We start from the raw sequence: 57,069 nt of genomic DNA, 5'->3' as shown, positions 1-57,069 counted from the left end.
TTCGGTTTTGGGTTCCCAATAGATATGATTAGAGTTCAAAACCACCACAAAGACTAAATAGTAACCGGCCATTGTAGAATATGCTATGACATACCAGGAAGGAGGGAACGAATAAGAATTGGATCACCCACGAAAATCCACGGCTTTGCGCCTGTCAAATCTATACCTCTGTGTCTGGTTCGGTGCATCACTCAATGCATCTACCGTTTTCAGTGTTCATACACGCGACGTACGATCGTATAATCTCAGCCAGTCAGCGATGAGATTCACCCGTACCGACGCGCTTTTTCATACGGAACTGCTACGAAAGGTGTGAAATGGCTCCACGAAGAAGGACGGGTACGTAACCCGTTCGGAATGCGACCCTCCTGTCAGTGTGAAGAACGGCACGACGGGGACTGTGCAGTGTTCGGCTACGGCGACGCGAACGCGGATTTCCATCTCATCGGCGACCACCCGAGAACGCACGGTGGCACCGAGACGAACGTCCCGTTCACCGGCGGCGAAGTCGGCGAAAAACTCCAACCGGTGCTGAACGACGTCGGCCTCCTCGGCGACGTGTACAGCAACGAACCGACCATCGCCAACTTGTTCATGAGTTACCTCCATATGAGCAGGCTTCCCGACGGTCGGCCACCGACACCGAAGGAGTACGACGACTTGGAGCGCTTTTTCGACGCCGAACTCAGAGCCATCGCGGCACACGTCCTCCTGCCGGTCGGCGAAACGGCGACGGAACACGTCTTCTGGGAGTTCACCGCGCAGGCCGACAAATACGGCTTCGACGGTGGAACACCGGACATGGCGGCGCTGCACGCCGAAGAGATCAAGGGACGGGGGTTCCTCGTCGTCCCGATTCGTGATCCCCGCGAGTGGGATTCGGACGACGGCGACGAACTCCGCGAGCGACTGACCGGGATTCTTTCGTCGGATTATCAGCAGTCGGTCGATCTGGGACGGTTCATGCCGGGTGCTGACCCGTACGTGGTTCGGTGATTACGCGAACGATCCCGACGACGATTCCAGCGAGGAGTTCACCGGCGAGCAGCACGACTGGGATCGCGACGAATGAAACGGCGAGAAACCCGAACGCGATGCCGACGATGATTGCAACTCGTTTCCACCGCGATTCCGGACGTTCGAACTCCATATCCGAACCACGGTTCCGAGACGGGTAAAAATCGCTGAGCGTTTCGGAGAGATTCGCGGGAAAACTGCGGGTATGGTCGGATTACCGCGTACAGCGGAACGGCGGAGCGACGGATCGGAACGGCGGATAGTTTTCGAGAAACTACGGAAACGGACCGGTCCACTCGTCCAGACAATCCTCGCTACAGAAGTGGAGCGTCACGTTTTCGGTTTGATTGGCGGTGACGCTGTGACGAACGATGACCGTCGGGTGGTACTCACCGAGATTGACGAGCGTCCCGCAGTTGGCACAGGGCGAAAACTCCTCGCCCGGGTGGGGTGTGTCGGGCATGGATTGACCACGACCCGGACGTGCCTAAACGTATGGACTAGTCACCCGGCCTGCGTCGGTCGAAGATGAAGAGGTCGAACGGCGTGACTAGTCGGAACGGGCGGCGTCCCGTTCGACCGGAATCGTGTTTTCGACCGCTTCGCGCACGTCCTGATAGAGGACGGAGAACGCCATCGCGCGAATGAATACCTCATAATCGGCATGTGTGTCAGTCACATCCTCGGCGACGATCTCGTTCACCATCGTCGGAGAAAGGTTCCATTTCGGGATAGTAAAAGACCGATGACGCTCCCGTCGATGAAAACAAACATATCGACTGCATAAACGTACCAACTTGCGGCCAGAAGATAAATTAGAGCTTTATCATTGACGTAGACCCAATACCTTTTTAAAATCCACGTCCGATATTGAACTACATGGCACGCGAGCAACGAAACGACCGATTACCGAGACGGAAGTCCGTCTCGGTCCGAAGTAACGACGACACTCTCTACCCCGACGATTTCCTCCAATCTGATGGGATTCACTTCTACGATGAATCATCTCGCTCCGATGAAACCCCTTGCCTGACAGCGATTCGAGGAGCGGAAAGCACCGCATACCGGGGACTGAACAAATGAGCGTCAGTTCCGACTCGGCGGTAGACGAGTTCGAACACGCGTCCGAGGAACTGGTCGAACCCCTTTCGCGCGACAAGATATTCCATATTCTCCAGACACAGCGCCGACGGGATGCACTCCGGTTCCTGAAGGATACGGACGGGGCGGTCGAGATGCGGGACCTCGCAGAACAGGTCGCCGCGTGGGAAAACGACACGACCGTCCAGGCACTCACGTCCGACGAACGCCAGCGCGTGTACATCGCGCTGTACCAGTCCCACCTCCCGAAACTCGAAAGCGAGGGCGTCATCCGCTACAACAAGAGCAGGGGTATCGTCGAACGCGGCCCATTGGCCGATCAGTTCGACCCATATCTCGACACGGCAGAGGAAACGGACTACGAAATCGAACCCGAGACCGACGACTTGGACGACCAAGCAGTACCGTGGCTGACCTACTATCGGCGAGTCACGGCCGTCGGCGTTCTGATGGTGATGGCGGCGTGGGCCGGAATTCCGCCGATCGCATCCATCCCCGACCTCATCTGGGGCGGTCTCCTCGTCACGACGTTCACCGTGTTGTCGCTCGCCCAAATCCTGACCGACGACCGATAACGTCGCTGGCAACTCACTAGACCCGAACAGTACACACCGTTTAGTGTGTTTTTCGAGAAAGAGTGGGCATCTCTCGTTACCGCGATAATTATAAAAAATATCATAAGAGAAGAGTCCCAAAAACGTCCGTGAACCGAATTCGACTCGAAAATACGGAGTTCGAGGGAGAAAACAGCGTGTACCTCCTCAACGCGAGTTCCGACGGCCCGACGACACTCATCGACACGAGCGTCAGAAAACCGGAAACGCTCGCATCGCTGGAATCCGGGCTGGAGGACCACGGCTGTTCGGTCGAGGACATAGCGCAGGTGTGCATCACTCATTGGCACACCGACCACGCCGGACTCGCTGGAACCGTCCAAGAGCGAAGCGGCGCCACCGTCCACGTCCACGAGAAGGACGCCGCGCTCGTCGCCCAGCGCGAATCGGCGTGGAACGGCATCGAAACCCGACAGCAGCGATTATTGGACGAGTGGGGACTCCCGGAACCGATCCAAGAACCCGTGTTCCGGAACGCGGTCAAAGCCGGACGCCTCGACGGTCCCACCCCCACCGTCGAACCGTTTTCCGCCGGCGACACCTTCGACTGCGGCGAGTACGAACTCGAAGCCGTCCATCTCCCCGGCCACACCGCCGGTCTCGCCGGGTTCGCCTTCGACGGCGAAGACGGCCGCGAACTCTTCTGCGGCGACGCCCTCCTCGAAGCGTACACCCCCAACGTCGGCGGCGCGGACGTTCGCCTCGAAAATCCACTTGAGGCCTACCTCGACACCCTCTTGCACGTCGTTTCGGAGTCCTACACCCGCGCGTGGCCCGGCCACGGCGACCCCCTCGACGCCGTCTCCCGCGCCCGTGAAATCCACGCCCACCACCGCGAACGCGCCGAGGACGTGGTCGGCGTGCTGAACGAAAACGGCCCGACCGACCCGTGGACCATGGGTGCCCACCTGTTCGGCGAACTCGAAGGAATCCACCTCCTCCACGGACCCGGCGAGTCCTACGCCCACCTCGAACATCTGGCGAACGCGGGGTGCGTGGAACGGGCGGGTGACGAGTACGAGTTGGTCGAGCAACCCGATTTGGACGCGCTGTTTGGAAAGCGAATGTTGGTAAGTGCGTAAGCGCGTTCACATCGCCGTGAATCCGGTTTTTCGGATTATAGTTGGTGGTGCTTGGAAAGTTGCCGACTCGCTAGTTACGAAGGGATGCTGGTTTTGTCGTGATTATACCGCCGGGCGGTAAACGACCCGAGGTTGGTTCTACGTGACTACAACTACCAAGCGGCAAACAACCGCCACCGCATTCGGCAAGTTATGTTCGGTTTTGCTGTGACTGCAAGTACAGACGTCACTGAAACCGCCACCACACCGCGACAGCCACGCCCTCCCCAACCGATTCCTTGCTGACGCTCGTCATCCACCGTCAGAGCGGAGCTCTGACGAGCCACTCGTTCGCTCCTGCGTCACTCACGAAGACCTCGCGCGGGCGCACCTGCGATGCGCCTTCGCGCGCCGTGCGATTTCGCGCGCCGTGCGATAGTCCAGTCTCGCGCTGAGGGATTCCTGTGGTGGCGCGCGCGAGAAACGTGCGCGAGGGACGAGGGAGCGTTGTGAATCACGCCATGGCGTGATTCACATGCTCGCGGTTTATCCGCGAGTAAGCAACCGAGGAGGCTGGGGAGGTTCGAGGGGGGTGGGGTTTTCACTGACGTCTGTATTTGCGGTCACAACAAGACCAAAACCAAGATCAAACAGAACACCTCACGACCGGAAAAGTGTTCAAAATCCGACTCTCAACGACTGCAACCATCGAAAAACCAGAACCACCCAGTAGCCACCGAACGAAAGAAAGAATCAAACCCACCCAACTCGCCCTAGCCTTCCATACCGCCGAAGGACAGTCCGCTCTCGATGTACCGCTGTGCGAACAGATACACCAAGACGATGGGCGTGGCGAAGGTCAGCGCGAAGGCCGAGAACCGTGCCCACGGGGTCGAGTACTTCCCGACGAGGCTGTAGAGGCCGACCGGGAGTGTGTACTTGCCCGTGCTGAGCAGGAGTTGGGCGACGATGAACTCGGTCCAGCCGGTGAGGAAGCTGAAGACGAGGACGGTCGCCAGTCCCGCCTTCGACAGCGGGATGATTATCTCCCAGACGATGCGCCACGTGGGCGCGCCGTCCATCATCGCGGCCTCCTCGTAGGAGGTCGGGATGTTGTCCATGTAGGTCTTCAACAGCCACGTGTTGAACGGGACGGCGGTCGCGGCGTAGTACGACGACAGCGCAAGTTTGCTGTTGTCGAGTCCGAACTGGACGAACGTGGCGTACAGCGCGATGAGCGCCGCGATGCCGAGTCCACCGCCGACCTGCGTGAACAGGACGTACAGGTAGAGCACTTTGGATCGGAAGAGGAACTTCCGCCGCGAGAGCGCGTACGCCGCCGGAATCACGATTGCCATCGTCAGGATGACGGTGGGCACCGCGACGGTGAAGCTGTTCCAGAGGAACAGCGGGAACTGCGAACAACCGTCGAAACGCGCGCAGTTCACCGTGGTCGAGACGCCGGGCGTCTGTAGCGCTATCTCCGTGCCGAACAGGTGAACCGCGACCGTGTAGCTCGGTATCGACATGCCGCCGAGCACCCATTTGTAGGCGTCGAGCGACGGTTTCTGCGGCAGGAGATGGATCCCGCTCGAACTGTAGAGCGACCCGCCGGTCCCGGAGAGGGAGGCGAGGAATATCCAGTAAATCGGGAACAGCAGTGTTCCGACCATCAACAGCGCGAACGCGGTGGCGACGAGTTTCGCCGCGACTCGTCGCGCCGACACTTCGCCGGTTCGCAGGCCGTGGACGGTGTACCGCGCCGACTCGACGGCGCGAACGGGTGCCCCGAGTGCACGTCGAATGTCCTCGGCGAAGCCGCCGAGGATTCCGTCGCTCATTCGCTCACCCCCTCCGCGAGGCGGCCGCGTTTGACGTTCAGGAACATGAAGCCGCTGATGACGATCAACGTCGCGGTCATGATGGCGGCCCCCTTCCCGTACTTGTCGAAGCGAAACGCCTCACGGTAGCCGTAGACGATGAGTAGTTCGTTCTGGCGGAGCGGTCCACCCTTGTTCATCACGTACGGGATGAGGAACTGCTGGAACGACGCCGCCGCCGTCAGTATCGACGCGAAGAGCACGGGTCGCTTGATGGACGGAAGCGTGACGTGCATGAACCGGTTGAGGAATCCCGCGCCATCCACCATCGCCGCGTCGTGGAGTTCCTCGGGCACGTCCTGCAGCGCGCTCACGATGATGATGACCATGAACGGGTAGGCCAACCACGCTTCGGTGACGTTGTACGCCAGAAACGCGGTCCATCGCTGGTCGAGCCACAGAACCGGCTGGAGGTGCAGTCCGGTGAGCACCTGATTCGCCAGCCCGTATCGGGCGTTGCTGAAGATGCCGCGCCAGACGGTGATGGTGAAGATGGTCGGCAGGCCCATCGGGATGATGATGAGCGAACGCATGTAGCGCCGACCGATGACGTAGGGATTGGTCAACACGAGCGCGATGCCGATGCTCAGCGCGACTTTGAGGGCCACGCTCGTGAACACGAACAGCCACGAGATGCCCATCGAGTTCCAAAAGCCCGCGTTGAGCGGGAGCGTCGTGCTGAATCCGAACAGAATCAGCTTGAAGTGCGGCGTGCCGAACAGCACCCTCCGGTAGTTGTCGAATCCGACGAACGAGTACTCGTGTGTGAACAGCGTCAGGTTCGTCGCATCCGTCAACGACAGGTAAAACGAGTAGAGGATGGGGTAGAACATGAACGCCGAGAACAGAAACAGCCCCGGCAGTATCAGTAGCAGGGGCAGGTCGTCCCGGTCGAATACGGGATTTTCCAGCGCGTTTGCGCCGCGAGTGAACGTCGAGCGAATACTCATGTGGCCTCAGTCCCAGTTCTGCTTGATCGTCTTCTCCGCCGCTTCGAACGCCGGTTTCGCGTCCTGCTTGCCTTTCAGCACCTTGAGGAACGCGGATTTGACCGGATCCCATACCTTCTGCATGTGAGGGGCCGTCGGCATCGGTTCGCCCATCTGGACGGATTCGGAGAAGCCTTTGACGGCTGGCGGAAGGTCGTCGCTTCCCGCGAGGTCCTTGTGAACCGGGATGAAGCCGTGGTCCTTGGCGAGGTCGAGGAGCAGGTCCGTGTTCGTGGTGTGCCACTCGGTGAACTTCCGAGCGGCCGCGGTGTTCCCGTTCTCCTCGTTCATCTTCTTGGCGAAGTACCACATCTTCACGCCGGTGTACGGTTTCGGTTTGCCGCCCTTCGGTTTCGGAAGCGGGGCGACGCCGACGTCGAGACCCTTGTCACGGACGGTGCCGAGATACCACGGACCGTTGATGGCGAGCGGCGCGTTGCCCTCGTTGAACACGGCGGCCTGCGGGTCGTATTTCTGGTCTTTCGGGATATACTTCGCCAGTTCGTCGCGCACGAACCGGAACCCTTTGAGCGTCTCCGACTTCGCGAGGCCGAGTTCGTCCTTCTTCTCGTCGTAGTAGTAGCCGCCGAAGGCCTGCGCGTAGCCGCTGATGAAGTAGGGGTCGATGGGGAACGAGAGGCCGTATTTCCCGTTCGATGGGTCGTGGTGTTCCTCCATGATGGACTGCATCTCTGCGACCGTTTGGGGCGGTTCGTCCACCATGTCCTTGTTGTAGAGCAGTGCGACGGTTTCGGCGGCGTACGGCAGGCCGAGCGTTTCGCCGTCGAACTGCACCGCCTCCGCCGCCGCGCTGGTGTACGTGGATTCGAGGTCCACCGAGAGCTTATCGCTCTGGTCCGAGAGGAATCCGGCGGGTTGGTACTCGCCGATCCAGTCGTGTGCCCACTGGAACAGATGCGGCCCTTTTCCTGCGGGGAGTTTGTTCTCGATGGTCTTCTGCAGGTCCGAAATCTCGGAGAGTTTTATCGCGTAGTCGGATTGCCCTTCGAACTTCTTCACGTTCGATTCGAGGCTCTTCTTCGGTCCCTTCGGGCGCGAATGCCAGAGTTGTCCGGTGCCGCCGGTCGTCTCGTCGTTGCCGTCGTTACCGCCGTTTCCGTCGCCACCACCACCGTCGTTACCGTTGTCGCCGTTGCCGTCCTTCTTGTCGCTGTTCACGCTGATGCATCCCGCGAGGGTGATACCAGCCACTGCGCCGCCTGTCTGTAGGATTTTCCGCCGTGGGTACGACATGGTTGTATCCGTTATGAAATATGACTTCACGTATTTAACCGTTAGGGATTTTCGTGTCGTTTTCTCGTCGACATATTTGAGAAAGGGGACGAATCGGTCGAATATCGGCCTTGAAAAGTGGTATGAAATATCCCATCACAGATTTGGCTCGATGGGAAAGAACTTTACCGTGGTACGACACCACACGAGTAATGGCAAGCCTTCGACTGGAGACGCTCAGAAAGGAGTTCGACCGCGGACAGATCGTCGCCGTGGACGGTCTCGACCTCGATATCGAGGACGGCGAGTTCGTCACGCTCGTCGGTCCGTCCGGGTGTGGGAAGACCACGACGCTCCGCATGATAGCCGGGTTGGAAAGCGCCACCGACGGCCACATCTACATCGGTGACGAGGACGTGACGGACGTTCACGCCAAGAACCGCGACGTGGCGATGGTGTTCCAGAACTACGCGCTCTACCCGCACAAAACCGTCGAGCAGAACATGGGATTCGGGCTCCGGATGAGTACCGACCTCTCGAAGGACGAGCGCCACGAGAAGGTGTACGAAGCCGCCGAGATGATGGGTATCGAGGACCTGCTCGGGGACAAACCCGACGAGTTATCCGGCGGGCAGAAACAGCGCGTCGCGCTCGGCCGCGCCATCGTCCGCGAACCCGACATCTTCCTCTTCGACGAACCACTGTCGAATTTGGACGCGAAACTCAGGACCACGATGCGAACCGAAATCCAGCGCATCCAGCAGGAACTCGGGATCACGTCGGTGTACGTCACCCACGACCAGGAGGAGGCGATGACGATGGGCGACCGCATCGTCATCCTTCGTGACGGCGAACTCCAGCAGATGGGCGCGCCGACGAACGTGTACGAACAACCCGTAAACAGCTTCGTCGGCGGTTTCATCGGATCGCCGAGCATGAACTTCATCGACGTTCGCGCGCGGCGCGAAGGCGACGCCGTCGTCCTCGAAGACGACCACGGTGCGTTTTCGTGCCGTCTCGCCCCGTCCTTCGCCGACCGAATCGAGAACACGGATGCGGCTTTTACCATCGGTATCCGACCGGAGGACATCTTCCCCGCGGCGGAGTCCGACCGGAACTCCCTCTCGGCCACCGTCGAAGTGGTCGAACCCATCGGCAGCGACAACTACCTCTATCTCGATCTCGCACCCGACTTCATCGCGCGCGTCGATTCCGACGTCGAACCCGCACCCGGCGAGACGATTCGAATCACGTTCGACGAGGACGACCTGCACGTCTTCGACGGCGAGACCGGTGACGTCGTCGGTGAGAGCGAAACCGTGGCGGGAAAAGCGTCGGTTTAAAATCGAGTCGATTCAGTCGTCGGCCGCTCGTTTTTCCGGTCCAAGTTCCCCCGTTCGTCCAGCGCCGCGACCGTCGCCAGTCGAATCGCGTGGGGCCACCCGAGCGGCGTCGCGCTGTCGGCCTCGCCCACGTCGAAGTACTGTTCCGGGAGGTAGCCGGTTTCGGCACAGAGCGAACCGCCGGGCAGGAGCAACGAAAGGAGGTCGCGCGAGCGGCGGGCGAACTCGTCGGCGCGGCGGTCGTCACGCTCGGAGAGCAGGTCCGCGAGTTCGCTCGCGGCGTTGGCTCCCCACGCCGTCGAAACCGTCCAGATTTTGGGCGTCGTCTGCTCGCGCACGCGCCAATCGTCGCCGTCGAAACGCGCGAGTCCCTGAATTTCGCTCTCCTCCGGGTCGCGCCAGAGACCGTCGAGGACGGCTTCTGTGTGGGAGACGAGTCGGTTCACCTGCTCGGAGTCGAGGTCGACGACCGATGCGGCCGCGCGGTATGCGGCCGCGAGCGCGAGCGCACTCGAATCGCAGCGCTCGTCGCGGTCATCCTCGATTAGTCGAAGCGCGTAAAATTCGCCCGTCCAGAGGCGGTCGAGTCCGGCGAGTACCGCTTTCGTTCCCTCCAGCGCGCGTTCTCGAACGTCGTTCGAAACGGGCGCGCGGGCGAGTTCCGCGTAGGCTTCGAGGTACGTCGCGGCGGTGTGGGCGAAGCGCCCGGTCATGTTCTCCCACGCGTTCTGGCAGTGGATCGGCAGGCCATCCGCTTCGAGGGTGTCGTCCAATCCGTCGAGCGCGGCACGAAGGGTTCCCTCGATTTCGGATTCGAGTTCCGCATCGAGGTCGGACGTTCGGAGATAGGTAGCGAGGAAGGTGATCACGCTTCCCGTCTGATCCGCTTGATAGTCCGCGCCGTCACCGGCCTCGACGCGAGCGTTCGCCCATCCCGGGGCGATGGTCCCGTCGCGGGGCCAGACGCGGTGGGGCCACGTCCCGTCAGGGCGTTGGGTTTCACAATACAACCGGGCACTTTTCTCGTGCCAGTCGGCCAGCGAGAGGTCGAAGTGGTCGTCGGCCGTGAGCAAGAAGCGGGAAATCTCCGCATCGTCGCGGAACCACGTGTAGCCGTAGCCACCCGAGTACTGGTAGAACGGGTCGAAATCCGGCCCGGCGATTCGCGCCCCCGTCTCCGCCGACAGAAACGAGAGCACCCGGAGGTCGTCGGTGATGGCGTCCGTCGTCGGCGCGTCGAGCGTCGCATCGAGGGGGTTCCGGGACGTCTCGTCGGTGGCGAGGGACCGAATTCGGGCGGGTGAATCGTACTCCGAAGCGAGTTCTCGAACTCGCCGGAGGGCATCCTCACGGGGGAGTTCACGGTGGTCGGCGAGCAGGGAAACGAACGTCGTCGCACCATCGAGCGGGAGGGAGACGACGAGTTCGCCGCTGAGGCGACTCTCCTCGTAGCGGCCGGTGTCGGCGATACCGGGTACCGCGTTGGGTTTCTCGGAGAGTAGCGCGTCGAAATCCGCCGGAACGAGACCGTCTATTTCGGTCGGTTCGGCGGACATTCCGAGGTAATCGTGTTCCTCGGTGTGGTACACCTCGACCACGTCGCCGTGGCGGAGTTGCCCGATTCTGTCGTCCCGGCCGTCCGGTGCGAACCCGAAGTAAGCCACGAGTTCGGCGGGGGCGGCGTCGTTTTCGTCGGCATCGTCGACCGCGAAGTGGGTGAAGTGGAAATCGCCGAACGTCAGATCGTACTGCGTGATAGACCAGTCCGCGGTCCCGTGCTCGGTGACGACGAGGGCGCTCCCCTCGTGATAGCGTTGCGTCGAATCGACGGCGTCGAACCACACGATGTCGGCGTTTCCGTCCCTCCGAACCCCGAATCGTGAGCGGTCGAGTCCGTAGCGGCCGGAGAGCGGGTAGGAGTAGTCGCGGAGCGACCCATGCGGGCCGACGTGGACGAGTCGAGCGTCGAAACCGGAGAACCGGCCCGCCGTCGTCCGGCGCTCACCGGGGAAGCGGGTCGCGTTCCCGCGGTGGCGTTTGAAATCGGAAAGTGCGTCGCGGAGCGTCATCAGGTAGCACCACGAGTCGGGGTGGTAAAAGACTTGGTGAAATAATCCTTCACAGATTCTTATCGGAACGCAAGATAGTTATAACTCCCCTGTGGCGTGAAACACATGCACACAGCAGATCCCCCGCGATTCACGACGGTCGGAGCGACGGTCGAACTCGCGCCGCACGACCCGAATCCGGACGGAGAGTACGAGTGGCACCTCGAAACACGCCCGGACGGCAGTTCAGCGGTCGTGGACGACGCGCCGGTCATCCACTTCGCGCCGGACGTCCCGGGCGTTTACCGACTCCGACTCTCCACGCCCGACGGCGACCACGAACGAACCGTCCGCGCGTTCCCCGACGAGCGCCGACCCGTGCGCTTCGAACTGCCGCTGTCGGACCTGCCGATTCCCCACGAGGAACTGGAGTCCGTCTGCATCGCTGGGCCGTTCAACGAGCATCTCGTCGGCCGCGACCGGCCGACGTACGAAAACGGGGCGTACGTGTACGAGACGGAACTTCCGCCGGGCGAGCACCCCTACGGATTCCTGCTGAACGACGACCTGACCGAGCAGGTGCAGGGGACGCTCACCGTCCCCGGACCGGGACGGCCACGGATTCACCTCGATGCCACGTTGGAAACGGATTCGGTCGTCGCTGTGACGACGACCGAATCCGCACCCGACAGCGAATTCGCGGACGACGAGTTGACGGTGGAACTTTACGAAAACGGTTCGCGGGCCGTAACCGACGGCCCGCGAACCGTCCGAATTCCCCGCGACGACATCGGGGACGGACTCAGGATTCACGCCGTCGCAGTCGGCGAACGCCACAGCGTCGCCGACTGCGTGGAGATTGGCGGGAAAAGTGAACTCGGACTGTCCGAGCGAAGTGGGTCCGAGCGAAGCGAGGTGCCACGGAGCGAGGGAGTGGGAATTCACAGGCCCAACGACCCGCCGGAGTGGGCCGAATCCGCCACGGTGTACGAGATTTTCGTCCGGTCGTTCGGGGGTGAGACGGTCGATACCACGTTCGAGGAGTTGGAGCGGCGGCTTCCGTATCTCGAATGGCTCGGCGTGGACTGCGTCTGGCTCACCCCGATTTTGGGAAGCCCGACCGACCACGGCTACCACACGACGAACTACTTCGAGACGGCCGAGGACCTCGGCACGCGCGCGGAGTTCGAATCCTTCGTGTCGGCCTGCCACGACGCCGGAATTCGGGTCGTCTTCGACCTCGTCATCAACCACTCCTCGCGGGACCACCCGGCGTTCCAGATGAGCGCCGCCGGGGTTCCTGAGTACCGCGATTGGTACATCTGGGAGGAAGACGAGGAGACCGGGGAACCGAAGGCACAACGCTACTTCAACTGGGACCGAATCCCGAACTACAACTTCGATTCGCTCGCTGTCCGGCGATTCCTGCTCGACGTGGTGGACGAGTGGGCGGGACTCGTTGATGGGTTCCGATGCGACGTAGCGTGGGGCGTCCCACACGAGTTTTGGAAGGAAGTCGCCGCGCGCGTGCCCGACGATTTTCTACTGCTGGACGAGACGATCCCGCGTGACCCGGCCTACCACGAGGGCGAATTCACGATGCACTACGACACGACGCTGTACGGAACCCTGCGCGAAATCGGAAACGGTGAAAAACCCGCATCCGCCGTATTCAACGCGCTCGCCGACGCGGAGCGTGCTGGCTTCCCCGAGAGCGCGGTTCACCTCCGATACGTCGAAAACCACGACGAGCCGCGGTATCTCGACGATTGCGACCGCGACGCGCTGAAAGCCGCGGCCGCCGCGACGTTCACGCTTCCCGGCGCCCCGATGATCTACTACGGGCAGGAGCGCGGCATGACCGAGTACCGCGGGACGATGCGCTGGGACGACGGCGACGACGAGTTGACCGCGTTCCACCGGTCGCTGGTCGAAGCCCGCAACGAACATCCCGTTCTCAAGGACGGGACGGTCGAGGGAATCGAATGGGAGAGTGACTCCTCGTCGGTCGTTGCGTTCGCCCGTGACGATGGTGATTCGCGGATCATCGTAGCAGTGAACTTCTCTGACGGGCGCGAGACGATTCGAATCGGCGAGCGCGTCGAGGACGTGGACCTCGTGTCCGGGGAACGGGTTCCGACCGCCACTGGAAGGGATTCGAAAATCGAACTGTCGGTTTCGGACGTCGTCGTCGTTCGGACCACCGAGGAAAGTAAATAGGTACCCGAGAAATCATGAGTCAGGAAATGGACGACACCACGCTCGAAAACCTCCTCCGCCAGTTCGGTCTCTCCGAAAAGGAAGTCGATACCTATCTCGCGATTCTCGAACAAGGCGAGGCAAAAGCCAGCACCATCGCCGACGACGCCGGTGTCTCGAAACGCTACGTCTACAGCACCAGCGAGAAGTTGGCCGACAGGGGATTCGTGGAGGTGAACGACCACGTCGTCCCGACCATGATCCGCGCGAACCCGCCCGAACGAGTCATCGGGACGCTCTCCGACCGGGTGGAAACGATGCGACCCGCGCTGGACGAACGCTACTCCGCGACGACGAGCGAACCGGACCAGTTCGAGGTCATCAAATCCCGCGTCACGGTCATCAAGCGGATCCAGAACCGCCTCGCCGAGGCGAACGAGGAAGTCACCCTCTCGATACCGTACGAACATCTCACCGAAGTCGCCGACGAACTCGCGGATGCGGTGGAACGCGGCGTCCTCGTCCTGCTCGTCCTCAGCGGGATTCATCGTGACGACATCGATGGGTCGGAGTTCGCCGGACTCGCAAGCACCGTCCGCGTCTGGCGCGAACCGATGCCGACGACGCTCACGGTGGACAAGCAGTTCGGTCTCGTCGCTCCGACCGAGATGATCGTTCGGTCGAACAGCGAGAAGCAGGCGATCACCTTCGCACAGGAGCAACTCGTCCCCGTCCTCGTCGGGTCATTCCTCGGCAACTACTGGCCGATGGCGAACGAAGTGTACGCGGCCGAACCAGTGGAACTTCCGAAGACGTTCGACGACTTCCGCTCGGCGGTGCTCCAAGCGACGCTCCACCTCCGCGAGAACGACGCCATTGTCGCCCGGGTTCGGGGGCGACCGGTCGGCGGTGATAGCGAAGTGGTAACCATCGAAGGTCTCCTCATCGACGTTCGGCAGGGGCTGCTCGAACCCGCATCGAACGCGTTCCCGGTCGAAGCGGCGCTCGTCATCGAAACCGACGAGGGCGAGATAAGCGTCGGCGGTTCGGGGTCGTTCGTCGAGGATTTCGAAGCCGAAGCGGTGACGCTCGAACCCGCGGAGTAGACAGAATCAGAAAAGTGGGATCAGTGGTTCGAGACGTGTTTTTCGAGCAGTTCCCGGTTCTTGCGGTTCGCCTTCCACGTCGCGTCGAACACCGACCCGAGGACGGGAACCGCGCCACCGAACGTGTCGATGGCGACGTTGACGAGCATGCGAGCGAGAACGTGACGGGGAACTTCCAGCCGATACCCTTCGAGGGCGATGTAAAGCGAGATGATCGCCGATGCGGCGTCGCCGCCGACCGGGAGGAGGCCGAGAATCGGGTCGATACCGACCCGGAAGTTCGTGCCGGGAACGCGGAACGCCTCGTCGAGGAGGTCGCTCACCGTTCGGACCCGCTCGATCGATTTTCGCTTGTAGCGGGGTAGATTTTCGGGGAGGTCGGCGTGTTTCATGGGAGTATATCCAGGTACTCGGGCGGGTTATGCGTTCCGGCAGTCCGTCGAAACTCGTAGAATAGGGATACTGTCAGGCCGAGTCGGCGAACCGCTGCCAGTCTCGTCGTTCGATCCACGTCTTCAGCGACGTGAGTTCGATATCCGGGAAGAACCACCGATACAACTGGTTGTGGCGGAGGATACGGTGGGACTGTTGTTGACCGGTACCGATGGTACCTTTCCGGCGTATGGCGAAAGTCGGAACGAAGCCGTCAGCACGTGGGCGAAGGAGGAATTCGAACTGCACCGGGAGCGTTCGACTCCGCTTACCGCTGCGGATATTCTCGCCGATGGACCGCGTCAGTGCTAGATTCGGAGTGGTGTTCCGGCGGAATGGTGGAAGGTGCAGGGTGGAAAGTGTAGGATGGAAGGTGCAGGGTGGAAGATGCAGGCAGTTCGTTTACGGACAGTCGTGCCGTCCTCCTCTGCCATGCGCGAAGTAGAAATCACGTCGATTCATCAGGTGACGCCCGGAGTGAAGCAGTTCGAACTGGCCGACGACGAACCGTTCGATTACGAACCCGGGCAACACACACAGTTGCACTTCGATGCGAGCGAAGCAAGCGAGGTGGATACGTCGGGCGACGATGACGAAGTCGTTCGTCCATACACGCCCACGACGCTTCCGGGAACGGATCGCCTAGTTCTGGCGATAAAACGGTACGACGATGGAACCGCCTCCGTGTACATGCACGAACAAGACCCCGGGAACACCATTCGAATCGAGAAACCGGACGGAAACTTGTATCTTCGAAACCTCGATTCCGACGTTGCGTTCGTCTCGACGGGAACCGGAATCACGCCCATGATGGCGATGGTGAAACATTACCTCCGTGACGGCGACGGTCACGCGACGTTCCTCTACGGGGAGAAGACACAGGACGACGTGATGTACCGGGAGACGCTGGACCAACTGGAAGCTGAAAACGAAAACCTAACTGTGGCCTACTCGCTCTCCGACGAGGAGTGGGACGGCCGAACCGGACACGTCCAAGAACACGTCGAAAGCGTCGTCCCCGATCCCGAATCGACCGACTTCTACTGCTGTGGCGTTCCCGGAATGGTCGTCGAGACGAAAGCGGAGTTGGAGGAAATCGGGGTTCCCGAGGAGCGGATTTACAGCGAAGGGTGGGAAGAAGACGAGGTTTCGGACGAGTGAGGAAAAACGGATCGTCCCTGCGGCGATTGCGGGTTCCGAAACAGTGAATCGACCGACCCACGAGGAACCGTATATGAACAGCACGCGCGTCACGGTGTGGAACGAGTTTCGACACGAACGTGAAGACGAAGCGAGCAAGGAGTGTTATCCGGACGGCATTCACACCGTCGTCGCGTCGGCGCTCGAAGAGCAGGGATTCGACGTCGGGACGGCGACGCTCGACGAACCTGAACACGGACTCACCGAGGAGGTACTCGCGGAGACGGACGTCCTCATGTGGTGGGGACATATCGCACACGACGAAGTCGCGGACGAAATCGTAGAGCGCGTACAGCAACGCGTTCTCGACGGGATGGGGCTCATCGTGCTCCATTCCGGCCACTTCTCGAAGATATTCAAGCAGTTGATGGGTACCACGTGTGACCTGAAGTGGCGGGAAGACGGTGAACGCGAACGCCTTTGGGTCGTCGACTCCGGGCACCCCATCGCCGACGGAATCGACGAACAGGTCATCGTCCCGAACGCCGAAATGTACGGCGAGCAGTTCGACATACCCGCCCCGGACGAACTCGTCTTCGTCAGTTGGTTCGAGGGTGGCGAAGTGTTCCGAAGTGGCTGTTGTTACCGCCGCGGATCGGGGCGTGTTTTCTACTTCCGACCGGGACACGAGACGTATCCGATCTACCGACAGCCGGAAATCCGAAAAATCCTGGGGAACGCCGTCGAATGGGCCGCCCCGGACGAGGCATCGCGACCGTCGTTCGGCAACGTTCCCGAGCCACCGGAAACCCACTGACATCGGTGGAAACTTCCACGAGAGGCTGATTGAGATGAACAGTCACTAAAATAGAACGAGATTTGATCCCTACGTGGAGGACAAAGTTATATATTGATCACATACGAGACCTGTATTGTAGAATGGAACGTCGCCCGATTCGGGTGCTACATGTCGAAGACAACGAGTTCTTCGGAAAGGTCGCGTCTGAAATCCTGACACAGGAAATAGCGGATGTGACCGTTCACACGGAAACCATCCCGTCGGACGCTCTCGCCCGTCTCGAACTGGAACAGTTCGACTGCGTCGTCAGTGACTACGAGATGCCGGAAATGAACGGGCTCGAACTGCTCGGCGCAGTGAAAGAGATCGTCCCGCAAATACCGTACATTCTCATGACGGGCGGCGGAAGCGAAAAGACAGCGAGCGAGGCCATTTCCGCCGGGGTTACCGACTATCTGAAGAAAGGAACCGGAAAACGGCAGTTCGTCGCCCTCGCAAACCGGATCGAGAACGCCGTCGCTCACCGACGGGCCGAACAAACGGTTCAGCGCCAGATGGCCATCAACGATCTCATCTGGGACGTCAGCCAATCACTCCTCGAAGCAACGACCCGTGAAGAAATCGAAGAAGCCGTCTGCAAACGACTCGCGGCGTCCGAATCATATCTCTTCGCATGGATGGGGAAAGTGGACGACGATGATCGAGTCGTCCCTCGGGTCCGCACCGGAGTCGAAACGGGACATCTAGATACGGTGCTTTCCGACGACGCGGATCGAGACGAGTTGGAACATGCCTCCCGTGCGTTGAAAACGGGAGCGATACAGGTGACACACGATATCGGTCCCGATTCGTCGTCCGAAGGGCGATGGAACGGACCGAACCGGGAGTACTACTCGAAGGCGACGATTCCAATCCAACACGAAGAAACCGTATACGGTGTTTTGAGCGTCTACTCCGATCATCCATACGCGTTTGACGAAACGGAACGACGTGTTCTCTCGAAGTTCGGGAACAGCGTGGCGTACGCCATCAACTCGGTTCGAACACGACAGGAGTTGCTCAGGCGGGAACAACGACTGCAGGTGTTCAATCGAATCCTCCGACACAACCTTCGAAACGACCTCAACGTCGTCCTCGGCCATGCGGACAACCTCAAGGAAGCGATTCCCGAAGCCACCGAGAGTGCCGAGATCATCAAGCGAAAAGCGAGCGACCTGATAGATGTCAGTGAGAAGGCCCGTGAAATCGGTCGAACGCTGGACAAGCGCAGTCAGAAGCGGATAGCCGTCGAAATCACTGCTTTGATCGAGCGGACGTGTTCGGACCTGCGGAAAACGTATCCGAACGTGGACCTCGCGACCGACCTTCCGGACACGGCGTGGGTCTGTGCGGACAAGACGCTCGATACGGTCATCACCGAAATCGTCGAGAACGCAATCAAGCATAACGATCAGAAGGTTCCTAGCGTGATGGTTTCGGTGAGGAGCGTCGAATCTGATCGGGAAAATTGGATCGAAATCGAAGTCACGGACAACGGACCGGGGATACCGATGGATGAACAGGCAGTGCTAAACGAAGGGCGGGAAACCGATCTCCAGCACGGAAGCGGTCTGGGCCTGTGGTTGACAAACTGGATAGTCGGGAAGTTCGGTGGCGAACTCATCTTCGGAACCAATCATCCGCGGGGAAGCGTCGTGACGGTTCGTCTCCAACGAGCGGAGCCGCCAACCGAATAGTCGATTTGCCATTACAGACCGAGTAGTCGATTCACCGGTCGTCGGATAGCGAGTCAGTTTTCTTTTGTTCTGATTTGTTTTTAACCAGTGTTAGAACCATCCAACAATAAGTATATGGTGATGAGGCAAAATGATAGAGATGAAATGAGTACCGAGCTTTCAGGTGTTATCGACCGCTTCCGACAGCCGGAATACACCGGCGAAAACCGCTGTACGCCGTGTACAATCGTCAACGTCGTAATCGCCGTCGTCGCTAGTACGATTCTGACATTTGCGGCGATGCCTATCGGAATCGCATTTTTTGTGTTCAGTATGGCAACGATTTACGTTCGTGGGTATCTCGTACCTGGAACCCCGTGGTTTACGAAAACGTACTTCCCCGACTGGTTGCTCAAGAAATTCGACAAACACGAAATGCAGACCGTCCAGACGGCATCACCGGAACCGACGGACCGCGAACCGGAAAACGTTCTCGTCGATGCGAGCGTCGTTCAACCCTGTGAGGAAATCGACGACCTCTGTCTCGACGATGAGTTCCGTCAGATGTGGCACGACAACATGGAACGAGTCATGAAGGACGGCGCGGAAAAGAGCGACTTGAGTCGAATCCTCGGCGCGGATGAAGAGGAGTTGGAGTTCGAGGAACACGATGCCGCCTTCATCGCCCGAATGGACGGTCGGCGACTCGGCCAGTGGGAGTCCCACGCCGCACTCGTCGCCGACCTCGCGGCCGCTCGCGAGTTGAGTGATCGCTATGACGATTGGGATAAACTCTCGGTCGATAACCAGAGTCGAATCCTGAGCGGTCTCCGCATCTTCCTCGACACGTGCCCCGAGTGTGGTGGCGACATCACCGCGGAACAGGAAACAGTCGAATCCTGCTGTCGCTCGATGGAAGTCGTCGCCGCCACCTGCCAAGGATGTGATGCCCGTATCCTCGAAGTCGAACAGAATCAGTAGAGAATATTGACTAGTTATAGTTTGGCCGGATTGTTCGGTTACAGTTCGACCGGCCAGTACGCGTATCGGTCGATGAGAATGCAGAAAGGATGCAGGGAGGATGCGGTAAGGATGCAAGGAGGATGCAGGACGAATGCAGGAAGAATGCAGAGAGGATGTCGATCGATACGCGTGCTGGTCGATCATCGTAACACCACTGTTTCCGTTGTTCTATAGCGATGGACAAAAGAACTCCCAAGCTTTGCACCAGGGGGTATGGATCGAAGGAGACGGCCCATGTATGCTTAATCACTGTTGTGAGCAGTTGAGAGCTCGTGATAACTGAACGAATTCAGGTCGAGTTCTATCGAGAGAGTCACTGCTGAATGTCGGATCGCATGGCCACCGAATTTCGAGTAGTATATAAACAACCCCGTGATTTCCGTTGTTCCCGGCGATAACCGTCCGTCATAATCGACCCCATCGTTTCCGTTGTTATTTGCGACGTTATGACCCCGGTTTGTCGTGAATCGACCCGGTATTGAAGTCAGATCGGTACAAATCGGGTCGACATATTTCGTTCGGGAATCAAGCATGAATCATCATTAATAAAGGTGGGTAGAAAAAGAAGTCGAGTCTCGGGAGGGGGAAGTCGAGAGCGAACGGACGAGACACCACGGAAATCGCTTCCTGGGCAATTCATCGCTTCCATGGATTCTAGCATGAGCTCGTTTTCATCGGTGGGTTCGACGGGAACACAGAGACCCCATGATTTCCGTTGTTCGGTGTGTGAGACGCAAAGCGGACGATAACGGAAGTCGAGATTATGGGGGAGGGGACACCCACCCCATCGTTTCCGCTGTTTTGACGGTGAGAGGGTAGGGGTGGGGTGAGGGGGGTAGCGGGGCAAGAGATGCCGTTTCGAACGGAATTGTGAGTGAACGAAAACAGCGGAAATCGGGGGGTTCCAAAATGGGAGGGTAAGCCGAATAGCGACTTCTAAACAACGTAGAAGCATGGCGAGGGGATATCAGAGGATAACACATAGATAAAATTCAGTCCTGCATGGTATAATTTTTCTCTGAAAAATAAACATTAAGTAGACGATTGGAAAGGATAGATATCGTCTGACAGCAACAAAAGGACGGCGATAGGAGAAAAATGAAAGCTAACCGAAAGCAGTTAACAACTAGAATATAGTTTAAATAAATCTATCAATTGCTTTTTGTTCCCTGTACGGTTATTGTTATGTGTCCTATGTTATAAAGCCATCGTTTTACCAAAGGCTCCGTCCACCCCGACCCACCTTCCCACTGGAAGACACCGGAAATAGTGGGGTGGGTGTGTGTTTATATACCCCTCCGCCATCCGTTTTCTAGGAACTAAACCCGAACACCTCATCTAAAGGCGGGTTATCGTCTCTATCCTTTGTTATCGAGAACGCCTTTCCCCGACCAACGCCATCAACTCCACCGTTTCCGCTGTTCTTCGATATCAACAATTCAGATTCTCCCTGACCATCTTTTCCGCCTTCGAGTTCCACTCCACTCCACTCCACTCCACTCCACTCCACTCCACTCCACTCCACTCCACTCCACGTCCATTTCTACTTCACTTGATCTTCCCTTACCGCACCAACGCGAAAAGCATCGGAAACGATGCACCCTTCGAACTAATTCTCATACTTATACTCTTCGGAACAGAAGAAACAACGGACGGCCCAGTTTTATATACCTCTCCGTGAATACATCGTGTAATGACATCGTTCAGTTTCGACCGAGATAACTCCCTATATAAGAACCGGGATGCGCTCTTGGAGGAGTACACGCCGAACAACCTGGTCGGTCGGGACGACGAGTTGGAAGAGTATCACGCGGCGCTCCAACCGATAATCAACGGCGAAGCCCCGTCCAACATCTTCCTGTACGGAAAAAGCGGCGTCGGGAAGACCGCCGCGACCCGATTTCTACTCAATCAACTCCAGGAGGACGCCGCTCGATACGACGACATCTCCCTCTCCGTCGTAGAGATCAACTGCGACGGTCTCAATTCAAGTTATCAGGTGGCGGTTCGTCTCGTCAACACGCTCCGCGATCCTGCAGACCAGATCAGTAACACCGGATACCCGCAGGCACAAGTCTACAGTTTTCTTTGGGACGAACTCGACCATCTCAACGGCACTATCATCATCGTTCTCGACGAGGTCGACCATATCAACGACAACTCCATCCTCTACCAGATTCCCCGCGCACGGAGTAACGGTTACCTCGAACACGCCAAAATCGGTCTCATCGGTATCAGCAACGACCTTTCGTTCCGCGACTCCCTGTCGGCGAAGGTGCGATCCTCGCTCTGTGAGAAGGAAGTCTCGTTCCCGCCGTACGACGCGACCGAACTGCAGAAAGTGCTGCGCCAGCGCGATCAGGTCGCGTTTCACGAGAGTGCCCTCGCGGAGGACGTCATTCCACTCTGTGCGGCCTACGGAGCACAGGACGCCGGTGACGCGCGCCAGGCACTGGACTTGCTTCTCGAAGCCGGCGACCTCGCGCGGAAGGACGCCGCGGAGCAGGTCGTGGACCACCACGTCCAGGAAGCGCGACGGAAGCTCGAACGCGACCGGATCATGGAGGGCGTCGCGGACCTCACACAACATGCCCGTCTCATTCTGTACGCGCTCACGTCTCTCGAAGCGGAGGACAAATGCCCCGCACGCTCGCGTGACATCCGACCGCGATACGAACAACTCTGTAACCACATCGGTACCGAGGCGCTCACCAGCAGACGGATGCGTGACCATCTCGCCGATCTCGCCATGCTCGGCGTCATCTCCTCGATGGAGAAAAACGAGGGGATGTCCGGCGGAAAATACCGCAAACACGCGCTCAAGCAGGACCTTCACCTCGTCGTGAGCGCACTCGAAGAGACCATCGAACTCGCCGGTGTTCACGACAGTATTCGGCCGTACTATCAATCGCTGCTTGACGAACGCGAGAAATAATCGACAAACACCGTATTCGTTACACGAACCCTTTCCATCTTACTGACACCACTACGTCTAGTTCACGACTACTGCTACTACGTCAGGTTCACAACTACTGCTATTTCGTTCGATTCATGGATTCTACTACGTCCAATCTACGACTACCGCTATCACTCACTTTATTTCACTAACACCACTATTTCCGGTGTCGTTCCCCTAACTCGTTTGGTTTCACCTCGCTAACCCCATCATTTCCGTTGTTCTCGTCAGTTTAACCGATTCGAATTAGTCCGCAACTTCCGTTGTTTTCCCCCTCACGGCGCTATGTTCTGTTATTCTCCAGCCGACGCCACTGTTTCCGTTGTTTTTGATTTCTTTTTTCGTCGCTCCATCGTGAGCACTCGGTAGCGGCCGTCACTCCACCGTGATTCCGATACGACCGTTACCCCTCGCCTTCGGTCGTTCCCCGAGGACGACCTGTTCCGTCAATCTTCGACCGTCTCGAACCAGTTCGACTTCTATTTGCTCACCGGGTTGGGTTTCGATGAGCAAGTGTCGCATCAGTTCTTCGTGGGAACGAACCTCTTTTCCGTCGAGACCGACGATCACGTCCCCACCGACTGGAATCTCACGACCGCGAAGTGTCCGGGTGGCTTCACAGCCGATGAAGGCACCACTCGCCGGGCCGAGACGAACGTCGACGACGAGGATTCCACGTGGCTCCGAGAGCCCGTTCGCCTCCGCAACGATCGGCGAAACGTCCACCGTCGAGATCTTGAGAAACGGATGCCGGTAGGAACCGCTTTCGATGAGCGTCGGAACGATCCGCGAGACGATGGCCCCCGAGATGGCAAAGCCGATGCCGTCACCCTGTCGGGCACGGTTGACCCCGACGACTTCCCCATCCAGCGTCACGAGTGGGCCGCCGCTGTTCCCGGGATTGATCGCTGCGTCGGTCTGCACCGTATCGGGAATCGTGAACCCGTTGCCGGTGGGGAGCGAGCGGTTCGTCCCGCTGACGATACCCGTCGTGATGGTTCCGTCGAGCCCCATCGGATTCCCGAGTGCAGCGACTTCCTGTCCGGGTTTCGGCGCGTCCGCTGCGACCGAAAGCGGTTTCGCGTACGTCGGAAGGTCGGTGACGGCGACGACTGCGAGGTCGGTACCGCTATCCTGACCGACCACGTGGCCGGTGCGCCAGTCGCCGTCGCTGAACCGTAGTTCCACTTCGTCGGCACCACCCGTGACGTGGTGATTCGTTACGATGTGGCCGCCGGAGCCATCGTTATCGTAGACGAATCCGGATCCCGCGCCCATTCTCGACGGACGATTCGCGTCATTCGGCGTGACGTAGATCGACACGACCGACGGAATCGTTTTCTTATACAATCGTTCGTACGTCTTGTTGTCAGTCATACCCTCTGGTCATTCCCCATCTCGATTACCAAGCCACACCGATGCGACCACATCCGCGCCATCGCTGTCGATAGGGGCTAGGTAGTCGGATTCACGTTAGGTTAGTACCGAACACGGTTAAGTGTGTCACTTGCTGTCACTGTCTTCCCATTCCGTAGTCAAAAACCAGCTCTTGTTGTATGATAACACGAATCCTCCGGCTGAGGTCCCGATTACGAAAAATCGCCCGAACGGTCCGACCTAGTCTCCTTCTCGAATTCCTTCACCCGCTCTCTCAATCCAGCGTCACCCACGCCAGGAAGCCGATTGCGAGCATCTCCAACACGTGAAAGAGGAGCATCGCGTGCCACGCGATGGGCGGAACTGCCGTGCTGAACCAGATCGAGAGATCGGGATCTAACAGGTAATAGTACAGCGCCGACCCGTTCTCGCAGAACAGCAGGGATGCGAACACGAGCATTCCGAGCGTATGCTTGGACCGGAGTCGCATGTAGTTCCGGGCCCAGACGCCGCCGAGAACCGCGAGGAGTACCATGTTTACTGCGGTGGCAATTTGGGCTGCGGTGGCGAGTTGGGCGGCTGTTACCCAGCTCATCGGTACTCCTCCAGTGGGGAGATTTTGGAAACGTGTCGCTCGTGTGCAAGTGGGTTCATTATCAGTCGAGTTGGGTGATGATGTCTTCGACGGTGTCCCAGTGGTGGCGGGCCGCATCGGTCGGGAGGTACACCGCACCATAATCGTCGCCGCTCGCTTTCACCACGTTGTTGTCGGTGAGCACGTCCAGATGGTGACGGATGGTGTCGTAGTTGAGGTCCAAGTCCTCCGCGAGTTTGTTGGCGTTTCGCGGACGCTGGTCCAGCGAACGCAGGATGCGCGCGCGGTTGATACCGCCGCGCGTCCCGGCCAACACGTACCAGAGGACTGCCTCCATTGTACATTACATCCGAACCCGGCTACCTAAGGCCATCGACATGAGAGGAAATGGATGACGATACGGCGTCGATTTCAGTTGCTGACGATGAACTGACCGGCTATCTTCTTCACTTCCTTCATCGTCTTCGGTTCGTCCACCGCGTTCGGGAATGGCGACGTCATATTCAACTCGTTGAGGAACGACGCGTGTTCGGCCTCCACGCTGTGGATACCGATAGCGGCGGCGAACACGTCGTCGTTCTCGACAGTCGGCGCAGCGCCTTTGTACGCGGCGACGCCCGTGTTTTCGAGCGCCTTCGCCACGCCGAGGAATTCCGAGGCGTTCCCGTAGCCGAAGTCGTACTTCGCTTCCCCGACCGGCGTCCCACCGAGCTTTTTGACCGTCTTCGTGAGCGCATCGACGTGTGCGGCCTCGTGGTCGCTGATCTTGCTCAAGTACGCAGGTACCTTCATTCGCATGTGCTCGTCGAACTTCGAGAGCGCGTCGGCGTTCATCAGATCGTCGTTGCTGAACTCCTTCAGCCCGTCGCGGTAGAACGCGTTTTCGAGGTGTTCGAGCGTCAACGCGTAGTTCAGCACGTCCACGTCGCTCGTCCCGTCGTCCTTCTTCCGATCCTGCTTCGGGCGCGAATCTCCCATCTCGTACTTGCTCGTATCGACGTCCGACGTGACGAAGTTCCCCGCGATTTTAAGCACTTCGCCCATCGATTTGGCCCCGTTCACCGCCTTCGGGAACGGTGACTCCTCGTTGAGGAGGTTCAGAAACGCCGCGTGACGAGCCTCCACGCTGTGGATACCTGCCGCTGCCGCGAGCACGTCGTTGTTGACGACCGACGGTGCGGCACCCGCGTAGGCCGCGACGCCCGTGTTTTCGAGTGCCTTCGCGACACCGAAGAAATCAGTCGGCGTGTCGCAACCGAAATCGTACTCCCCTTCCTCGACCGGCGTCCCACCGAGTTTCTTGACCGTCTGGGTGAGCGCATCGACGTGCGCTGCCTCGTCGTCCCTCACCGTCTTCAGATAGTCCGGAACATCCATCCGGACCCCGTCGCCGAACTTCGAGACTACCTTCGCGTTCATCAGTTCGTCGTCGCTGAACTTCTTCAGGCTGTCGCGGTAGAAGGCGTACTCCAAGTGTTCGAGCGTCAATGCGTAGTTGAGTATCGGAACGTCAGGGTTCGACATCTCCTCCTCGGTCGTCGTCTCCATGTCGGACGTGGTCGTGTCCATCGAGGTGGACATCGAAGTACTCATCGTCGAACTCGCACCGTCATCGCTACTCCCTGTACAACCGGCGAGGGCCAGCGTGCCGACTGCCGCAGTCGCTCCGAGGAACGTCCGGCGCGTGCGCCGCGTTCCCGTGTTGGACGAGTCGTCGGTGGCGTCGTTGTTCTGCTTCATGGCTTCTCCTGCATCGAGTCCGTAGGGGTCAAAAACGATTTTCCGAACTCCACCGGGAATGTTCCGAGGATGTTTCGGGACTGTTTCCCGACTCTCACCCAAATTCGGTTTCACCCGAATTCGGTTCTAGCAGTCATCCGGTTCCCCCGGAAACCTCCAATACGGAATCCGTCGTTTTATCCGCCATGGGGGAATCAACAGCGTTCGAGTTCGACGGAGGACGCGTCGAACCGGGTGAGGGCCAACAGTTCCGTTTTCCGACCAGCGAGACGTATCTCGGGGACCCTATCCGAATCCCCGTCACCATCATCAACGGCGAAAACCCCGGCCCGACGGTGTTCCTCGGGGCGGCGCTTCACGGCGACGAACTCAACGGCATCGAAGTCGTCCGCGAGGTAGCCCACGAGTGGAAACACTCGGACGTTCACGGTACCATCGTCTGCCTGCCCGTCCTCAACGTCCCCGGGTTTCTCGCCCAGGAGCGATATCTACCGGGCTACGAGCAGGATCTCAATCGGGCATTTCCGGGCGGCCCCGACGGGACCAACGACCGCCGTATTGCGCACGAAATCTATCGAAACTTCGTCGAACCGTGCGATTTCGGCATCGACTTTCACACGTCCACACGCGGACGAACCAACATGCTCCACGTCCGGGCCGACATGCTCGATCCGGACGTCGCGCGACTCGCCAACGCGTTCGGGACGAACCTCATCATCGCCGGTCGGGGCGCACCCGGAATGCTCCGCCGGGAGGCGACGGAACGCGGAACCCCGACCATCACCATCGAGATGGGGGAAGCCCACCGGTTCGAGCGTGACCTCATCGAACACGCTCTGGACGGCGTTCGGAGCGTATTCGCCGAATACGGCCTCTACCAGCAGGAACTCGTCCGTTGGCCGGGATGGCGAACCGTCGTTGAAACCGACGACGAGCGAACGTGGATTCGTTCGGACGAGGGCGGCCTCGTCGACATGCGACGCGAACGCGGCGAACTCGTGTACGAAGGCGAAACCATCTGTTCGGTTAGCGACCCGTTCAAACGCGAGAGCGTCGAAGTCCTCGCTCCTTTCACTGGCCTTCTCGTCGGCGTCCTCGAAAATCCGGTCGTCTACCCCGGAAATCCGCTCTGTCATCTCGTCGAAGTCGAGGCGACGGTTCGGCGTTCCATCGAAATGTCGAGTCAGAATTGAACGTCTTCTATTCCCTCCTCTCCGAACTCGTGCATCTCAGCAAACCGCTGGGAGTGGGACTGGGCAGATGCAACGAATTACCGTCAGCGTCCATGAAAAAGTCGTCTGATGACTGACTCGGAAGTCCCTTTCCTTAGAACAGCGTACGATCGCGATTCACGGACCCGAATCAATTCGATTATCGCTGTTTTTCCCTCGTCAACCCTCTTGCTACTGTCGTAATCAACGTATCTCGTACAAACGAGTACTCGTCCGATCCGTATTTTTCGTACTCATCCCGATATCTGGACATCAGTTCTATGACCGACAATACTTCCATTACAACGCTCGGGTCCAACTCTTGGATCAATCCGTCGCTTCGACCTTTAAGATCCTCGATAATTGGACCCAACTGTTCAAGATACTTGTTCGTCATCTCGTTATGCATCTCCGCTTCGACGCTTTGGAACGGGTACTCGGAGAATGTCTGGTGGCCAGCTCGTAGGATTGGACGATTCTCGAACTCGTCTGCCCAGGTATGGATGAGACGTTCCAGGTCCGCTTCGGGATCATCCGTTTCGGTGAACTCCGATTCGATAGTATCGATAAGTGATTCATGTTCGCGAACTATCACCGTTAAAAATATCTTCGATTTCGAGTCGAAAAACTGATAGAATGTACTCTCACCGATTCCGACTGGTTCCGTAATGTCTTCTACTGTTGTCTTCTTGAACCCATGTCGAATTATGAGTTCTCGAGCGGTCTCCACGAGGTTTTCTCTGATCTCCTCCCGCTCCTCATCGCTGAAATTGTGCATGAACTCCATTGAAAATCGAGAATCATAAATTTATTGCTCATCATTCAAGAGCCTACGAGCGAAATCCATATACGCTCCTATGATGAGGAATAGGTATGGTTACACTCGAACGAACAATTTCCAAGAATGAAACGGAACCTCGCCGTGACACCCGCAGTCGAGTAAATCGAACGGATGATACCGATGAATAAGAATAAAATCACGGGAATACTAAACGAATGTCTTCCTGGTGGTTTGGAATCAATTTCGGACGCTTCGATTCCACCTCGGATAAACGAACCACCGCTCATCGGAAGTTCTTGGAAATTCATTCGACACCCCTTCGAGTTCGTTTCTGAGTGTCGAGTTCAAGGTGACGTCGTCAGATTTCGTCTCGCTGCGTCCGACTTTTATCTAATCAGTCACCCGGACGCGATCGATCACATCCTGATTCGGAACAATCAAAACTACAGGAAAGGGGCGATGACCCAACTGTTGCGGGATATCGTCGGAAACGGAATCGTCACGAGCGAGCGGGACGTATGGCGTCGACAACGTCACATGGCTAACCCGGCGTTCGATCCGGAGCATATAACGAGTTATGCGGACACGATGACGGACTATACGGAGCGATTGACCTCCGAATGGAAAGGGGGAGAGACGATCAACATCCGGAAAGAGATGAGCCAGCTGATGCTTGAGATCATCTCTCAAACCTTGTTCAAAGCTGACATACGTGAAGATGATCGAGGGGAGCGAGTGGTCCGAGCACTGGACACTCTCTTTGTTAACTCGTGGGGTACCGTTACCGGAATTTTCGATCGAGTTCCCGAATGGGTCCCGCTCCCACCACGGCAGCGATACCATGCCGCGATCAGCGAACTTGACGCGGTCGTTTACTCGATCATTGCAGACCGTCGGCGAAGCGACGACAAAGGGGACGACGCGCTCTCGATGCTCCTCGCTGCCGAGGACGAGAAGGGTCGTAAAATGACCGACGAAGAGCTTCGAGATATGGTGATCGCCCTCTTGATTGCTGGATTCGGTACGACGGCGTTTGCAATGTCGGCGACCCTCTTTTTGGTTGGTCACCATCCTCTCGTGGAGAAGTTATTGGTCGAGGAACTCGATTCGGTGCTCGGTGACAAAACTCCAACGGACGACGACCTTGATGAACTCGAATACACGGAGCGAGTTATCAAAGAATCGATGCGTCTCTACCCTCCCGCACCCCGAGTGATCTCCCGGGAAGCTACCCAAGACGACGAAATCGACGGCTATCGGATTCCCGCTGGTTCCCAGATTCTCATCAGTCAATGGGCGACGCATCGAGATTCTCGCTGGTATGAGGACCCGATCACGTTCGACCCTGACCGTTGGACGAAAGAACGCGAAGCGTCACGTCCTCCGATGGCGTACTACCCGTTCGCCGCTGGCCCGCGCCGGTGTCTCGGTGATCGATTCGCGATGCAGGAAACCAAACTCGTGCTTGCGACGATTCTGCAGCAGTATCATCTCGAAATTCATACCGAGAAACTGGATCACGATCCGGGAGCAACGACTGCACATTCCGATGCGCATCCGATCGAAGCGACGGTGCGTCGGCGGCGGAATGAAAACCAATAGCGGTAACGGAGGTATTCAAAGATGGCCAAATTGAGTCAGGTAGGAAAGTTTCAGATTCGTTTCGACACCCTTCGAGCGGCACGCACGACCCCAGTCGAGATAAACGCTCGACAGCAGCGACGACTCGAAGATTTACTCGATTTCACATCTCGAGAATCGCGGTTTTATAAGCGTCTGTACGGAGATATCCAGTTTCCGATCACCAACCTCGAAGACCTCCCGATTACGTCGAAACCGATGTTGATGGAACACTTCGAAGACATCGTTACCGATACAGCTGTGACACGGAATGAAATCGATGCATTTGTCGAGGATGAAAATGCGATCGGGAAGCGATTCCTCGGCAGATATCCAGTATGGACGACTTCCGGCACGACCGGAGAACCTGGTATTTTTCTTCAGGACGATTATGCGCTAACTGCTGCTGGCGTGGCAAGTACTCGATGGTTACGGTCTCTACTGAACGTCGAAACGGCGAAGAAATTGGCTCGAAACGAACTCCGGGCGGCAATGATTTCCATCGATGGTCATCACTATGCGGCCGCATCCGGTGTTACCATGCTACAGCGCCGGTATCCATTCCTTCGAAATCGATTCAAAGTATTCTCGCCTAAAAGATCTCTCCCGGAGTTAGTAGCGGATCTCAACGACTACCAGCCAGCACTCATCACCGGATACGCCAGTGTAATTAAAGAACTCGCCAGAGAACAGACGAAAGGTCGGTTAATGCTATCACCAGCGTTCATTTCCACGGGCGCTGAACCTATCTCAGTCTCCGAAAAACGTGAACTGTCCCGGATATTTGATTGTCCTGTACGAGAGATATATGGTTCGACGGAATTTTTCGCACTAGGAGTCGAGTGCGAACACGGAAATCTCCACGCCAATAGCGATTGGGTGATTTTGGAACCAGTTGACGAAGAGTATCAACCGGTCGAACCCGGTAAGCCATCGGCGACGGTTCTTCTGACGAACCTCGCGAATCGCATTCAACCACTCGTTCGCTACGACTTGGGGGATAGTATTACGATGTACGAGGAGCCGTGTTCGTGTGGGAGTCCGTTTCCTATTATCGAAATCGGTGGCCGCCAAGGTGAGATTCTTCATTTCTCGACCGATGACGGGAGAACCATTCCGGTTTTTCCGCTTCCCTTATCGAGCACCGTTGAGCAAGTTCAGGGAATCCATCGAACACAAATAATACAAACCGACCCACGGTCGCTCACCATCAGGTTAGATACAACAGATGACGCCGACGAACGGGTCGTCTGGGAACAGGTTGAATCCGCCCTTCACGAATTTTTAGAGCGATTAGAAATTACGGGAATCAATATTAAGAAATCATCGACGCCTCCACAACGAGAGTCTACTAGTGGGAAATACAACCACGTCTGGTCTGAAGTCTGAGAACGAAGAAGATGTCGAATAATTCACATTAAGGATACGTTTTTTTGAACTTCGTTGGTGACTATCGAGGCTTCCAATTGTAAATGGCCTGTTGAGTTTGTATAGCAAATATCGATTTATGGGTTCATCGTCTCTCTTCGCCCTGCCATACCGACATCCGGTAAAACGCGTTTCAGTACGACGATTGCATCGTGCTACAGCGGTGCGAAGCGAGTCGATAGTATTTCGATCCAGAACAGCCATTGGTATCGCAAGCAGTATTCGTCAGTGTGTCAGGTTACCGCCTCGCGACGAACACGAACGTCTCCGCTCGCTCTTTTCCGTACCGAACTTCGAACCCGGCCGATTCTACCAACTCCGTCGCTGCTTCGAGGTCGTATCGCTCATCGACCGACGGTCCGTCTTCACCGCGACCCGCCCCGCTCCAGTCCGCCACGACCAACCGACCACCTGAACCGAGAACGCGGGCGACTTCCGCGAGCGCGTCCTCGTCCGCGAACTCGTGGAACGTCATCGTCGAAAACGCGGCGTCGAGTTCGTTTTCGTCGAACGGCAGGTCGCCGACGTCCGCCGTGACGAGTGAGACGTTCTCGGGGACGCCTTTCGCACGATATTCCTCGTGCATCGCGTCCTGTACGTCTACCGCGTAAACGCTCACGCCGATTCCCTCTCCGAACGAAGCCACATCGTCGGTATAAAAGCCGGTCCCGCTCCCGAGGTCGGCAACGGTTTCGCCATCGGCGAGGTCGAGATACGAGAGCAACTCCTCGCGGGAGACGTACCGATAGCGTCCGGTGTCTTCGAGCTTTGCTGCCTTCTCGGGGTCGAACGTGTGAAATCCCATTTTTCGTTTTGATCGAAGAGCGGGGGGAACGAAGAACTTTCCTTAGGCGTACCGTCCGATCAGATCTCTGAGCTTCGATTCGTCCTGCATCCCGACCACTCTCTGTGCCGGTTCCCCGTTCGCGTACAACTGGAGTGTCGGCACGCCACGCACGCCGTTTTGCTGTGCGAGCGGTTGGTGTTGGTCGATATTCACCTTGGCGACGACCGCCTCGGTCTCGCTCGCCACTGTCTGGATGGCTGGCTCCATCATCTTGCACGGCCCACACCAATCCGCGTAGAAATCCACCAACACCACATCGTGTGATCCGACTAGCTCATCGAGGTGTGCCGCACTTTCGACGCGAACCGGTTTTGCGACGGTTCCCTGTTCTTTTTCCGCATCCTCGTTCATCATTTTCTCACGCTTCTGCGCTCTAATCTCTTCGAGTTCGTCCGTCATCTATCCCCCAATAGGTGTCGTTCCGACTTAATGGTTTTGCATGTTCCACACATTTCTGTAGTCCGTATCTAGCATGTTGTCCGGACTGCTGGTGGGTAGGATTGAACCGGGATATGTCTGGATATCTATACAGAAAGCTGTCTGAATTTCTCGATATAATTCTATCCGTGTTTACATGCGGATGTACACCCGGATATCCGATAGCAAGAAGCGACCTTTACCGACGACCGTATCCCCACTCTTCCATCACGTGCTGTACATCGTCCACGTTTTCGAGCCCCGCACGAATGAGCGCCTCACGGACGTCGAGGGCCATCACCTTGTCTCCGTCGAACGTCTGGCTCAACTCACGTTCGAGCTCGTCGATTTCGGTCGCAGTTTGGTCTTGCACGTATACCGGAACAGCGTCCCGGTCTGCTTTCACCGTTCGTCGCGCGAAAATGAACGGCAAGGGGTTCGGATCCGGTTCGGTGGTCGACTCCTCCGGTTCCGACTCGGCTGTGACCGTCTCTACACTCGACCCCGACGCTGTAGTCGATTCCGTGGCATACCCGTCGAGTTCGTCGCTGTAATCGTCGTCGGTCGCACCGTATCTATCGTCCTTCGTCATGCTTCGACCTCCACGACATCGACCGTCCCCTGTTGGATGATCCGCGCCAGTTGCTCGAAGTTCGAAAGCAGGTCCTCTTCGTACTCGCGGAGATCACGCGTTTCCTCGCTTTCCGCGAATTCGAAGAGATTCATCTGATTTTTCCACGCCTCCTTCAGCACGTCACGCTTTCGCACGCCGAACGGGGTCACCGGTTTGCCGTCCGTCTCCAGTTCCTCGCGTGTGTCACGGTAGATGTTCGAGTCGCCGACTTCGTTCGGTACCACGGCGAGAATCCCGAGGTTGAACCCGTCGTCGAACTTCTTGAACCCGCGCTCCATGCTGTCGAGGGTGTCTTCCAACCCTTCGATGGAGATGCTTCCTTTGCGGGTGAGTTCGATAGGGATGACCACGTTTCGTGCAGCGACGAGCGCGTTGTCCACGAGAACGTTCAGCGTCGCCGGTGGATCGATGATGAAGTAGTCGTACTCCGACGCGACGGATTTGAGTGCCGATCGGAGCTGGAACTCCCGGAGCGAGGTGTTCCGCGCGGCCATCTCACTCTCGATGTTTGCCAATCCCTCGTGGGACGGTACGAGGTCGAAGTCCTCCGTTTCGACGATGAGCGATTCGATGTCCTTCTCATCATTCAACAGAACGTCCCCGAGGTGGTCCCGGTCGCCGGTCTTCAATTCCTGATAGCCGACGTGGTCAGTCAAGCTGCCCAGTTGGGGATCCAGATCGATGACGAGAACCCGCTCGTCCTGTCGTCCCAGCGCGGCGGAAATGTTGGTCGCCATGGTCGTCTTACCGACCCCACCTGACTCGCTCCACAGTGTGATGGCTCGCTTCATACAGTCGGTTGATATACCCTTCTCCCTCATAAATTCTCGTCAGACAATTGGGCTAAACTATTCGGATAGCTATCTATCTGGATATCTATACAGATATCTCCCTGCATACCTGAGCGTGATATCGAAGTCCTTCGGCGGTTTCTTGTGGCTCCTCCTTCCCTCAATTCCAAAAAATTGCTCCTCAACCGTTCTACCGTCGGATTTCTCGGTAGATTTCTAGTTGTATAGCTATCTGGATGGCTTTCCAGACATGTCCCCGAATATTCTTGCCATCTCTACTCACCGATCATTCTCCCGTTCGGATCGGATTTCTGAACAGATTTCTGGCAAGCTATCTGTCTGGATATCCCTCCATCCCGTCTGGAAAATCAGTCTCGCTGGCCGCTACAGTTCGACTTCCTCACTGGTCTCCGTCTCAACCGCTCGCTCGAAAACGAACTCACTCGTGGCCGCATCGAGCACGGCCGATCCGACGCTTTCGACCACGATAATCTCTCTATCGTTGTCGCGGCCAACCCTGTCTTCGAGAACGTCGGTGAGCGGAACGAGGTCGGATTCGCCGAGGTCAGTTGCCAGCAAATCCCCTATCTCCGCGACCTCTTCCGGAACGTCGGCGAACGTCTTGTCGGCACGGTCGAACGTTTTGCGATCGAGTTCACGCATCTCGGACGTGTAGGCACCGATGGCGATGACGAGTGTTCCGGGTTCGAGCGCCTCACCCGAGAAGACGGGACTGGTCGCCGTGGTCGTCGTGACGACGACCGTCGCATCCGCGACCGCTTCCGCCGCCGACTCGACTGGCGTCGCCGGAACGTCGAGGTCGGATTCGAGTTCGTCAGCGCACTCGTCCTTCGAATCGCTCGGCGAGTAGACGCGGATCGACTCGACGTCCGTCGCGGTTGCGATACACCGTGCTTGCCAGCGGGCTTGTGTTCCCGCCCCGATGATCCCCAGTTTGACCGGCGAGGACGCGGCGAGTTCGGCGGCCGCGATTCCGCCGATACAGCCCGTCCGTGCGTTCGTGATTCTCGTCCCGGCGAGGAACCCGGCGGGCAATCCAGTCTCGGCTTCGGTCAGCGCGATTTGGGCGTTCACGGTCGGCAGTCCTCGGTCGGCGTTTCCCTCGTACACGCCGACGAGTTTGGTGGCGTAGTAGCGTGCGCCGTGGATGTACGCGGGCATCACGAGACCCGTTCCGAGGGGGGAATCACCGACGATTCCGGTACCAACCGGAAAGTGCGGGCGGTCTGGTCGTTCCACTTCGCCACGGCCCTGTTTGACGAAGGCTTCGCGCACCATCGGGAGCAGGGATTCGATGTCGAGGAGCGACGCCACGTCGTCGTCCGAGATGAGACGAACCATATCGGTCCTTTGGCTCGGACATGCTTATTTCCCGACGATGGAACCATTAGCCAGCGGTCCCTTTTCGACGGTATGCGAATAGTTGTCGTTGGTGGCGGAATCGTCGGCTGTTCGAGCGCGCACTATCTCGCACAGCGCGGAGCAGATGTGGTCCTCTGTGAGCGCTCGAACATCGGCGCTGGAAGCACCGAACGTTCGGCTGGCGGAATTCGGGCGCAGTTCTCGACCCCCGTCAACGTCGCGCTTTCGCGGGCCAGCATGCGCGTCTGGGATCGATTCGAGGACGAGTTCGACGCCGACATCTCCCATCGACGCTCGGGCTATCTCTTCCTCGCCCGGACTGACGACTCCGTGGAGGAACTCGCGGAAACCGTCGCCATGCAAAACGAGCAGGGTGTACCGAGCGAGTCGCTCACTCCCGAGGAGGCGCTGGAACACTGCCCCGGTCTTCGTGCCGACCGTTTCCGGTCGGCGACGTACTCACCGACAGACGGCTTCGCGGACCCGCATTTGGCGCTTCAAGCGTTCGCCACCCGCGCCCGTGAGGACGGGGTGGACATCCGTACCGGCGTCGAGGTGACGGATGTGTTGCGGGACGGGGGTGGCGTTACAGGCGTCGAAACGACCGCGGGGCCCATCGACGCGGATTTCGTCGTCAACGCGGCCGGACCGTGGGCGGGCAGAGTCGCGGCGATGGCGGGCCTCGACCTTCCCATCTCGCCCGAGCGTCGCCAAATCGCGGTCGTCGACCCTGAAACGCCCGTTCCCGAGTCGGTTCCCTTGGTCATCGACCTCGATACGGGGTTGTACTTCCGACCGGAGCGCGAAGGTGCCGCCATCGTCGGCGGCCATTTCGGCGGGGACACGACGGTGGACCCGAACGCTTACGATCACTCGTCCGACCTCGATTGGACGATAGATGCGGTCGAGAAGGCGGCGGAGTTGGCGACGTACTTCGGTCCCGACTCCCGAATCCGCCGGGGATGGGCGGGCCTGTACGCCGTCACGCCGGATCACCACCCGATTATCGAGGAGACGATTTCGGGCTTCGTGAACGCCGTCGGCTTTTCGGGCCACGGGTTCCAGCACGCACCCGCGACCGGTCAACTCGTGACGGAACTCGTCTTCGACGGGGAAGCGTCACTCGTCGACATCTCGGGTCTCGACTCCGCCCGATTCGCGGACGGTCGGACCGTCGACGAGCGAAACGTGGCGTGATCCTGGCAGTGGACCGTTCGATTTGCTGGTGGACATACAACTAAGCCGTTCCCGTGGAACCTTCATCCATGACGGAGACGTTCGAAATCGACGATTATTACGACCTGACGTTGGTGAGCGACCTCTCGCTCTCCCCGGACGGTTCCCGCATCGCGTTCGTCGCGGACGAGTTCGACCGGAGGGCGGACGACCGACGAACCTCGCTGTTCGTCGTTCCGGCGGACGGGGGAGAGGACCCGTATCGACTCTCGCGGGCTTCCGATGCCGGGGGACCGAAATGGTCGCCCGACGGTTCGAAACTCGCGTTTCTCGCCGCCCGCGACGAGGACGTTTCCCTCGCCGTGGGGGCGGGAGCGGGCGAGGAAGATGAGGACGAGGGAGACCGAAAAGAGTCGAACGATGAGGACGACGAACCCAAACCGCAGGTCTGGGTGTTCGACATGGTTCGGGGTGGCGACGCACGGCAGGTAACCGACCGCGACGAGGGTATCGACGGGTTCGACTGGGGACCGGACGGCGAGCGACTCGTCATCTCGTCGCGCGACCCGACCGAGGACGAGGATGCCTATCTCTCGGAGCTCCGGGATGGCGGTCCCGTCGAGACCGAGCGACTGCAACATCGCTTCGACGGCAAGGGGTTTCTGGACGAAGTGACGACCTACCTGTTCGTAGTCGACCTCGAAACGAGAGAAACCCGCCGCCTCGACGATGCCTACGGCGGCGGTGCGTACGAACCCATGTTCGGACTCCAACCCGCGTGGGGACCGGATGGAATCGCGTTCCTTTCGGACCGTTCGGAGCGGCCGGACGATTCGAACACGATGGACGTGTACATCATCGACCCCGACGGGAGCGACTGCCGGAAGGTCACCGACTCCGACCTCACGGCCAATTCGCCTCGCTGGTCGCCCGACGGGTCGAAACTCGCGTTCGTCGGCGCACATCCGACGAACGTCCACGTTCCGAATCAGGTGTACGTCGCGGCGGACGGCGAGTACCGGTCCGTCACGGAATCGCTCGACCGCACCGTCGCACGGGTCGGGCGACTTCGATGGGAGGACGACGAAACGATTCTCGTACCCATCGGCGACGAGGGAAGCACTCGTCTCGTCCGCTGTCCGGCGGACGAGGACGCGCCGACGTTCACCTTCGATTCACAGGGCGACTACCTGACGGTCCGAACGTTCGACGCCGCGGGCGGGACGGTCGCGTTCCTGCTCACAGACGCGGAGACCGTTGGCGAACTGTCCACCATGGCCGTGAGCGACCTCGATACCGGCGAGCCGACCCGGATAACTGCACTCAACGAATCGTTCGAGGAGACACACGCCATGCCCGATTGTCGGCGGGTCGTCTACGAGAACGAGTCGGGCGACGACATCGAGGGATTCGTCTACTATCCGACCGATTTCGACCCCGACGACCCCGACCCACGGCCCCTCGTCGTCTCCATTCATGGTGGCCCCGTCGCCTACGACGCGCCCGAATTCTCCTTCGAATACGCCTACTGGGCGGACGAGGGGTACATCGTGTTTCGCCCCAACTACCGCGGTAGCAGTTCCTACGGACAGGAGTTCAGCGAAGTCATCCGTGGTGAGTGGGGACCACGCGAATCCGAGGACGTGCTCGCGGGCGTCGACCACCTCGTCGAACGTGGCTGGGTCGATTCCGACCGAACGTTCGTTACTGGACTCTCCTACGGCGGTATCACGACCGGTTATCTCGTGACGAGAACGGACCGGTTCGCCGCGGCCGCCGCCGAACACGGCATCTACGACCTCCGTTCGGCGTACGGAACCGACGACGCCCACCTGTGGTGGGAGAACGATTTCGGTCTGCCGTGGGAGAATCCCGAGGGCTACGACGCCGCATCGAGCATCACCGACGTCGAAAACGTCGAAACTCCGCTTTTGGTGACTGCTGGTGACGAGGATTGGCGGTGCGCGCCGTCACAATCCGAGCAACTCTACGTCAGCGTCAAGAAACGGGGCGTTCCCTCGAAGCTCGTCATCTACCAGGGTGAGCATCACAACATCGGCGACCCGGACAGGGCGGTTCACCGCATCGAACAGCTCACGGAATGGTTCGAAACGTACGACCCGAATCGGGCGTAACGGCACCTTAGCGGTTGTACGATTCGGTTTTCGTCTTAAACGGTCGCTCGCTTTATTCGTTCGCTCGCCCTACCCTCTTCCGGGGAAACACTAATGAGTGAAACAGAAGCAAGGGAACGAACGACACGGAGTACCGACTCCCGTGAATCGGGACTGAAATGGCTGAGTGGGTTCGTCTCGCTCGTGGGGGCATGGATATTCGTCTCCGCGTTCGTCTACCCGTCGATGTCGATGACGAGTTACTGGAACAACCTCATCATCGGCGCGGCCATCTTCCTCATCGCGGGGTACAACTACTACCGCATGTCGCGTGGGATGGGGAACAGCGTGGGGAGTTCGTCGTTCGTCGCGCTGCTGGGTCTCTGGATGATACTCACTCCGTTCATCATGACCGCCTCGACGGCGTTCTGGAGTGACATCATCTCGGGTATCGTCGTCGCGATCGTTGCCGGGTACAACGCCTACGCGGGACGGAGCGAGCGGGCGGGGGCGCCTGCCGGAACCGCCTAAATCCGTTCCAACTTATCCAACTGAAACGACGCGAGGTGGTAGCGGGTGATGAGCACCGCGAACCCGACCATCACGACGGCGAACATGGCGTTGAACGAGAGCGCAGTCTGATGGGCAAAGCCGTTCCACAGTTGGGCGATTCCCAACAGTATCGGACCAAAGCTGAATAGCCCAGTTTGTACTGGGAGTTCTTGACAGAGTTCGCGGAAAGTAACGGGTGCTTTTTCGGTCATTAATCGGTTCTTGACGCCATTCGTAGCCGGGTATTGAATACCGTTTCGGATTCGATCGACTACTCGGACGAGTCGTCGGCGGGTGCGTAGATGATGATATCACCGTCCGCTTGGACGACGATTTCACAGCCACGTGCGTTGAAGACGACCTTTCCTTCGGTTCGAGACGTCCCGTCGTGTTTCTGCTTGAAAATCGCGTCCAACGCGTCGGGGTCGACTCTGTCGTACAACCACGTCTGTCTCTCCGTATCCTCCCCGACGACATCGTCTATACCCCGAATGATTCGGGTGCTGGTATCGTCGGTGTCGCCCGTGACACGATACGCCGCTCGTCCGTTACGGTCGAGTTCCGTCGCCCGTTCTGTGAATTTCCCTTCTTTCATAATAGACCGTTTCGTGGACTCAGTTAGAGACGTAAACTGAGTACAGCAATAAAAGAACCTCGATCGAAGCTGAAAGGAACGGTCGCGTACCGTCATCGTCTCAGCAACACCTCGTATTCAGACGCAGGGAGGATAGAACAGCGCAGCCCAACCGTCGTAACGATATCTCACGACCGATAGCGCATCCCCAGGCCGAGCAACGCGAGCGCGATAATCGCTATCGGAACCGTGAATCCGGGGAGGCTCGTCCCCTCGGACGACCGATTCGTCCCTTGGGACGAACCAGTCTCCTGGACTGTTCCTTCCGTCGTGGTTTTCGAATCGGTCGTCGATGCTTGCTGACTCGCCGCTCCGGGGCCGAGTTCGAGAATCCAGCCGTCCTTGCCATCCGCGCCGAACCCGCCGGTCTGTCCGGCGAGGATATAGCCTCCGTCGTGCGATCGTACGGCCGGCCATGGCTTGTCCCACGAGTCGCTCCCGTACGCCTTCTCCCAGTCGAGGGTTCCGTCGGACCCGGTTTTCACCACGTATCCGTCCGAACTGCCGATTCCTCCCGTCAACGTTCCGCCGGTGAACAGGTAACCACCGTCGTCCGTCGGCATCGCCGAGTCGAGCCAATCGACCTCGTCGCCGCCGAACCGTTTCTCCCACTTCAACTCGCCACGCTTGTCGTATCGGAACACCCAACCGTCACGTGACTCGCCGCTTTCGGACTCGCCCGCGATGACGACACCGTTCTCGTCACCGGTCGCCGCCCACACCGCCTCACGATCCGAACCGCCGTGGGTCCGTTGCCATTGTCGTTCCCCGTTTTTCCCGACGCGGAGTATCCATCCGTCCTGACTGTCGCCGTCGAGTTGCCCCGCGACGAAGTACCCATCCGACGTGGGAACGACGGCCTTGAACAGCCCTCCAGAGGTTCCATCGGGTGTGGCGTACGTCTTCTCCCACGTCTTCGCGCCCGATCCGTCCTGTTTGAGAAGCCATCCGCCGGTACCCGAGTCTCCCTGCGTCCATCCCGCAAAGATATACCCCGAATCGGCGTGTTCGACGCCGTAGAACGCGCCGGTGCCCGGCGTTCGCTCTCGCTGCGTCGAACCGTCCGCCCCAAGTTCGAGTATCCACCCCATCGGCGTTCCGTCGCGGTCGGTCCGTCCGGCGACGACGTATCCGTCATCGGTCGTCGCGACGGAGTAGAACCTGTCCGTTCCCGGCCCGGAGAACGTCCGCGTCCACTCCTGTTCACCATTCCCATCGACCTTCATGACCCAGCCATCGATACCCGAACCATCGCTCTCCGTCTCTCCGGCGAGGATGTAGCCGCCGTCGTCCGTCGGAGCGATGTCCGCGAAGATATCGTCGCCGGAACCGCCGTACGTTCGGTTCCAGCGCTCGCTCGGTTCCTCGTTCGCCTGCATCCCCTCCGTGCCTATCGTCATCGCCCCGACGGCGAACGCGACGATGAGGACGAGTGTGAGTATCGTCGGGCGTCTCATGTTCGTGGAGTCACGGATAGGGCAGTTTGTTATACTTCGACTACGCCCGAATCAGGCACTCTCTGACCCACGGTTGACACCTCCTTCTCCGCCGGAATCCGAACACATTCGTCCGTGTACCGTTTCTCAATCGCATGGTTCGAACAGCTATCTACTTCGCACTGGTCGGTATGCTTACGTGGGGCGTTTGGGCGGTGTTCGCCGACCTCGCCACCCGTACCCTCGCACCGGAAGTGGCGATGGCAATCTCGTACGTCGTCGGTGTGGGCGTCGCGATCGCGTACATCGCCGTCCAATCCGACCCCGTATCCCTCTCCGGGTCCGGCGTCGCCTTCGCCGTCGCCGGTGGGGTATTCTCCGGTATCGGTTCCATCAGTTACTACGCCGCGCTTCAACGAGGCAATACCGCAATCGCGACGACCGTTACTGCCCTCTACTTCGTCGTCGCTGCGGTCCTCGGCGTGTTGTTTCTCGGCGACTCCGTCGATTTGCGGGATTTGGCGGGTATCGGGCTCGCTATCGGTGCTGTCGCCCTTCTGGCGACGTGAGTTGACGAATATGTATATTCTATCTCGCTATACACAAACTCCGTCTCCGGGTAACCCATCGTCCGGCAAATGGATTTCATCCGGACGAAAACGAACCCGTCCCCGATTTCCGACCGCTACGACTGTCTCGCAACGAATTCCGTGATTATCCGTCGTTCCGCGCGATGGAGGACGTCACCTGCAGTCGTCTTGTGAACGTCCATTTCGGCGGCGAGTTCCGTCAGGGTACATCCTCGAGGTGTCTCGTAATACCCTCGGTCAACCGCTTTCTCGATGAACTGCTGCTGACGAGCGGTGATGAGATCGTCCGGGTCGAGACTTTGGACGAGGGATCGGATGTTGTACGCGATTCCCGCGGATTCGAACGAATCCGTGAGTTCGGACAGTTGTGCGTGCGACGTAGCCTGGGTAGCGGTGACCGTTCCATCACGGAATACGACGGGATATCGGGGAACGGTCCCCGAGTCGGATACCAGTCGTTGCATTTTCGGCTCCGGTGAACGATATTCGATGATCACGACTTCCCCGTCGGAATCCATCTCCCGAAACGAGTGGAGGTCCTCGACTTCGCCCAACTCCTCCCGAATCGCGTTCGGGTTTCGAGTCCTTGCCTCCAAAATCCCGATCGTTCCATTCTCCCCCGGATACGACGCTAAAATTCGAAACTCGTCCTCGGGATGGGACGACGAGAGCGCGACCAACCAGTTAGCCGGTGGGTCGGGAATCTCGATCTGAACTCGTGGCATGGTTACCGTGACGCCCGACCGAACTTGTCACTGTCGGATGATTCCTACATGTAGGTGGAAGACTCATCCGTGGCGCACGGAAATACCGAACCATGCGTATTCAGATATGTCTCTGGACTCACTCGAATCACGGTGAGTATCGATGGGAGTAGCGTACGAACCGACGAATGAAGCGCGAACGACGTACCGTCTGCGATGTGGAGGCCGGTCGCAGTGAGCGGCGGTCATCCCACTTCTTCGCCCGTCGAAGAGTGGCCTCGCCGTCGGCTTGCTATCGTCCTCGGCGGGTTGATGCTCGCCATCATGCTGAGCGCGCTCGACCAAACTATCGTTTCGACTGCACTTCCGACCATCGCGAGCGACCTCGGAAGCGTCAAAAACTACTCGTGGATCGTCACTGCCTATCTGATCACGACGACGGCTTCCGCCGCGCTCTACGGCAAACTCAGCGACATCTACGGTCGGCGCGCGCTCTTCACTGTCGCGGTATCCGTTTTCGTGGTCGGTTCCGCGCTCTGTGCGGCCGCCGGTTCGATTCCGGTCGTGAACCAATACATCGACGGCATCGTCCAACTCGCGCTCCTCCGTGCGCTCCAGGGTATCGGTGCGGGCGGCCTCTGGGTGCTCGTGCTCTCCATCCTCGGCGATATGTTCGGGCCGCGCAAGCGCTCCGAGTACATCAGCTACATGCTCTCGGGCTTCGGGGCGGCGCTCGTGATCGGCCCGCTCGTCGGCGGTTGGTTGACCGAGCACTTCTCCTGGCACTGGATCTTCCTCATCAACCTTCCGCTGGGCGTGCTTTCGCTCGCGCTCGTGTGGGCTTACCTCGACATCCCGCAGGAGACCGTCGATCATCCGATAGACTACTTCGGCGCGCTCCTACTCGTCGCGGCCCTGACGACGCTCATCCTCGCGACTTCGTGGGGCGGCGGGGATTACGCGTGGGACTCGCCGACGATCCTCGGACTGTTCGGCCTGACGGCCGTCCTCGCGGTCGCGTTCGTCGTACAGGAGGTCCGAACGGCGGAACCGGTGTTCCCGATCGACCTCGTCTCGAACCGCGGCGTCGGCGTGGCGATGGGGCTGAGTTTCGTCATCGGTCTCGGCCAACTCGTCGGCGTCACCTACCTCCCGCTCTACCTCCAGGCGGTCACGGGCGTGTCCGCGACGAACTCCGGACTCCTGCTCCTCCCGTTGCTCGGCGGGATGATCGTCGTGTCCGCTATCACCGGCCAACTGATCAGTCGATACGGGCGACTGCGTGTCTTCCCCGTCGTCGGATTCGCAACCGCCTCGATCGGCTACTACCTCTTTTCCACGATGACACCGGACATGGGGTTCACGACCATCGCGGGTTTCATGCTCGTCACCGGCGTCGGACTCGGCTTCGTAAACCCCGTGCTGTCGCTTTCCGCGCAACTCGCCGTCGATCGGACGCGGATCGGGGTGGCGACCACGAGTGTCTCCGTCACCCGGAGCCTCGGGTCGGGTATCGGTGTCGCAGTGCTCGGTTCCGTCTTCACCTCGACACTCACGGACGATCTCACGAACGCGCTCGGGCCGAAAGCGGCGCAGTACGCGGGTGCGAGCCAGAACGTCAACGAGATCAGCTCGCTCCCGTCGGGAATCCAGCACGCGGTTATCAACGCCCTTTCCGGGAGTCTCACGACCATGTTCCTCTGGACGGTTCCCGTTATCGCCCTCGGCTTCCTGCTCGCATTCGCCCTTCCGAACCCGGACATGGACGAAGGTAGTCCCGGGACGCAGGGAACGGAGGACGGTGTCCCCTCCGAAGACGGCCACCGGGACGTGGGAACGGGTTCGACCGACGATTGAGTGGTTGGACGAGCATCCCGCTCGTGAACCACCGTCGAATCGACTTCGAAAAACGGATTCTTTTCGTGTGTTACCGACTGCGAATCGTCAGAAGAGGTCCCACCACGGTGACTCCGCATCGTCGTCGTGCCGTCGTCGCTTGGCGTCGCGCAACCGTCGTTTTGGAGCGTGCTCGCGGGCGTTCCGAACTCGGTCACCGACGGTCTGCCGACCGACGCCGCGGAACCGCGCCCATTCGGCTTGGCTGAACGGTCCCCGGTCGGCCATCCACGCGTCGAGCGCCGCGGCGGGTGGTACGCCAGCCTCGAAGTACGGGCGAAGCCCCTCGGCGGCGTGGTGGTGTGGCGACAGCGCTTCGATGGTGTCGATGAACTCCAGTCCGACGACGAATCCTTCGTCGTCGGGGAGGATCATGAAATCCCGAATCGAGAGGGCGTTCACGTCGGCCCACTCATCGAATCCATCGGGAAGCCGGTTCGTCTCCTCGAAGAAGATCTTTATCGTCTCGTCGTCGACCCGTACGTCGGCGACGTCGGGTCGGTCACGGACGTCTTCTACGATACGCTCGAAGCGGTCGGGTTCGTCGTCGGCATCTGGGGCCCAGCTCATCGGTTGCTCTCCGTTCTATCCACGTCTTCCGTGACGCGAGGGTTGAACGCTTCGGTCGCCGGTGCGATGGTACTCATTTCGCTCTCTGAAATCGTATAAGGCGTACATCTACTTAACAAATCCGGAGATGTACGCCTCATACGTACTTTCGACTTCCGACCTCCCGACTACCTCCCGATGTACCTATATTGTACGCGAACTGCAAAATACGGCTTCGGATCACGGACTCGACGCCCGATTCAAGAATCGGACAGCTATCGCCCCGAGTACGATGTCGAGGACGCCGAGAACGACCAGCGCCGGAACCACCGTATTCCAGACGCCGCCGAGTCCCGAGATGGTGAGAACGTTCGATACGTCTTGGTTCAGCATCAGTGCGCGAGTGGCGTCGATACCGTACGTGAGCGGGTTGATTTTCGCCACCGTCTGCACCCACGTGGGGAGCGAATCGATCGGGAGGAACGCGCTCGAGAGGAATAGCATCGGGAACTGGAGTATCATCATCGCGACGATGGTTCCTTCACCGTTTCCGGTGGCGACGGCGACGATGTTCGATAGCGCCGCGAACCAGATCGAGAACACCATCGCGACGACCACGATGCCGAGTACCCCCGGTAGACCGGTTGCGACGTACGTGCCGACCGAACCGCCGGTATCGAGCCACACGAGGACGTACCCGAGGACGAGAATGATGAACGTCTGTACGACGATTCTAACGACCTCGGAAAGCGACTTCCCGAGCAGCATTCCACCCCGATGGATCGGCGAGACGAGGATCTTGTCGAACATCCCGGTCTCCATGTCGTCCGTCAGTCCGGTACCCGACGAACCGGCGGCGAAGAACGCCGATTGAATCACGATCGCTGGTACGAGGTACGTGACGTAGTTGACGTTCTCGCCGAGCGACTGCGCCAGTACGCCGCTGGTGGCATCCCCGAACACCTGTGAGAACAGGACGAGAAAGATGATGGGTTGGAACAAGGTGAATATCAGCACCATCGGGTCACGGGTCGTCTTGATGAGCCAGCGCTTGAGGATGATCCAGACGTCGACGACGAAGCTATTCCCCGTCGTCGGGACTGTTCGTTCGGTGGTGCTCACGGGCTGACCTCCGGTGCGGCGGACGCGCCGTCCGTGTCAGTTCCCGTCGTGACCTCGTCCACGTGTTCGCCGGTGATGGCGAGGAACACGTCGTCGAGCGTCGGCGACCGAACGTCGAAGCCGACGACCGTGAAATCGTCGTTCCGCAGCGCGAGTAGGAGGTCGGTGCCGTTACGCCGCGCGTTCTTCGCGGTGAGGGAAATCCCGTCAGCGGTCGTTTCGATAGTCGCGTCGGCGAACAGGCCGGATTCGATCACGACCCGACGGGCACGCGCCCGCTCCTCGTCGTTCGATTCCTCGATCGTGATATCGAGAACGTCTCCGCCGACGCGCGATTTGAGCGCCTGTGGCGAATCGGTCGCGACGATTTTCCCGCCTTGAATCACCGACAGACGGTCACAGAGTTCGTCGGCCTCCTCCAGATACTGCGTCGTGAGGAACACCGTGGTTCCCTGTCGGTTGATCTTTCGGAAGTACTCCCACAGGTTGAGTCGTGCTTTCGGATCCAGCCCCGTCGTGGGTTCGTCGAGAAACACCAACTGGGGTCGGTGAACCAGCGCGGTTGCCACGTCGAGTCGCTTTTTCATGCCACCGGAGAACCGCTCGGAGCGTTTGTCCGCCACGTCCGCGAGATCGACGAGTTCGAGTAACTCGTTCACACGATTCGTCCGCTCGTCGCGTGGGACGCCGTACGCCTCGCAGGCGAAACGGATGTTCTCCCGTGCAGTGAGGTGTGGATCCACGCTGGTCTCCTGGGCCATGTACCCGATGGATTGGCGGACCGCCCGTGAATCCTCGTCCGTGTCGAATCCGTTGATCCGCACCGTTCCCGACGTCGGCCGTAACAGCGTCGTCAGCGTCTTTATCGTCGTGGTCTTTCCTGCACCGTTCGGGCCTAAGAAGCCGAAGAACTCCCCTTTCGGTACCGTTAGATTCACTCCACGGACCGCTTCCGTCCCGTCCGCGTACGTGAGGCGGACGTCGTCGGCCTCGATCATGTTCGAATCGTTACTCATTTTGTCGTCTCCACTCTCGCCTGAGACGTACGTATATTTAAATATACTGTATAATGTACGCTCTACACGTACTTTTTTCCTGAAGCGTACATCCTCCCCACCGACCGAGCACTGCTCAAGAAAAAACGGTTCCCGTAACGCGGTCCCGAGCGTTCGGGAGCCAAATCACGGGATTCGAAGGGTACTCCGGGTGATCGACGCACGACCGCCGGTTCGAGTGCGCGGACGCGTGCTCGAATTTATCCCGGAACTATTGTCGCGACCGGAACCGTCCTGGATCGTCGTTTCCGAACCGAGAGCGTGGGTGTCTGCCCGTGCCGTACCGGTGACGGAGGTGGTTACAGGCGGCGTGAAATCCGTCGCTTCCCTCGTGTTGGTCCCCATGGGACGGACCCCACTTCGCTCGTGCGAACGGTCCGCGGGCAGCCATCAGCGCCTTGCGCCGTGTGGCAGGGGAATGGTCCGCGTCGAGGTATCGACGGAGGTTGTCCACTCCGGATCGGAGGGACGACAGCGCTTCGACTTCGTCGGTGAAGGTGAGGTGAACGGCGAAGCCGTCGTCCTCGGGCCGCACCTCGACGTCACGAATCAGCAGGTCGTTGGCGTCGGCCCATTCGTCGAAGCCCTCGGGCAACGTCGTTTGCTCGTCGAAGGAAATGGTTATCGTCTCGTCGTCGTGCTCCACATCGGCGACTTCGGGACGGTCACGCACGTCCTCCACGATGTGTTCGATTCGGTCGTCGTCGGTATCGGGTGCCCAGTTTGCCATCAGTTCGTCCTCGTTCCGTGTTCTCCTTCCACCGCAGGAAGCGCGGTCATCGACAGTTCGGTCGTCGGCGTGGTGTTGCTCATCTCGTCATCGCCACCCATACGTGAAGCGTACACCTATTTATACCTTTCGCAAATGTACGTTTTGAGCGTACGACCTGTGTCTGGGGCTGTCGAGAACGCTCCCAATATCGCTATGCCGAAACGTCTCCAAGGTAGCGCATGAGCGACCCGTTTATCCACGAAGCCGAACCTCACGAGGTGTTTACGTCGCTTTCCGACGGAACTCGCCTCACGATTTTACAGACGCTTTGGGAGGGCAACGATTCCGGAATGACGTTTTCAGAACTGCGAACCGCCGCCGGGGAACGGGAATCGAGCGGGTTCAACTATCATCTCGGAAAGCTCGTGGGTCGGTTCGTCACGAAGGAGGAAGAGGAGGGTACGTATCGGCTCACCCAAGCGGGCAAACACGTTTGCGGTGCGATTGCATCCGGAATATACACGGCACGGGGTACGCTCGACCCGGTCGAATTGAACGACCGATGCGAAACGAGCGGAGACCGATTGCGAATCGAATACGAAAGCGAAACCATCCGCATCGGTTGTGACTCCTGTTCCTCGTGTCCATCCGGATGGAACGTCCCAGCACCACCGTCCGTCTTTTCAGGGTACGACCACGACGCGATTCCAGCGGTCGTGGACCGGTATATCCGAACGATATCACGACACGCTATCGATGGCTTCTGTCCGTACTGTAACGGTCGAATGCAACCGACGGTGCGACCGTCGGATCCGCCGAATACGGCCTCGACGTCGGCGACCGAATCCGAAGATACCAGCCATTTCCGTGGCGAACCGGTGGTTTCGTTCGAATGTCAACGATGCGGTGCCGATGCCGGACTTGCGCTCGACCACGCGCTTTTGCTCGCAAATCCGACCGTCGCCAATTTCTACTACGAACACGCTATCGTCGTCCGAGAGCGACCCGTCTGGAGATTTTCGGAGCTTTCCCCCGAGAGGGTGACCATCGTTAACCGAACTCCGCTCCGGGTGGACGTGACTTTTCGAGTCGATACGTCGTCGCTGACCGTCCACGTCGACGAGACGTTCGGCGTCTCCAGTTCTGACGGCTGCTGAACAGAACGACTATTCTGTTCCTCCGCCAACAGAAATATCGCTTGGATTACATTTATGGCTACCCTGCGAGTGGTTCGATTGATGCGAGAGCTCTTCCGAAACCCGACGTTCCGACGGCTGTTTTTCGGTCGAATCATCACGAACGCGGGCGACAGTCTCTACTACATCGCGGCGATGTGGCTCGTCTACTCCCTCAGCGACTCGACGTTCTACACAGGTCTCGCGGGTGCGTTGGTTCTCCTTCCGCAGACGTTTCAGGTCCTCATCGGACCGCTCGTCGACCGATGGAGCCTTCGGCGAACGCTGTTGGGAACCCAACTCGTTCAATGTGTTCTCGTTCTGGCCGTACCGCTGGCGGTCGTCACGGATCGATTTGTGGTCCCCACGGTGCTTCTCGTCATTCCGGTTGCCGGACTGGTCAACGAAATCGTCTATCCGGCGGAGAGCGCTGCACTCCCTCGAATCGTCGAAACGAAAGAGTTAGTCGATGCGAATTCGGCGTTCTCCTTCGCCTACGGCGGAGTGGATTTCCTCTTCAACGCCGTCGGTGGCGTACTCATCGCACTCGTCGGTGCGGTTTCGCTGTATCTCATCGACTCCGCCACGTTTGCCATCGCTGCCCTCGTCTTTGCCGATATTCGCGTTCCTACCGCAGAGCGATCGAACAGCGAGCCATCGTCATCGGCAGTCGGTGATTACGCCGAGAAACTGCGTGAGGGAATTCGGTATATTCGGGCTACAGTTCTCGTCCCGATTCTCGTCACCTTCGTCCTGTCCGGTGTCGCGGCCTACGCGACGATTGCAGTACTTCCCGCTTTCGGGGCAGCACACGGCGGGGCAGGGACGTACGGGATGTTCCTCGCCGGACTCTCCGCTGGACGGTTGGTCGGGGCTCTCGCGGCGCCGAAACTCAAACGGATACCGATACATCTGCTCGGTGCGGTCGGCTACTGCTTGGGCGGTGTTGCATGGCTCGCCGCGGTTCGGATGCAGTGGTTGCCGTTATCGACGGTCCTCGTCTGCCTCGCGTTCGTTCCGATCGGCGTCATGGACACGATACTCATCGCGATGATTCAGTCGCTCGTTCCCGACCGTCTCCTCGGCCGTGTGACCGCTGTAGTGTACAGCGTCACCGGTGTCGCAAAGCCGGTCGGTTCACTGCTCGGCGGGGCGCTCGCAACGATTGTCGGACTCGACTTACTGATGCTCGGGGTAACCGTCGGATTGTTTTCGATGGCGATCTTCTGGGCTGCTCATCCGCTCCTCCGCCGTGTCCCGGCAGTACAAGAGATAGAGTCTGACGCGTATGGATTATAACCGAGGGCAGACGAGTGAACGAGTCATTTGCCGCTCTCGGAAAAAATCGAACCTCGAAGTCGCCGACTTAGCAACCGTCGTCCTTCCCGTCGCCGTTATTTCCGTCCTCGTTGCCGTGGCCGTCGTTTCCTTTCCAGCTTCGCTTTCCGGGCGTGAACAGCCAGAGAACGTTGTTCTCGTGATCGCCGTCCTCGCCGACGAGAACGCGGCCGTCGTCCAAGGTGACGATGTTGTCCGGGTTGGCGAGCGTGTTCAGGAGCATTCCGTTCGCGTCTTTGCCGTCGTCACCGGGTGCGACGACGTTCGCTTCGGGGCCGCCGACCAGCGACGGTTCGATGCGTTTGATATCGTAGCTTCCAGTCAGTCGGGCGCTGTAGACCGCGCCGTATGTGTCCTCTTCGAGCATCACGTCGCCGTCCACGTCGCTCATCGTCGCGTGGACGTTCGAGCAGGCGATGTTGATAACGTCTCCCGGCTTGGCGTCACTCGGTGCGCTGATTCCTTCCAGTTTCTGCCACTCGTTGGTCGCGCCGAGCGCGGCCGCGGTCTTCCGGGTTTCGAGGAAGGCGACGCGGTCGTCCTCGGCGTTTCCGTTCGCCCACTCCCGAATCTCGTGGTCGGTGATGTACTTCGCCTCGTATCCGTCCGCGGTCGGGTCCTGATCGTCGTATTCGCTGATCCACGACTCGATCTCGTCTTCCTCGCCGTGTGCCAGTTCGACCCATTCCACGTCGAACCCGGCCTTCGTCACGTCATCCGTCGCATCCTGTTCGAGTTTCGCGGCGTAGAGCGTACCAGCACTCAAATCGCCCGCCTCGTCGGCGACGAACTTGTAGAGGACGCCCCCCTCGTAATCGTCGGTGAGGTAGACGGTGCGCTCGTCGCCGAGCACTTCGCCGACCTCGTGGGATGCCCGTCCGAGCGCGAAGCGCTTCGTCGGCGTCGCATCGCCGGTCGGGTCCTCGACCTCCACGATGAACCCGTAACGGTAGGCATTCCCGAAGTAGCCGAGGTAGTTCTCGAACGTCTTTTCGGCGTTGCCGTAGGTTTTCTCGTCGCTCTCGAACCACGCTTTCGCGTCCGGTTCGTACTCCTCACTGGACAGCGGTGTGTTCCACGGACTGAGCGAGCCGTTGCAGTTGTTCCACGTCCCTTCCATTCTCCGCACATCGAGATTTTCGATACTTCCGTCCTCGACAGTCCACTCCGCGCTGTCCCCATCGCGGCTGAGGAACATCCGCGAAATCATGCCGGGTTGGGCCTCCCAGTTCGTGAAGAGGTATCCCTCGTTTTCGCCGGTCGGGACGTACGCGTTCATGTCCGACTCGGCTTCGTCAGTGATCGGGTTCCCATCGGCATCGTTCGGCACACCGAGCAGGTCGCCGTTTCCGAGTTTTTGTGTCCCAGTTGCGAGCACCTGATGCTGACCGATTGCGGTTCGAGTCGTTTGCTTCTCGTCGTCCGTCGACGCGGCCGGAAGGTTCGGAACGTCCGTGGGAAATCCACTTCCGTCGATGCCGACGACTGCACCGACGACACTCGCGTCGTACGGTGTCGGATTATCCTTGTTCGGGTGCTGGACGTTCATGAAGAGTTGCCCGTCGGGTGCCATCCGAAGTCCCGTGACTTCGGCACCGAGTGGAACGGTCGCGAACCGAGTTAGTGCCGGTTGGTCGAAGTCGTTGCGAGGCTCCTTTTCGTTCCCTCGTTGGTGTTGACCGTTTCCGTCGTTGCCTTCCTTGGCAACCGAAACCCCTGCCGTCGAGAGTGCTGTCAAACCGAGGATACCGAGCGCCTTCCGTCGCGAGTATGTCTCTGCCATACGGTGATTCGATACGACCATCGGTTAATCAACGTATATAAGAGGTATTCCATGATATAACATCGAATATGCGGTACAATGTAGAACTACTTTTGTCGAAAATATATGTCCGCTGATCATCCACAAATCACCGCTTGCTTTCGGTTTGGGTTCTATATTCCGTTTTTCAACTCACGTTTGACTCGCGTCACTATCTTTAGCTAGTCTACTCACGAGTGCGACTGTAACCGCTTGCCAGCAGCCCTTCGACACGAAAGTCCGATTCCTGGCGCTACCAGTAAGTTGATAGCCGTTCTCACGTTAGATCCGATCGAATGTTTGATTGGGTGACTCACACCGTTCTCTCGTTCGTCTCCGACTACGGCTATCTCGCCGTCTTCGTGTACATGGCGCTCGAAACGGGATTCATCCTGCATTTCGCACCCAGCGAACTCGTCGTCCCGTTCGCGGCCACGCAACTCGTCCACGATCCGTTTTCCTTCGGCCTCTTCGTCCTCGACGCAACGCTCGGAGCGACTGTGGGGAGTGTCCTCGCGTACTACGTCCTCGGGAAGAACAGCGAATACGTCCTCGGTCGCTGGGGCTATCTCGTTCACGTCTCCGACGACGATATTCAGCGCGGCCAACGATGGTTCGGGCACTGGGGCGAGAGTTCCGTCTTCTGGGGTCGAATGTTGCCGCTGATGCGTGCCGCCATTTCGATACCCGCCGGAATCGCCGAGATGGACCTCCGAAAGTTCGTCACCTACTCCGCGAGCGGAGCGTTCATCTTCAACCTCCTGCTGACGTTCCTGGTGTACAGCGGTGCAGGAGAAACGTCCCCGCTCGGCTTGCTACTTTCCAAGGTCTCCGAGCAAGTCTCCGAAGTCGTGTCTTACGTCCAACTCCACCCACGGGTCGCCATCGTCGCCGGTGGCGTGTTCGTCCTCGCGCTGGCCGGTCTCTGGTTCTCCCGGGACTACATCCGTAAAAACCCGGTCGTCTCCCATCGCATCATGCTTCGGATCCTCTGCGGGAGCGGTACCCTCGTCGGCGTGTTGTTCCTGCTCGGCGCGACGGTGACGCCGCTCCAGTCGTTTCACGCCATCACGAACATCTGGGATAACCCGCTCTTTTTCACCCAGTTCGGGCTATCACCACAGTTCGCGCTGCTCTCCACCGGACTCGTCTTCTGTGCCAGCGCACTCGTCCTGTTCGAAATCGGGAAACGGATTCCGATCGAACGCCTCATCCGACGTTTTAACGCCGGGCGGTTCTCGTTATGACACCGACACCTACAGCACCGAATCGGCGACGGTTGCACTGATGGTCGTAAAGAGGCTGGTGACGAGAATCGCTTTCAGCGTCGTTCCGAGCGTCGCCCCGTAGAACGACGGTTCCCGAAGGAACACCACGATAGCCGTCGCCGTGAGTCCGGAGACGACGAACAGGGAGACGAGGCGAAGCGGTACCCCACCGACCGTTCGTTCCCGCTCGACGTCGTGGGTCTGGTCGGCGGAGTACAGCCCCAGATAGGCGATTCCGGAAACGAGTACGAGGGTCAAGAGAACCCGCACCGTGGACATTTGCTCGCTGACGAGCCACACGTCCGGCGGGATGATGAACCCGGCACCGAGGATCAACGCTCCGAGGAACTGCTGTGCGACATCGGCGAGTCGAAAGCGATTCAGTTTCGTTCTGACCACGCTCGTTCGAAATCTGACCGACCCCACCAATAGCTGTAGCGATGTTCTCCGGAAGTCCCCCGCCGTTCGTATCGATGCACCCACGCTTCCCCCCACTGTATAATCGGATACGGATTATACCGTCCCGGAAAGCTTTTGTCTTCGTTTTTGGAACCCACATCCGATGATTGCCTCCCCCTCACAGCAGTCCCTTCCGGTCCACGTCCGTCGGTTTCCCGAAACCGGACGTGTCGATATCGTTGCGTCCGTGGGGCCACAGCGATGACCGACGAGTCGGTGGATTCCGCCGAATCCGATCAGGCGGAACGAATAGAACGAACCGAACGAACCGAGCAGTCGGCGGACGTGGTGATAGTCGGTGCTGGTCCGGCCGGTGCCGTCCTCGGCTATCTGCTGGCCAGAAGCGGCGTGGAAACAGTTCTCATCGAACGCCAGCGGACGCTCGACAGGGAATTCCGCGGCTACGGGTTTCGCCCGCCGCTTCCGCGTCTCTTCGCCGAAATGGATCTCCTCGATGCCATCGAGGACCTCCCTCACGAGGTCATCACCCAGGGTACCGTCGTCGCCTATGGCAAATCGTATCCGGTGTTCGATTTCGACGAGCGGTACGTCCTCCTGTTGAAGCAACCGCCGTTGCTTCGCCTCCTCATCGAACGTGCACGGGAGTACGACACCTTCACGTTTCACAGCGGAACGACGTTCGACGGTTTCCTCCGTGAAGACGGTTCAGTCGCGGGGATTTCCGCGACGTCCCGCCCGAGCGGTGAGACGCTCGAAATTCGGAGTCGGCTGGTCGTCGGCGCGGACGGTCGGTTCTCGTCCACCCGGAAGGTCGCCGGAATCGATTCGGGAATGAACGAGACGGGTATCGAGGTTGTGTGGTTTCGACTGCCGTGTGCGGCGGCGGACTTCACGACACACATCCGGGTCGAGGACGAGGGTGTCCTGGTGTACTCCCCGCTGAGCGAGCGTGAATCCCAGTATGGGTTGCTCATCCCGAAAGGCACCTATCCGGCCCTGCGCGACCGCGGTATCGCCGACTTTCGGGAGACGGTTTCGGCCATCGAACCCGCCCTCGACGGCGACATCGACGAACATCTGACCTCGTTCGACGCGTGTTCCCTGCTCTCCATCCGCTCCGGGCTTGCGGAACGATGGACCGACGACGGCTTCCTGCTCATCGGTGACGCCGCACACGTCGCCTCGCCGATCGGTGCCGAAGGGAACAACTTGGCGATTCAGGATGCGCTCGCCGTACATCGTCTGCTCACGCCCGTCCTCCATCGCGGTGACGGTCCGCTCCCGGAACGGCTTCTCCGACGCGTCGAGCAGGTCCGTCGGCCCGCAGTGGAGGAGACGATACGTGCCCAGCAGTCGCGGGGGGACGGCCTCTCGTCGCTCCTCTCGTCGCGCGACCGTATTCCCGACGCGCTCGAACCGACCCTGCTACGAGGTGGGGCAGCGCTGATGAGCCTGCTGGCGCGGCTTCCGAGTCGTTCCTCGACGGACGAAAACGAGACCTCGGTCGATCGAACGCTCTTCGTCGACTGATCCGTCGGCCCATTTGGTCCTTATCGAACTCGATCGACGGGTGCATCGAGTGCGGGTGCGAATCGTCGCTCGATTTCCGACTGCTCGTAGAGGGTGATGATCGACTCGACGGTCTCCTCCTCGATGCCGACCAGTTCGGCCGTTCGTCCCGGCGAAACCGGTCCGTCGATGGTCAGCGCGAGGACGGAGTCGATGGTGTCGTAGCTGGCACCGAGGTTCTCCTCGTCGGTCCCCCCGGCACCGATTTCCGGACTCGCCTTCCGTTCGACGATCCGGTCGGGGACGCCGACGTGAGCCGATAGCTGACGAACTTGACGCTTGTACAGGTGAAGGATCGGCTGGCAGTCGACGGCCGCGTCGCCGTACTTGTCGAAGTGGCCGGTCAACCATTCGCTCCGATTGCTCGTCCCGACGACGACGCCGCTCATCTCCATCCCGTTCAGGTACTCCACGAGCGTCCGCGTTCGGACCGCCGTTATGTCGCGTTGGAATCGTCCGATCCGGTCGTTCGTCTCCCCGTGGTCGGGAAGCGCGTCCGTTATCGCATCGACTATCGGTCCTATCTCCACGACGTCGTAGTCGATACCGAGGTCGTCGGCGACACGCTCGGCGTCGCTCATCGTCTCGTCACTGCTCACCTCGCTCGGCATCACGACGCCGTAGACGTTCTCGGTTCCCAGCGCTTCGACGGCGAGATACGCGACCAGCGTGCTGTCGATTCCGCCGGACAGGCCGACGACGGCGGTATCGAGTTCGCGCGTGACGCTCATGCGCTCCTCGTCACGGTTCACGTGTTCCTCGATGAACGACAGGATTCGTTCGTGTTCGGCTTCGAGTTCCGCCTCGGTAAATCGCACGTCGAGCGGTTCGTCGGCGGTTCGTACCGTCTGGTTCGATGCCATACTCGACCGTTCGTTCCCCTCGCCGGAGTTTCTTTTCATTGCGGAAGTACTGAATTATTCTTCCCAAACAGGTTGGAACCATTGGACGTGAGTGGAATGGCGGTTCTCCCCTTGACAACTCCATCACGGATTTTTCTCGTCGGCGACGCGCCAGACGTAGAGGCTCGCGATGCTTCGATACGGTTTCCATACCGTCGCTTCCTCCCGCATTTCCGTGCGGGTTAACTCCCCGAAGAGGCGTTCCATCCCGCGACGAATGCCGAGGTCCTCGACGGGAAACACGTCCTCGCGTCCCAAGCCGAACATGAGGAACGTTTTTGCGGTCCACGCGCCGACGCCGTGGATTTCGGTCATCGTCTCGATTACGGCATCGTCCTCCATCTCCGCGAATCGCTCGCGGGTGAGGTTTCGCTCCTCGAACTCCCGCGCTGCACTTCGAAGATATTCGACCTTCTGTGCGGAAAGCCCCGCTTCCCGAAGCGTCCCCTCGTCCGCGGTGAGGAGGCTCTGCGGCGTCGGCTCGACCGATTCGAACAACCGCTCACGAATCGTCGCGGCGGCGTGCGTCGAGAGCTGTTGATTCACGATGGAGACGACGAGTCGTTCGAACGGGTC

General features: G+C 59.1%; 55 protein-coding genes (1 of these 55 cut by a window edge). 23 read left to right on the top strand and 32 right to left on the bottom strand.

Going from position 1 to position 57,069, the window contains the following annotated elements:
• The first annotated feature begins 357 nt into the window (after positions 1-357).
• A complete protein-coding gene (locus NKF26_RS15735; RefSeq protein WP_256487672.1) occupies positions 358-996 on the top strand; it encodes a uracil-DNA glycosylase family protein in 639 nt (212 codons plus the stop codon).
• Here the strand turns inward: NKF26_RS15735 and NKF26_RS15730 are convergent.
• The 3 genes from NKF26_RS15730 to NKF26_RS15720 form a co-directional block, all read right to left on the bottom strand.
• Positions 962-1,150 (bottom strand): hypothetical protein, encoded by a 189-nt coding sequence (locus tag NKF26_RS15730; RefSeq protein ID WP_253228403.1) that lies wholly within the window; start codon positions 1,148-1,150, stop codon positions 962-964. The two genes, NKF26_RS15735 and NKF26_RS15730, sit on opposite strands and share 35 nt — an antisense overlap.
• Before the next feature lie 141 nt (positions 1,151-1,291).
• Positions 1,292-1,480, bottom strand: a complete 189-nt coding sequence (locus NKF26_RS15725) for a hypothetical protein (RefSeq protein WP_253228402.1) — start codon at positions 1,478-1,480, stop codon at positions 1,292-1,294.
• A gap of 87 nt (positions 1,481-1,567) precedes the next feature.
• Positions 1,568-1,723: a hypothetical protein gene (locus NKF26_RS15720; protein WP_253228401.1), complete on the bottom strand. Its 156-nt coding sequence runs from the start codon at positions 1,721-1,723 to the stop codon at positions 1,568-1,570.
• A gap of 373 nt (positions 1,724-2,096) precedes the next feature.
• Here NKF26_RS15720 and NKF26_RS15715 point away from each other — a divergent pair, with 373 nt between their 5' ends.
• Both NKF26_RS15715 and NKF26_RS15710 read left to right on the top strand, forming a co-directional pair.
• A complete protein-coding gene (locus NKF26_RS15715) occupies positions 2,097-2,693 on the top strand; it encodes a hypothetical protein (RefSeq protein ID WP_253228400.1) in 597 nt (198 codons plus the stop codon).
• A 128-nt stretch (positions 2,694-2,821) separates the two neighbouring features.
• Entirely contained in the window at positions 2,822-3,814 is a 993-nt protein-coding gene (locus tag NKF26_RS15710) for an MBL fold metallo-hydrolase (protein ID WP_253228399.1), read from the top strand.
• Positions 3,815-4,566: 752 nt separating this feature from the next.
• On the opposite strand, the gene NKF26_RS15705 is transcribed toward NKF26_RS15710, so the two are convergent.
• The 3 genes from NKF26_RS15705 to NKF26_RS15695 are packed head-to-tail and all read right to left on the bottom strand — an operon-like array spanning position 4,567 to position 7,916.
• Entirely contained in the window at positions 4,567-5,634 is a 1,068-nt protein-coding gene (locus tag NKF26_RS15705) for a sugar ABC transporter permease (protein ID WP_253228398.1), read from the bottom strand.
• A complete protein-coding gene (locus NKF26_RS15700) occupies positions 5,631-6,623 on the bottom strand; it encodes a carbohydrate ABC transporter permease (protein ID WP_253228397.1) in 993 nt (330 codons plus the stop codon). The genes NKF26_RS15705 and NKF26_RS15700 overlap by 4 nt, the downstream gene beginning before the upstream one ends.
• Positions 6,624-6,629: 6 nt before the next feature.
• Entirely contained in the window at positions 6,630-7,916 is a 1,287-nt protein-coding gene (locus NKF26_RS15695) for an extracellular solute-binding protein (RefSeq protein ID WP_253234557.1), read from the bottom strand.
• Between the two features lie 191 nt (positions 7,917-8,107).
• Between NKF26_RS15695 and NKF26_RS15690 the strand changes: the two genes are divergently transcribed.
• Positions 8,108-9,238 (top strand): ABC transporter ATP-binding protein, encoded by a 1,131-nt coding sequence (locus tag NKF26_RS15690; RefSeq protein WP_253234556.1) that lies wholly within the window; start codon positions 8,108-8,110, stop codon positions 9,236-9,238.
• On the opposite strand, the gene NKF26_RS15685 is transcribed toward NKF26_RS15690, so the two are convergent.
• A complete protein-coding gene (locus NKF26_RS15685) occupies positions 9,235-11,307 on the bottom strand; it encodes a glycoside hydrolase family 15 protein (protein WP_253234555.1) in 2,073 nt (690 codons plus the stop codon). The genes NKF26_RS15690 and NKF26_RS15685 overlap by 4 nt on opposite strands.
• A gap of 105 nt (positions 11,308-11,412) precedes the next feature.
• On the opposite strand from NKF26_RS15685, the gene NKF26_RS15680 reads away from it, so the two are divergent.
• Both NKF26_RS15680 and NKF26_RS15675 read left to right on the top strand, forming a co-directional pair.
• Entirely contained in the window at positions 11,413-13,506 is a 2,094-nt protein-coding gene (locus tag NKF26_RS15680) for an alpha-amylase family glycosyl hydrolase (RefSeq protein ID WP_253234554.1), read from the top strand.
• A 26-nt stretch (positions 13,507-13,532) separates the two neighbouring features.
• Complete coding sequence (locus NKF26_RS15675; protein ID WP_253228456.1) at positions 13,533-14,591, top strand: TrmB family transcriptional regulator sugar-binding domain-containing protein; 1,059 nt, start codon at positions 13,533-13,535, stop codon at positions 14,589-14,591.
• A gap of 20 nt (positions 14,592-14,611) precedes the next feature.
• Here NKF26_RS15675 and NKF26_RS15670 read toward each other — a convergent pair whose 3' ends face one another.
• Both NKF26_RS15670 and NKF26_RS15665 read right to left on the bottom strand, forming a co-directional pair.
• Positions 14,612-14,983, bottom strand: a complete 372-nt coding sequence (locus NKF26_RS15670) for a DUF4112 domain-containing protein (RefSeq protein WP_253228392.1) — start codon at positions 14,981-14,983, stop codon at positions 14,612-14,614.
• 73 nt (positions 14,984-15,056) lie between these two features.
• On the bottom strand, positions 15,057-15,272 hold the full coding sequence (locus NKF26_RS15665) for a hypothetical protein (RefSeq protein WP_253228391.1): 216 nt from the start codon (positions 15,270-15,272) through the stop codon (positions 15,057-15,059).
• A gap of 183 nt (positions 15,273-15,455) precedes the next feature.
• On the opposite strand from NKF26_RS15665, the gene NKF26_RS15660 reads away from it, so the two are divergent.
• The 4 genes from NKF26_RS15660 (at position 15,456) to NKF26_RS15645 (ending at position 19,658) form a co-directional block, all read left to right on the top strand.
• Positions 15,456-16,184, top strand: a complete 729-nt coding sequence (locus NKF26_RS15660; protein WP_253234553.1) for a ferredoxin--NADP reductase — start codon at positions 15,456-15,458, stop codon at positions 16,182-16,184.
• Positions 16,185-16,257: 73 nt separating this feature from the next.
• Entirely contained in the window at positions 16,258-16,980 is a 723-nt protein-coding gene (locus NKF26_RS15655; RefSeq protein ID WP_253234552.1) for a ThuA domain-containing protein, read from the top strand.
• 122 nt (positions 16,981-17,102) lie between these two features.
• A complete protein-coding gene (locus NKF26_RS15650; RefSeq protein ID WP_253234551.1) occupies positions 17,103-18,698 on the top strand; it encodes a response regulator in 1,596 nt (531 codons plus the stop codon).
• 312 nt (positions 18,699-19,010) lie between these two features.
• On the top strand, positions 19,011-19,658 hold the full coding sequence (locus NKF26_RS15645; RefSeq protein ID WP_253228387.1) for a hypothetical protein: 648 nt from the start codon (positions 19,011-19,013) through the stop codon (positions 19,656-19,658).
• 1,354 nt (positions 19,659-21,012) lie between these two features.
• On the opposite strand, the gene NKF26_RS15640 is transcribed toward NKF26_RS15645, so the two are convergent.
• The gene (locus tag NKF26_RS15640; RefSeq protein WP_253234550.1) at positions 21,013-21,225 is read right to left on the bottom strand and encodes a hypothetical protein; all 213 of its coding nucleotides are present in this window, start codon (positions 21,223-21,225) and stop codon (positions 21,013-21,015) included.
• Positions 21,226-21,393: 168 nt separating this feature from the next.
• Between NKF26_RS15640 and NKF26_RS15635 the strand changes: the two genes are divergently transcribed.
• Positions 21,394-22,635 carry an orc1/cdc6 family replication initiation protein gene (locus NKF26_RS15635; RefSeq protein WP_253228385.1) on the top strand — a complete coding sequence of 414 codons (1,242 nt, stop codon included), beginning with the start codon at positions 21,394-21,396 and terminating at the stop codon, positions 22,633-22,635.
• A gap of 396 nt (positions 22,636-23,031) precedes the next feature.
• Here NKF26_RS15635 and NKF26_RS15630 read toward each other — a convergent pair whose 3' ends face one another.
• From NKF26_RS15630 to NKF26_RS15615, 4 genes are all read right to left on the bottom strand, one after another.
• Positions 23,032-24,033, bottom strand: a complete 1,002-nt coding sequence (locus NKF26_RS15630; protein WP_253234549.1) for a S1C family serine protease — start codon at positions 24,031-24,033, stop codon at positions 23,032-23,034.
• 274 nt (positions 24,034-24,307) lie between these two features.
• Positions 24,308-24,628, bottom strand: a complete 321-nt coding sequence (locus tag NKF26_RS15625; RefSeq protein WP_253228383.1) for a hypothetical protein — start codon at positions 24,626-24,628, stop codon at positions 24,308-24,310.
• A 61-nt stretch (positions 24,629-24,689) separates the two neighbouring features.
• The gene (locus NKF26_RS15620; protein WP_253228382.1) at positions 24,690-24,965 is read right to left on the bottom strand and encodes a winged helix-turn-helix domain-containing protein; all 276 of its coding nucleotides are present in this window, start codon (positions 24,963-24,965) and stop codon (positions 24,690-24,692) included.
• A gap of 74 nt (positions 24,966-25,039) precedes the next feature.
• Positions 25,040-26,368 carry a ferritin-like domain-containing protein gene (locus NKF26_RS15615; RefSeq protein WP_253234548.1) on the bottom strand — a complete coding sequence of 443 codons (1,329 nt, stop codon included), beginning with the start codon at positions 26,366-26,368 and terminating at the stop codon, positions 25,040-25,042.
• A 185-nt stretch (positions 26,369-26,553) separates the two neighbouring features.
• On the opposite strand from NKF26_RS15615, the gene NKF26_RS15610 reads away from it, so the two are divergent.
• Positions 26,554-27,561, top strand: a complete 1,008-nt coding sequence (locus tag NKF26_RS15610) for a succinylglutamate desuccinylase/aspartoacylase family protein (RefSeq protein WP_253234547.1) — start codon at positions 26,554-26,556, stop codon at positions 27,559-27,561.
• 178 nt (positions 27,562-27,739) lie between these two features.
• On the opposite strand, the gene NKF26_RS15605 is transcribed toward NKF26_RS15610, so the two are convergent.
• A complete protein-coding gene (locus NKF26_RS15605; protein WP_253234546.1) occupies positions 27,740-28,357 on the bottom strand; it encodes a TetR/AcrR family transcriptional regulator in 618 nt (205 codons plus the stop codon).
• A 174-nt stretch (positions 28,358-28,531) separates the two neighbouring features.
• On the opposite strand from NKF26_RS15605, the gene NKF26_RS15600 reads away from it, so the two are divergent.
• Together NKF26_RS15600 and NKF26_RS15595 are read left to right on the top strand one after the other, a co-directional pair.
• Positions 28,532-29,962, top strand: coding sequence for a cytochrome P450 (locus tag NKF26_RS15600; protein ID WP_369682154.1), 1,431 nt, complete (start codon positions 28,532-28,534; stop codon positions 29,960-29,962).
• A gap of 21 nt (positions 29,963-29,983) precedes the next feature.
• Complete coding sequence (locus tag NKF26_RS15595) at positions 29,984-31,369, top strand: phenylacetate--CoA ligase family protein (RefSeq protein ID WP_253228377.1); 1,386 nt, start codon at positions 29,984-29,986, stop codon at positions 31,367-31,369.
• Between the two features lie 277 nt (positions 31,370-31,646).
• Here NKF26_RS15595 and NKF26_RS15590 read toward each other — a convergent pair whose 3' ends face one another.
• The 5 genes from NKF26_RS15590 to NKF26_RS15570 all read right to left on the bottom strand — a co-directional run bounded on the left by NKF26_RS15590 (position 31,647) and on the right by NKF26_RS15570 (position 35,459).
• Positions 31,647-32,213 carry a class I SAM-dependent methyltransferase gene (locus NKF26_RS15590; protein ID WP_253228376.1) on the bottom strand — a complete coding sequence of 189 codons (567 nt, stop codon included), beginning with the start codon at positions 32,211-32,213 and terminating at the stop codon, positions 31,647-31,649.
• A 42-nt stretch (positions 32,214-32,255) separates the two neighbouring features.
• Positions 32,256-32,654, bottom strand: a complete 399-nt coding sequence (gene trxA / locus NKF26_RS15585; protein ID WP_253228375.1) for a thioredoxin — start codon at positions 32,652-32,654, stop codon at positions 32,256-32,258.
• Positions 32,655-32,871: 217 nt separating this feature from the next.
• Positions 32,872-33,264 carry a hypothetical protein gene (locus NKF26_RS15580; RefSeq protein WP_253228374.1) on the bottom strand — a complete coding sequence of 131 codons (393 nt, stop codon included), beginning with the start codon at positions 33,262-33,264 and terminating at the stop codon, positions 32,872-32,874.
• A complete protein-coding gene (locus NKF26_RS15575) occupies positions 33,261-34,097 on the bottom strand; it encodes a ParA family protein (RefSeq protein WP_253228373.1) in 837 nt (278 codons plus the stop codon). The genes NKF26_RS15580 and NKF26_RS15575 overlap by 4 nt, the downstream gene beginning before the upstream one ends.
• 384 nt (positions 34,098-34,481) lie before the next feature.
• Positions 34,482-35,459, bottom strand: a complete 978-nt coding sequence (locus tag NKF26_RS15570) for an ornithine cyclodeaminase family protein (RefSeq protein ID WP_253234544.1) — start codon at positions 35,457-35,459, stop codon at positions 34,482-34,484.
• A gap of 72 nt (positions 35,460-35,531) precedes the next feature.
• Between NKF26_RS15570 and NKF26_RS15565 the strand changes: the two genes are divergently transcribed.
• From NKF26_RS15565 to NKF26_RS15555, 3 genes are all read left to right on the top strand, one after another.
• On the top strand, positions 35,532-36,677 hold the full coding sequence (locus tag NKF26_RS15565; RefSeq protein WP_253228371.1) for an FAD-binding oxidoreductase: 1,146 nt from the start codon (positions 35,532-35,534) through the stop codon (positions 36,675-36,677).
• A 68-nt stretch (positions 36,678-36,745) separates the two neighbouring features.
• Positions 36,746-38,791: a S9 family peptidase gene (locus tag NKF26_RS15560; RefSeq protein ID WP_253228370.1), complete on the top strand. Its 2,046-nt coding sequence runs from the start codon at positions 36,746-36,748 to the stop codon at positions 38,789-38,791.
• A 93-nt stretch (positions 38,792-38,884) separates the two neighbouring features.
• Positions 38,885-39,301, top strand: a complete 417-nt coding sequence (locus tag NKF26_RS15555; protein ID WP_253228369.1) for an SPW repeat protein — start codon at positions 38,885-38,887, stop codon at positions 39,299-39,301.
• Here NKF26_RS15555 and NKF26_RS15550 read toward each other — a convergent pair.
• The 3 genes from NKF26_RS15550 to NKF26_RS15540 all read right to left on the bottom strand — a co-directional run bounded on the left by NKF26_RS15550 (position 39,298) and on the right by NKF26_RS15540 (position 41,413).
• Positions 39,298-39,534, bottom strand: a complete 237-nt coding sequence (locus NKF26_RS15550) for a hypothetical protein (protein WP_253228368.1) — start codon at positions 39,532-39,534, stop codon at positions 39,298-39,300. The genes NKF26_RS15555 and NKF26_RS15550 overlap by 4 nt on opposite strands.
• A 59-nt stretch (positions 39,535-39,593) precedes the next feature.
• On the bottom strand, positions 39,594-39,917 hold the full coding sequence (locus tag NKF26_RS15545; RefSeq protein WP_253228367.1) for a HalOD1 output domain-containing protein: 324 nt from the start codon (positions 39,915-39,917) through the stop codon (positions 39,594-39,596).
• Between the two features lie 167 nt (positions 39,918-40,084).
• Entirely contained in the window at positions 40,085-41,413 is a 1,329-nt protein-coding gene (locus tag NKF26_RS15540; RefSeq protein WP_253228366.1) for a hypothetical protein, read from the bottom strand.
• Positions 41,414-41,547: 134 nt separating this feature from the next.
• On the opposite strand from NKF26_RS15540, the gene NKF26_RS15535 reads away from it, so the two are divergent.
• Positions 41,548-41,961 (top strand): EamA family transporter, encoded by a 414-nt coding sequence (locus NKF26_RS15535; RefSeq protein ID WP_253228365.1) that lies wholly within the window; start codon positions 41,548-41,550, stop codon positions 41,959-41,961.
• Between the two features lie 116 nt (positions 41,962-42,077).
• Here the strand turns inward: NKF26_RS15535 and NKF26_RS15530 are convergent, their stop codons facing one another.
• Positions 42,078-42,707: a helix-turn-helix domain-containing protein gene (locus NKF26_RS15530; protein ID WP_253228364.1), complete on the bottom strand. Its 630-nt coding sequence runs from the start codon at positions 42,705-42,707 to the stop codon at positions 42,078-42,080.
• A 213-nt stretch (positions 42,708-42,920) separates the two neighbouring features.
• Between NKF26_RS15530 and NKF26_RS15525 the strand changes: the two genes are divergently transcribed.
• Complete coding sequence (locus NKF26_RS15525; protein ID WP_253228363.1) at positions 42,921-44,543, top strand: MFS transporter; 1,623 nt, start codon at positions 42,921-42,923, stop codon at positions 44,541-44,543.
• An 87-nt stretch (positions 44,544-44,630) separates the two neighbouring features.
• Here NKF26_RS15525 and NKF26_RS15520 read toward each other — a convergent pair whose 3' ends face one another.
• The 4 genes from NKF26_RS15520 to NKF26_RS15505 form a co-directional block, all read right to left on the bottom strand.
• Positions 44,631-45,152, bottom strand: coding sequence for a hypothetical protein (locus NKF26_RS15520; RefSeq protein WP_253228362.1), 522 nt, complete (start codon positions 45,150-45,152; stop codon positions 44,631-44,633).
• A 219-nt stretch (positions 45,153-45,371) separates the two neighbouring features.
• The gene (locus tag NKF26_RS15515) at positions 45,372-46,253 is read right to left on the bottom strand and encodes an ABC transporter permease (RefSeq protein ID WP_253228361.1); all 882 of its coding nucleotides are present in this window, start codon (positions 46,251-46,253) and stop codon (positions 45,372-45,374) included.
• Positions 46,250-47,269, bottom strand: a complete 1,020-nt coding sequence (locus NKF26_RS15510; protein WP_253234543.1) for an ABC transporter ATP-binding protein — start codon at positions 47,267-47,269, stop codon at positions 46,250-46,252. Before NKF26_RS15510 ends, NKF26_RS15515 begins: the two co-directional genes overlap by 4 nt.
• 250 nt (positions 47,270-47,519) lie before the next feature.
• On the bottom strand, positions 47,520-48,038 hold the full coding sequence (locus NKF26_RS15505) for a hypothetical protein (protein WP_253228359.1): 519 nt from the start codon (positions 48,036-48,038) through the stop codon (positions 47,520-47,522).
• A gap of 221 nt (positions 48,039-48,259) precedes the next feature.
• On the opposite strand from NKF26_RS15505, the gene NKF26_RS15500 reads away from it, so the two are divergent.
• Complete coding sequence (locus NKF26_RS15500) at positions 48,260-49,177, top strand: helix-turn-helix transcriptional regulator (protein ID WP_253228358.1); 918 nt, start codon at positions 48,260-48,262, stop codon at positions 49,175-49,177.
• An 81-nt stretch (positions 49,178-49,258) separates the two neighbouring features.
• Positions 49,259-50,494 (top strand): MFS transporter, encoded by a 1,236-nt coding sequence (locus NKF26_RS15495; protein ID WP_253228357.1) that lies wholly within the window; start codon positions 49,259-49,261, stop codon positions 50,492-50,494.
• Between the two features lie 67 nt (positions 50,495-50,561).
• On the opposite strand, the gene NKF26_RS15490 is transcribed toward NKF26_RS15495, so the two are convergent.
• Entirely contained in the window at positions 50,562-52,316 is a 1,755-nt protein-coding gene (locus tag NKF26_RS15490; RefSeq protein WP_253228356.1) for an alkaline phosphatase PhoX, read from the bottom strand.
• Between the two features lie 314 nt (positions 52,317-52,630).
• Here NKF26_RS15490 and NKF26_RS15485 point away from each other — a divergent pair, with 314 nt between their 5' ends.
• Positions 52,631-53,581 (top strand): DedA family protein, encoded by a 951-nt coding sequence (locus NKF26_RS15485; RefSeq protein WP_253228355.1) that lies wholly within the window; start codon positions 52,631-52,633, stop codon positions 53,579-53,581.
• A gap of 9 nt (positions 53,582-53,590) precedes the next feature.
• Here the strand turns inward: NKF26_RS15485 and NKF26_RS15480 are convergent, their stop codons facing one another.
• Positions 53,591-54,001 (bottom strand): DUF2391 domain-containing protein, encoded by a 411-nt coding sequence (locus NKF26_RS15480; protein WP_253228354.1) that lies wholly within the window; start codon positions 53,999-54,001, stop codon positions 53,591-53,593.
• A gap of 261 nt (positions 54,002-54,262) precedes the next feature.
• On the opposite strand from NKF26_RS15480, the gene NKF26_RS15475 reads away from it, so the two are divergent.
• Positions 54,263-55,552, top strand: a complete 1,290-nt coding sequence (locus NKF26_RS15475; protein ID WP_253234542.1) for an FAD-dependent monooxygenase — start codon at positions 54,263-54,265, stop codon at positions 55,550-55,552.
• Positions 55,553-55,572: 20 nt separating this feature from the next.
• Here the strand turns inward: NKF26_RS15475 and NKF26_RS15470 are convergent, their stop codons facing one another.
• On the bottom strand, positions 55,573-56,454 hold the full coding sequence (locus NKF26_RS15470; protein ID WP_253228455.1) for an NAD+ synthase: 882 nt from the start codon (positions 56,452-56,454) through the stop codon (positions 55,573-55,575).
• Positions 56,455-56,577: 123 nt separating this feature from the next.
• Positions 56,578-57,069, bottom strand: the 3' portion of a protein-coding gene (locus NKF26_RS15465; RefSeq protein ID WP_253228353.1) for a DNA-3-methyladenine glycosylase. The gene runs 84 nt beyond the window's last position; the window shows 492 of its 576 coding nt (coding positions 85-576); its start codon lies beyond the right edge, outside the window — the gene reads right to left on this strand; its stop codon occupies positions 56,578-56,580.

This window comes from Haladaptatus sp. AB618 (assembly GCF_024136965.1).
Lineage (GTDB): Archaea > Halobacteriota > Halobacteria > Halobacteriales > Haladaptataceae > Haladaptatus.
This window is presented reverse-complemented; position numbering and strand designations above follow the sequence as displayed.

Bases quoted from the DNA above. Each gene is read 5' to 3' on its own strand.
- NKF26_RS15540 (WP_253228366.1), bottom strand. From the start codon at position 41,413: ATGAGACGCCCGACGATACTCACACTCGTCCTCATCGTCGCGTTCGCC.
- NKF26_RS15730 (WP_253228403.1), bottom strand. From the start codon at position 1,150: ATGGAGTTCGAACGTCCGGAATCGCGGTGGAAACGAGTTGCAATCATC.
- NKF26_RS15705 (WP_253228398.1), bottom strand. From the start codon at position 5,634: ATGAGCGACGGAATCCTCGGCGGCTTCGCCGAGGACATTCGACGTGCA.
- NKF26_RS15475 (WP_253234542.1), top strand. From the start codon at position 54,263: ATGACCGACGAGTCGGTGGATTCCGCCGAATCCGATCAGGCGGAACGA.
- NKF26_RS15505 (WP_253228359.1), bottom strand. From the start codon at position 48,038: ATGGCAAACTGGGCACCCGATACCGACGACGACCGAATCGAACACATC.
- NKF26_RS15485 (WP_253228355.1), top strand. From the start codon at position 52,631: ATGTTTGATTGGGTGACTCACACCGTTCTCTCGTTCGTCTCCGACTAC.
- NKF26_RS15655 (WP_253234552.1), top strand. From the start codon at position 16,258: ATGAACAGCACGCGCGTCACGGTGTGGAACGAGTTTCGACACGAACGT.
- NKF26_RS15715 (WP_253228400.1), top strand. From the start codon at position 2,097: ATGAGCGTCAGTTCCGACTCGGCGGTAGACGAGTTCGAACACGCGTCC.
- NKF26_RS15660 (WP_253234553.1), top strand. From the start codon at position 15,456: ATGCGCGAAGTAGAAATCACGTCGATTCATCAGGTGACGCCCGGAGTG.
- NKF26_RS15580 (WP_253228374.1), bottom strand. From the start codon at position 33,264: ATGACGAAGGACGATAGATACGGTGCGACCGACGACGATTACAGCGAC.
- NKF26_RS15570 (WP_253234544.1), bottom strand. From the start codon at position 35,459: ATGGTTCGTCTCATCTCGGACGACGACGTGGCGTCGCTCCTCGACATC.
- NKF26_RS15555 (WP_253228369.1), top strand. From the start codon at position 38,885: ATGAGTGAAACAGAAGCAAGGGAACGAACGACACGGAGTACCGACTCC.
- NKF26_RS15650 (WP_253234551.1), top strand. From the start codon at position 17,103: ATGGAACGTCGCCCGATTCGGGTGCTACATGTCGAAGACAACGAGTTC.
- NKF26_RS15625 (WP_253228383.1), bottom strand. From the start codon at position 24,628: ATGAGCTGGGTAACAGCCGCCCAACTCGCCACCGCAGCCCAAATTGCC.
- NKF26_RS15565 (WP_253228371.1), top strand. From the start codon at position 35,532: ATGCGAATAGTTGTCGTTGGTGGCGGAATCGTCGGCTGTTCGAGCGCG.
- trxA (WP_253228375.1), bottom strand. From the start codon at position 32,654: ATGACGGACGAACTCGAAGAGATTAGAGCGCAGAAGCGTGAGAAAATG.
- NKF26_RS15685 (WP_253234555.1), bottom strand. From the start codon at position 11,307: ATGACGCTCCGCGACGCACTTTCCGATTTCAAACGCCACCGCGGGAAC.
- NKF26_RS15690 (WP_253234556.1), top strand. From the start codon at position 8,108: ATGGCAAGCCTTCGACTGGAGACGCTCAGAAAGGAGTTCGACCGCGGA.
- NKF26_RS15635 (WP_253228385.1), top strand. From the start codon at position 21,394: ATGACATCGTTCAGTTTCGACCGAGATAACTCCCTATATAAGAACCGG.
- NKF26_RS15510 (WP_253234543.1), bottom strand. From the start codon at position 47,269: ATGAGTAACGATTCGAACATGATCGAGGCCGACGACGTCCGCCTCACG.
- NKF26_RS15630 (WP_253234549.1), bottom strand. From the start codon at position 24,033: ATGACTGACAACAAGACGTACGAACGATTGTATAAGAAAACGATTCCG.
- NKF26_RS15500 (WP_253228358.1), top strand. From the start codon at position 48,260: ATGAGCGACCCGTTTATCCACGAAGCCGAACCTCACGAGGTGTTTACG.
- NKF26_RS15535 (WP_253228365.1), top strand. From the start codon at position 41,548: ATGGTTCGAACAGCTATCTACTTCGCACTGGTCGGTATGCTTACGTGG.
- NKF26_RS15735 (WP_256487672.1), top strand. From the start codon at position 358: ATGCGACCCTCCTGTCAGTGTGAAGAACGGCACGACGGGGACTGTGCA.
- NKF26_RS15575 (WP_253228373.1), bottom strand. From the start codon at position 34,097: ATGAAGCGAGCCATCACACTGTGGAGCGAGTCAGGTGGGGTCGGTAAG.
- NKF26_RS15610 (WP_253234547.1), top strand. From the start codon at position 26,554: ATGGGGGAATCAACAGCGTTCGAGTTCGACGGAGGACGCGTCGAACCG.
- NKF26_RS15545 (WP_253228367.1), bottom strand. From the start codon at position 39,917: ATGAAAGAAGGGAAATTCACAGAACGGGCGACGGAACTCGACCGTAAC.
- NKF26_RS15670 (WP_253228392.1), bottom strand. From the start codon at position 14,983: ATGAAACACGCCGACCTCCCCGAAAATCTACCCCGCTACAAGCGAAAA.
- NKF26_RS15695 (WP_253234557.1), bottom strand. From the start codon at position 7,916: ATGTCGTACCCACGGCGGAAAATCCTACAGACAGGCGGCGCAGTGGCT.
- NKF26_RS15680 (WP_253234554.1), top strand. From the start codon at position 11,413: ATGCACACAGCAGATCCCCCGCGATTCACGACGGTCGGAGCGACGGTC.
- NKF26_RS15675 (WP_253228456.1), top strand. From the start codon at position 13,533: ATGGACGACACCACGCTCGAAAACCTCCTCCGCCAGTTCGGTCTCTCC.
- NKF26_RS15595 (WP_253228377.1), top strand. From the start codon at position 29,984: ATGGCCAAATTGAGTCAGGTAGGAAAGTTTCAGATTCGTTTCGACACC.
- NKF26_RS15600 (WP_369682154.1), top strand. From the start codon at position 28,532: ATGATACCGATGAATAAGAATAAAATCACGGGAATACTAAACGAATGT.
- NKF26_RS15470 (WP_253228455.1), bottom strand. From the start codon at position 56,454: ATGGCATCGAACCAGACGGTACGAACCGCCGACGAACCGCTCGACGTG.
- NKF26_RS15560 (WP_253228370.1), top strand. From the start codon at position 36,746: ATGACGGAGACGTTCGAAATCGACGATTATTACGACCTGACGTTGGTG.
- NKF26_RS15700 (WP_253228397.1), bottom strand. From the start codon at position 6,623: ATGAGTATTCGCTCGACGTTCACTCGCGGCGCAAACGCGCTGGAAAAT.
- NKF26_RS15615 (WP_253234548.1), bottom strand. From the start codon at position 26,368: ATGAAGCAGAACAACGACGCCACCGACGACTCGTCCAACACGGGAACG.
- NKF26_RS15590 (WP_253228376.1), bottom strand. From the start codon at position 32,213: ATGGGATTTCACACGTTCGACCCCGAGAAGGCAGCAAAGCTCGAAGAC.
- NKF26_RS15605 (WP_253234546.1), bottom strand. From the start codon at position 28,357: ATGCACAATTTCAGCGATGAGGAGCGGGAGGAGATCAGAGAAAACCTC.
- NKF26_RS15720 (WP_253228401.1), bottom strand. From the start codon at position 1,723: ATGGTGAACGAGATCGTCGCCGAGGATGTGACTGACACACATGCCGAT.
- NKF26_RS15645 (WP_253228387.1), top strand. From the start codon at position 19,011: ATGGCAACGATTTACGTTCGTGGGTATCTCGTACCTGGAACCCCGTGG.
- NKF26_RS15550 (WP_253228368.1), bottom strand. From the start codon at position 39,534: ATGACCGAAAAAGCACCCGTTACTTTCCGCGAACTCTGTCAAGAACTC.
- NKF26_RS15490 (WP_253228356.1), bottom strand. From the start codon at position 52,316: ATGGCAGAGACATACTCGCGACGGAAGGCGCTCGGTATCCTCGGTTTG.
- NKF26_RS15725 (WP_253228402.1), bottom strand. From the start codon at position 1,480: ATGCCCGACACACCCCACCCGGGCGAGGAGTTTTCGCCCTGTGCCAAC.
- NKF26_RS15620 (WP_253228382.1), bottom strand. From the start codon at position 24,965: ATGGAGGCAGTCCTCTGGTACGTGTTGGCCGGGACGCGCGGCGGTATC.
- NKF26_RS15520 (WP_253228362.1), bottom strand. From the start codon at position 45,152: ATGAGCTGGGCCCCAGATGCCGACGACGAACCCGACCGCTTCGAGCGT.
- NKF26_RS15495 (WP_253228357.1), top strand. From the start codon at position 49,259: ATGCGAGAGCTCTTCCGAAACCCGACGTTCCGACGGCTGTTTTTCGGT.
- NKF26_RS15530 (WP_253228364.1), bottom strand. From the start codon at position 42,707: ATGCCACGAGTTCAGATCGAGATTCCCGACCCACCGGCTAACTGGTTG.